We start from the raw sequence: 54,234 nt of genomic DNA on the forward strand, positions 1-54,234 counted from the left end.
CGCGCTCATCCCCTCGGGCCAGTAATTGGCGCCCGAAAAGCCGTCCTCGGCGTCATGGTCGTAGGCGTATCCCTTGCCGTAGCCGACCTGCTTCATCAGCTTGGTCGGGGCGTTGACGATGTTCATCGGCGGCATCAGCGATCCCGTTTCCTTCGCGCTCCGCCAGGCCGCCTTTTGCGCCGTGTAGGCGGCGTTGGATTTGGGGGCGGTGGCGCAGTAGAGGCAGGCCTGGACGATCGCCAGTTCGCCCTCGGGGCTGCCGAGGAAGTCGTAGGCATCCTTCGCGGCGAGGCATTGCACGAGCGCCTGCGGGTCGGCGAGGCCGATGTCTTCCGACGCAAACCGCACCAACCGGCGGAGGACGTAGAGTGGCTCCTCGCCCGCGGTCAGCATCCGCGCCATGTAATAAAGCGCCGCCTGCGGGTCGGATCCGCGCAGGCTTTTATGAAGCGCGGAGATGAGGTTGTAATGGCCCTCGCGATCCTTGTCGTAAACCGCCACGCGGCGCTGGAGGAATACAGCCAGTTCGGCCGGGCCGAGCGGATCGTCGATCCCCACATCGAACAAGGTCTCGACCTGGTTGAGCAGGAAGCGGCCGTCGCCGTCGGCGCTGGCGATCAGCGCTTCGCGGGCGTCGGGCGTGACGGGGAGGGCGCGGTCGACCTCGGCCTCGGCGCGGGTAACGAGCTTGTCGAGCGCGAGGCTGTCGAGGCGGTGGAGGATCAGCACCTGGCAGCGCGACAGTAAGGCGGCGTTGAGTTCGAAGCTCGGGTTTTCGGTAGTCGCGCCGACTAAGGTCACGGTGCCGTCCTCGACGAACGGCAGAAAACCGTCCTGCTGGGTACGATTGAAGCGGTGAATCTCGTCGACGAACAACAAGGTGCGTTGGCCCGCCCGCGCGGCAATCTTGGCCTCGGCGAAGATTTTCTTGAGGTCGGCGACGCCCGAGAACACCGCCGAAATGGCGACGAACCTCAGCCCCACCGCGTCGGCGAGCAGGCGCGCAATGCTGGTCTTGCCGGTGCCTGGCGGGCCCCACAGCACCAGCGACGACAATTTCCCCGCTGCGACCATCCGCCCGAGCGCGCCCTCGGGGCCGGTGAGATGTTCCTGCCCGACCACCGCATCGAGGCCTCGTGGGCGCAACCGCTCGGCAAGCGGCGCGCCGGGGGCAAGCGCGGACTCCTGCGGATCGTGCAGCGCGTCGGGGAACAGGTCGGTCATTCCCCCTGCAATAAGCGCCCCGCGAAAAAGTTTCACCTGCCCACTTGCAAAATATTATCTGAGATATATCTTAGACGCATCTTGAAAGGATACACACATATGCACGCTCACTGTAATACTGGCCGCGAAGGCCGCCACGGCGGTCGCGGCCGCCGCTTTGGAAAAATCATGTTCGCAATGGGCGGACCCGGCGGCTGGGGCGACTTCGGTCGTGATTTCGGACGCGGTTTCGGGTCGGACTTCGGATCGGACGGCCCGCGCGGTGGCCCCGGCGGGCCCTACGGACGAGGGGGCGGTCGACGCCGGATGTTCGGCGGCGGCGAGCTTCGCCTGCTGCTGCTTAAGCTGATCGCCGACGAACCTCGCCACGGCTATCAATTGATCAAGGCGATCGAGGATCTGACCGGCGGCGATTATGCGCCGTCACCGGGTATCGTCTATCCGACCTTGTCGATGCTCGAGGACCAGGGGTTCGTCAGCGAAACCCACTCACCCGATTCCAAGCGCACGTTCGACGCGACCGACGACGGCCGCGCCTATCTGGCCGAGAATCAGGAGGAGGCCGACCGGTTGATCGAGCGGCTGACTGCGATGAATCAGGCCAAGACCGAGCAACGCCCCGAAATCGGGCGCGCGATCGGCAACATGATGCACGCGCTCAAGAATCGCGTGTCGCGTGACGGCTGGAACGAGGATCTGTTGAAGGACGTGGTCGATATCCTCGACGAGGCCGCCAAGAAGATCGAGCGGCTGGACTAACTCAGCTCGGCAGCCAACGCTTGCCATAAAGTGCGTCCATCCGGGCGCGGCGCTCGATCACGCGGGTGTAGAGTTTCATTACGTCCGCGTTGATCGTGTCCCAGTCGCGGGTCTTGGCAAAGTCGAGGCCCGCGGCGCCATGCCTGGCCCGCAGCGCCGGGTCGCCGGCGTACCGCGCTAATGCCTCGCCATATTGGTCGGGCTCGAGCGGATCGACGAGGATGCCGGTCACCCCGTCGCGCACCAGGCTGGTCGCGCCGGTGGCGGAGGCGGCGACGACCGGCAGGCCGCACGCCATCGCTTCCTGCGTAACATTGCCGAACGCCTCGGTAATCGAGGGATTGAGGAACACGTCGGCGCTGGCCAGAGCGACCGCGAGATCGCCGCCGGTCTGCTGGCCGACGAACACCGCGTCAGCGGGCAAATTCTGTTCGAACCAGCCGCGCGCTGGCCCCTCGCCGATCACCAGCACGCGGTGGGCAACCCCGCGCTTGACCGCTGCGTCGATCGCCTCGACGAACACGTCGAGCCCCTTTTCCATCACGATCCGGCCGAGGAAGGCGACCAGCATTTCATCGTCGCCGATGCCCTGACTGCGGCGCCATTCCAGGCTTCGGCGATCGGGGTTGAACTGGGCGCGGTCGACCCCGCGGCTCCAGATGGTGATGTCGCGGCTCATGCGCTGGGCATAGAGCACCGCTGCAGTCGATTCGGCGGGCGCGACAATCGCATCGCAGCGGCGGTAAAAGCGCCGCAGGATCGCGCGGAAGGTCGGTTCGAGCCAGCTCAGCCCATAATATTGCAGATATGTCTCGAACCTTGTGTGGACCGACGCCACCACCGGAATGCCCTTGGCCCGCGCCCAGGTCACCGCCCGGTGGGAGACCACGTCGGGGCTCGAGACATGGACGATGTTGGGCGCGAACGCCTCGAGATCGGCGCGCACTTCTTTGCTCAAAGACGAAGGAATGCGATATTCAGGCCGCCTCGGGATCGCCACCGACGGCACGTTGACCAGGTCGCCGGTCGGCGGGAAAGCCGGCTTGTCGCGCACCGGAGAATAGACCCGAACGTGCGCGCCTTGCTTAAGCAAATAACCGACCAGCCGGTTAAGCGCCTGATTGGCCCCGTCGCGGACATAATTGTAATTGCCCGAGAACAGGGCGATGCGCAGGTCGCTCGGCTCCATCGGCGGGGTCTTAGCGGGCTGGCCGGCAAAGGCAAAGGAGGCAGATGGCGGATCTCAAGCAATCGATGGCCCCGGTCGGTGCGGTCGATGCGCAATTGCTGATCCTCGGCAGCTTGCCGGGCGACGCGTCGCTGGCCGCGCAACGTTATTATGCCCACCCGACCAACCAGTTCTGGCGCTTGCTCGGCGCTGCGATTGGCGAGGGGCTGGCGGGGCTAGACCCAGAAGCGCGGCTCATGCGGCTGGCAGAGCGGCGGATCGCCTTGTGGGATGTGCTCGCCGATGCGACCCGCGCCGGGAGCCTCGACAGCGCAATCCGCGATCCCCGCGCTAACCCGCTGGTAGCTTTCGTCGCTACCCACCCGAAGCTCAAGGCGGTCGCGTTCAACGGCAAGACTGCTACCAAACTCGGTCGCCGCTTGCTCGGCGATGCCTCCGATGTGGCGCTGATCGACCTTCCGTCGTCGAGCGCCGCCTTTACTCGCCCTTTTGACGAAAAATTGCGCGACTGGGCGGCGCTTGGCGACTTTGCAGGGTGAACGATTTCGGCCACAGTGGGTCGATGACCGAACCGCAGACTGACGTTGATGACGCCAAAGCGACACCCAAATTGTCGATGGTCGACGAGGCGTTGGTCGCGGGCAATATCGCCAATACCAACGGCCTGCTGGTGATCCTCGCCAAGCTCGTCGCTCGGGGGATTTTCGACGCTGACGACCTCAAGGCCTTTTCGGACAGTTACTCCAAGCCGCTCGACCATGAAGGCATGCGCGAAAATGAACTGGTCACCCAGATGCAGGACCAGATGGAATCGACATTGGCCGAGCTGATGCGCTTCCTTGCCGAGCATAATTGAGCCGATGCCCGCGTTGACCGATCTCGACCGGCTTGAGGCCGAGAGCATTCACATCCTGCGCGAAGTTGCGGCCGAGGCCGCGCGCCCGGTGATGCTCTATTCGATCGGCAAGGACAGTGCAGTGATGCTGCATCTGGCGAAGAAGGCGTTCTTCCCGTCGCCCCCGCCATTCCCTTTGCTCCACGTCGACACGACGTGGAAATTTCGCGCGATGTACGATCTTCGCGACCGCGTCGCGGCGGAGGCCGGGATGGAGCTGATCGTGCACACCAATGCCGACGCCAAGGCACGCGGGATCAACCCGTTTGATCATCCCGGCTTGCATACCGATTTGTGGAAGACCGTCGGGCTGAAGCAGGCGCTCGATGCGGGGGGCTATGACGCGGCGTTCGGCGGAGCGAGGCGTGACGAGGAGAAAAGCCGCGCCAAGGAACGCATTTTCTCGTTCCGCTCGGGCGCGCACGGCTGGGACCCCAAGACCCAGCGGCCCGAATTGTGGAATCTCTACAACGCCCGCATTGCCCCGGGGGAGAGCATCCGCGTCTTCCCGCTCTCCAACTGGACCGAGCTCGACGTGTGGCGCTACATCGAACGCGAGGTTATTCCGGTCGTCCCATTATACTTTGCCGCGCCGCGCCCAACCGTGATCCGCGGGGGCATGATCCTGATGGTCGACGACGACCGCTTCCCGCTGGAGGGCGAAACCCCGGTCGAACGAACGGTCCGTTTCCGCACCCTCGGTTGCTATCCGCTGACCGGCGCGGTCGAGAGCGAGGCGACCACTCTGGCCGACATCATCGCCGAAATGCGCGCTTCGACCAGTAGCGAACGGCAGGGCCGGGCAATCGACCATGACGGCGCGGGATCGATGGAGCGCAAGAAGAAGGAGGGGTATTTCTGATGCCCGACCTATTGCGGTTCATCACTTGCGGCAGCGTCGACGACGGCAAGTCGACGTTGATCGGGCGCTTATTATACGACAGCAAGGCGGTTCTCGACGACCAGTTGAGCACGCTCGAAACCGATTCAAAATCAGTCGGTACCCGCGGCGAGCAAATCGACTTCGCCTTGCTGGTCGACGGCCTTACCGCCGAGCGCGAGCAGGGCATAACGATCGACGTCGCTTACCGATACTTCGCGACCGACAAACGCAGTTTCATCGTCGCCGATTGCCCGGGGCATGAGCAATATACCCGCAACATGGTGACCGGCGCCTCGACCGCCGACCTCGCGATCATCCTGCTCGACGCGCGCGCCGGGGTGATGACCCAGACCCGCCGCCACTCGCATCTTTGCCATCTGATCGGGGTCAGGCATTTCGTCCTTGCGGTGACCAAGATGGACCTGGTCGATTACGACCAGGCGGTGTTCGAGCGGCATGCCGCCGACTATCGCGCCTTCGCTGCGTCGATCGGGATCGAACAGGTCACTGCTATTCCCACGTCGGGCGTCAACGGTGACAATGTGGTGGCCAACACCGACGCCATGCCGTGGTACGATGGCCCGGCGTTGCTCGATCATCTCGAGACGGTGCGGCTCGACAGCGACACCTCCGCGCGTCCGTTCCGCTTGCCGGTCCAGCTGGTCGCCCGCCCCGACGCCAGCTTCCGCGGGTTTGCCGGACTGGTCGCATCGGGCAGCATTGCCACCGGCGACGCGGTGCGGATCCTCCCCTCGGGCAAGACCAGCACAGTTGCGCGGCTGCTGGTCGGCGACCGCGACGTCGATCGCGCTCAGGCCGGCCAGTCAGTCACGCTCACGTTGACAAGTGAGGTCGATTGCTCGCGCGGCGACGTCATTGCCGCCGCGGCCGATCCACCCGAGGTCGCCGACCAGTTCGAAGCGTCGATCGTGTGGATGGCCGACGAACCTTTGCTCCCCGGCCGCGCTTACTGGCTCAAGCTTGCCACCCAGACGGTGTCAGCGACCATCGCCGCGCCCAAATATGCGCTGGCGATCGACAGCAACGAACATCTCGCCGCCAAGACGCTCGAATTGAACGACATCGGCGTCGCCGAAGTCACCACCGATCGCGCCTTGGTGTTCGAACCTTATGCCGACAATCGGACGCTGGGCGGGTTCATCCTGGTCGATAAATTGACCAATGCCACCGTCGCCGCAGGGATGCTCCACTTCGCGCTCCGCCGGGCGCACAACATCCACTGGCAGGCGCTCGATGTGACCCGCGAGGCGCACGCAAGGCTGAAGCAACAGAAGCCTGCGGTGCTATGGTTCACCGGGCTCAGCGGCGCGGGTAAGTCGACCATCGCCAACCTCGTCGAGAAAAAGCTTCATGCGCTGGGGCGGCACACCTTTTTGCTCGACGGCGATAATGTCCGCCACCGGCTCAACAAGGATCTCGGTTTTACCGACGCCGACCGCATCGAGAATGTCCGCCGCGTCGGTGAAGTCGCGCGGCTGATGGCCGATGCCGGGCTGATCGTGATCACCGCCTTCATCTCCCCGTTCCGCGCCGAACGCGCGATGGTGCGGGCGATGTTCCCCGGCGGCGAATATGTCGAAATTTTCGTCGACACCCCGCTGGCCGAAGCCGAGAAGCGCGACGTCAAAGGGCTTTATGCCAAGGCGCGGGCCGGCGAGCTGGCCAATTTCACCGGCATCGACAGTCCCTACGAGACGCCCGAGGCGCCCGACATCAGGATCGATTCAACGATGCTCTCACCCGAGCAAGCCGCCGACCACATTGTCGACTTCTTGTCGCGCCGGGGCTGATCAGGGCTGGTTTCAGCCTTGGCTCGCCGGGTGGCGCGCGGCGTACAGGCCGAACCCGACAATCACCGCATAGCAGAGCGCCGGCAGCGCGAGCGCAATCGCCAGGCTGCCCGAGGCATCGGCGATCACCCCGGTCGCCAATGGCACCACCGCGCCGCCAAAAATGGCGATGTTGATGATCCCCGATCCGTCGGCCGCGCGGTCGCCCAATTGCTCGCACGCCAGGCTAAAGATCGTCGGGAACATGATCGAGTTCATCAGCCCGATTGCGAGCAGGCTGTAGGCCGACATCGTGCCGGTGGTGTTGGCCGAGATCAGGATCAGGGCGATGGCGCCAATCGCGACCCCGGCGAGGATCTTGCCCGGGCTCATGATGCGCAAAATGTACGAACCGATGAACCGGCCGACCATCGCGCCGCCCCAATAATACATGATATATTTGCCGGCTTCGGAATCGCTCACGCCGAGCACGTGCGATTGCATCAGATAATTGACGACCAGTGAGCCGATCGCCACTTCGGCGCCGACGTACAGAAAGATGCACAATGCCCCGAGCCCGAAACGTGGGCGCTTGAGCAAGGTGAAACCGGCGAGCGGCGAGCTTTGCTCATGATGCTCGCCCTTCAGCCGGTTGCGGAACAGAAATACCGCCAGCGCGATCACTGCCAGAGCGATTGCCAGCGCAGTGTAGGTGCGGACGATCATCGTCGTTTCGGCAGTTCGATAGGCGTCGAGCGCGGGCCCCGACAATTCGCTCGCGGTGACGGTCGCCAGTCCGCCAAGGATCAAGGCCGATCCTACCCGCGGGAAGATCGTCGTGCCCAGGCTGTTGAACGCCTGCGCGAAGGTCAGGCGGCTATGCACCGTCTTGGCCGGCCCGAGCAGGCTGATCAGTGGATTGGCGACGACCTGGACGATCACCACCCCGCTTGCCAGCACGAACAAGGCAAACAGGAACAGGCCGTAGGTCGCGTTCTGCGAGGCGGGGATGAACAATAGGCAGCCGACCATCATCGTCAGCAATCCGGCCACCGCGCCGCGCATGTAGCCAATTTTCTTGACCAGTTGCGCGCCGGGAATGCCGATCACCAGATACGCCGTGAAGAAACAGAATTGGACCAGCATCGCCTGCGTGTAATTGAGCGTGAACAGCTCCTTCAGCTTGGGGATGATGACATCGTTGAGGCTGGTGATCCCGCCGAAGATGAAGAACAGGGCCATGACGAACAGGCGCAATTCGGGTGCGTCGCTACCCTGGTCGGAGGCGGCGCGATCGGGTGCCTGGGTGGAGGTTACGGCCATGAGACTGATTTCCTTCTAAAACGGACCCTGGCAGCTCGACGGGCCGGGTTCGGGAACGATCCTAAGAGATTTGAGGCGAAGCGCCACCGGCGAGTCGGCATGCAGGCTGAGCTTGGCAATCGGGGCATCGGCGAGGCAGGCGAGCGGGATGCGCGCGGTGCGATAGCCCTTATCGGCGGCGAGCTTGAGCGTCGATTCGAGCGCGACCGTGCGGGTTGCGCCGAGCGTCACCGGGCCCGTCGGCGGGGTCACCAAAGCGAACACCAGTTCAACGCTGCCGACGCGCCCCACCGGTGTCGCGAGCGCGATGTCGAGGTCGCCTTTGGCGGTGAAGTCGATCGCGCGTCCGTCTTCCTGCGCCGTGAGGTCGAACGCGCCTAGCTTGACCGCGCCCGATGGCGAACTTCCGATCCAGCGCTGGATTGTGCGTTCGCCCGATGCGTCGCGCGCAACCAACGTCACGCCGCGGCCCGGGGTACGCGCGAACAAGGTCGTCACGCTCGGCGCACCGGCGATGGCGCGACAGCTGGCGGCGAGCATCGGCGTTGACGCGGGAGCGGCGTAGCTCGGGCCGAAGCCTGCCGCGAACAATGCCGCGCTGCCCGGGGCGCAATCGGCGGGCCAGTCGAACGACAGGCGTCCGCTGAAATCCTGGCGCGGCTGGCCGTCGGCGGTGCCGATCAGCACGTCGGCGACGCCTTGCCCTTCGCTCCCCGGAAGCCAGGCGGCGACGAACGCGTCCGCTGCGCTGATCTCTCGGTTGACCCACATCGGGCGGCCCGAGAGCAGCACCGCGACGGTGCGGATCCCGGCTGCCTTGAAGCGCTTGAGCAGCGCCAGTCCTTCCTCATCATCGAACCGATGATCGAGCCGGTCGCCCATGAATTCGGCATAAGGCGGCTCGCCGAATATGACGATCGCGACATCGGGGCGGGTGTTGAACTTGCCGTCGGCGGAGAGCGCGGCGCGCCCACCAGCTGCGCCAACCGCTTGCGCAATACCCGCGCTGATCGACGTCGCGCCGGGGAAGTTGGCATTGGTCAGATCGCCGCCGCCCTGCCAGCTGATCGACCAGCCGCCCGATTGCGCCGCGATGCTGTCGGCGGCCTTGCCCGCGATCAGCACGCTGGCGCTGGCCCGGATTGGCAACACGCCATCATTCTTGAGCAATACGAGCGACTTGCGCACTGCCTCACGGGCGATGGCGCGATGCTCGGGCGATCCGATCGCGCCCCATTTGCCGCCGAGCGAGCGCGCCGATGGGCGTGGCCGCTCGAACGCCCCGGCGCGCAGCTTGAGCGCGATGATCCGCCCCGCCGCTTCGTCGATCCGCGCCATCGGGATGGTCCCGTCGCGCGCTTGCGCAATCAGGGTGGTGTAGAGCGCCTTCCACTCCTCGGGCACCATGTAAATGTCGAGCCCGGCCAGTAGTGATTGCGGGCAATTGGTGTTGGTGCAGCCGGGGATCTGGCCGTGGCCATTCCAGTCGCCGACCACCACGCCATTGAACCCCATGGTCTCGCGCAGCAGGTCGGTCAGCATGGCGTGATTGCCGTGCATCTTGACGCCGTTGATCGAGTTGAACGACGCCATCACGCTTTGCGCACCGGCAGCGATGGCGGGCGGGTAGGGCGCAGCGTGGACCGCCTCGATCTCGGCCAGCGATCCGGCGGTATCGCCCTGGTCTTTGCCGCCGGTGCCGCCGTCGCCGAAGAAATGCTTGATCGTCGCGATCACGTGGCGGTCGTCGAGGAAGTCCGGCGTGCCTCGGGTGCCTTGCAATCCCTCGACCATTGCCGTGCCGAGCGCCGCGACCAGCCGCGGGTCCTGACTGTAACTTTCGTAGGTCCGCCCCCATCGTGTATCGCGCGCCACTGCCAACGTCGGTGCGAACGCCCAGTCAATCCCGGTCGCCGCGACTTCGGCCGCCGTGGCCTCGCCGATGCGCCGCACCAGTGCCGCATCGCCCGCCGCGCCAAGCGCAATATTGTGTGGGAAAATTGTCGCGCCCGGGACATTGTTGTGGCCGTGCACCGCGTCGGTCGCCCACAGCATCGGTATTACCGGCTCGCCGCCCGGCAGCGGCTGCTGCGCCGCGTCCCACATCGCATCGGCCAGCGCCAGCCACGCCGGTGCAAGCGCCTTGTCGTCGCCGCCCGGGCCGCTGTTGCCACCGTTGAGGATCGACCCGAAGCGATAGGTGGCGACATCGGCCGGGGTGATGGTCGAAATGTCTGGCTGGATCAGCTGCGCGACCTTATGTTCGATCGACATCTGCCCGACGATGTTGGCGGCGCGTTGCTCGATCGTCGGGGCGGGCACAGCCGTGACCGGCGCCACGGGTTGGGCGACACAGGCCGGAAGGATGACCAGCGCGGCGACGCAAGCAAGCAGTCGTCCGATCATTTGGCTGCTGCGCCTTTTTGATAAACACGCACGTAATCGACCTCCATTCGCGCCGGGAAGGCGTTGGCGTCGATCCCTTTCTGGCCGCCCCAGCTGCCGCCGACGGCGATATTGAGCAGCAAGTGCATCGGCCGGTCGAACGGCCAGCGGTCGCGCCCCTTGGCGACGTTCTTGAGCATGAACTTGGGTTCGTCATCGATCCCGGTGACGATGAACTTGTCGGTCCACAACAATTGGTAACGGTGGAAAGCGGTGCACGCATCGGGAACGGTGAACGCCTTGGTCTGCTCACTGCCGCTATTGAAATTGAAGGCACTGGTGATCAGGGTCTGGTGGATCACCGTGGGTTCGAACCCGACATGTTCCATGATGTCGATCTCGCCGCCGTCGGGCCACTTCACATTCGGGTCCTCGGGCAGCATCCAGATCGCCGGCCAGGTCCCGCGACCGCACGGAATCTTGGCGCGGATCTCGTAGAAACCGTAGGTCCAGCTGGCGCGGCCGTTGGTGAACAATCGGGTCGATGTGTAACGCTGCCCGCCAAAGTCGGGAAAGCGCGCCTTGTCGAGCGCTTCGGCCCGCGCCTCGATTACCAGCCGGCCATTTTCCAGCCGCGCATTTTCCGGGCGGCCGGCGGCATAATATTGCTTTTCCTGATTGTACCAGCCGGCCGCATTGCGGTGCGTGTCATAGGCCCATTTCGACAGGTCGATCGCGGTGCCATCGAATTCGTCGGCGAACACCTTGGTGTAGCCGGCGGGGGCATGATCGGGCTCGACCGGTGCAACCGGCTGGGCGCTCGAGCCTGCCGCGATCCCCAGCAATGACAGGCAGCACAAACGGAATGACGGCATTTCGCTACTCCTCCCCTGGTCCGGCGCCCCGGGAAAGGAAGCGGCGGACCGAGGCGTACAGGCTTACAGCTTCAGGCGGACGCGCGCGCCATAAGTGCGCGGCCGGGTGAAGAAGCGGGTATTGTCGAACTGGGTGATGATGATCGCGGACTCGTGAATGGCGTTGGTCAGATTGTTGATATAGCCCTCGACTCGCACCTTGCCGTCGCGGCCATGCGAGTAACCTGCGCCCAGATCGAACGTCCAGTAACCATTGACCTTGTCATCGAGCCGGCGCCGCGGATTGTCCGGATTCTGGAAATCCTCACCGTTGAAGATCGTCATGAACTGCGACGAGCGATAGCCCGCCGACAGGACATAATCGGCCTTGCCGCTGCCAACGTTGAAGCTCTGACCGAGCGACGCATTCATCTGGAACCGCGGGGTGCGCGGCAGGCGCTTGTTGGCAATCGACTGGAACACCGCTTCGTCGGGCGCAACGTCGGCCTGGAAGCGGAAATCCTGGATCTCGCGCGACTTCTTGATCTTGGCCTCGAGCCACAAGGCGTTGACGTCGAGGTTGATGTTGTACGGCAACTGGATTCCAGCTTCGATATTGGCCCCGTAAATTGCCGAGCTGGCGGCATTGTAACTGTACGAAATGACCAACGCGCCGCTGCTGTTGGGCGGCAGCGATGCCCCCGGGATATTGCTCAGGTCAAGCGCCTGCGCCACCGACAGCAACGACGTCAGCACCTGGTCCTTATACTGGTTGTAGAACAGCGAGCCGTTGACCTTGGTCCGCATGCCCCCGAGGTAGAAGATGTTCTTCGACCCCAGCTCGTACAATGTGACCTTTTCCGGCTTGTAGGTCGGGGCGACACCAAGGTCGCCGAGGTTATCGTTGAACCCGCCCGATTTGTGGCCGGTGGTGACGAGGGCATAGACCAAAGACTTGTCGCCAAGGTCATATTCGCCGCGCAGCCGCCAATCGACGAACTTCTGGTGCATCTTGCCCGTCTGCCGGAAAATCTGGTTGGCGAACGGCAGGGCGTAAGTATATTGGCCGCTCGGCTCGAAGCCGTTGCAGACCAGGCCGTCGCCGGTGATTGTATCGAAGCACAACGGCACGCCGGGGACGGTCCCGAAATGGCCGGGCACGATGCCGTTGGCGAAGATGTCGTCGATATTGTCGCGCACGCCGAACTGCTGAACGCCGTTGAGATAGAAGGCCAAGGCCTCGTCATCCGACACGGTGCCATTGCCATTGGTATCGGGGTTGAAGATGGTCCGGTTGCGACCGGCGAACTGGAACCCTTCGGTGCCGACGCGGACCCCCAGGCAGCAGTTGAAATTGCCGTCGCCAATGGCGAAGCCATAGCGCGCCGCCACGCCTTCGCGCGACTTGCGATCGTCGGTAAAGCGGATGCCCGCGGTCAGCCGCGCTTTGGGCGTTACCGAATAGGTTGCGTCGGCGAACAGGCCATAGCTCTTGGCGTTGACGTCGGGCATGTTGAACTCGACGCCCTGGAAGAACGGCCCGCGATCGCCGGTCGAGGCGAGGAAGGCATATTGGTCTTCCTTGAAGAAATTCGCACCCACGCTCCAGATCAATGGACCCGAGTCATTGTGCAGCCGAAGTTCGTGATAGTGCGACTTAGAATCGGTCAGCGATTCAAAGCGCGAGAAATTGTCGAGCTCTTCCTCGAGCGTCCCGGGGAGCACCGCCAAATTGTCGAGCACGCCGGGATAATTGGGCGAGATTGGGGTGGTTGCCTTATAATCCGAATTCACATGGCGGTAGCTGCCAACATAATCGAGCTTGGCAAAACCCATGTCGTAGGTCGCCTCGAACCGCACGCCCCAATGCTTGATGTTGAGGTCGGGCGTGATCCCGCGGGCGATGACCTCACGCGGGTTTTTGATGTCGTCGGGGTCGATGCCATTGCCAAGCGGATTGGCGTAATTGGTGCCGGTCCAGCCGGTGCCGGTTTCGTGCATATAATCGGCGGCCAGCAGGAAGCGCAATTTGTCGCTCGGCTTCCACAGGATTTGTGCACGCGCGGCGCTATTATCCTCGGCTTCGGCAACCCCGATGTCGCGCACCGGGCCGACATTCTTGTAATAACTGTCATGCGCCAGCGCGAGGCCCGACAGGCGGATCGCGGCGGTGTCGCCAAGCGGGATGTTGAGCATCCCGCGCACGACCTTCTGGTCGTAATTGCCATATTCGCCCTCGATCTCGGCGTCCCATACGCCCAGTCCCGGTTTCCAGGTGATGACGTTGACCGATCCGGCGGTGGCGTTGCGGCCACGCAAGGTGCCCTGTGGCCCGACGTTCACTTCGACCCGCTGGATATCGAAAAAGGCCGATCCGATGCCGGCCGGACGCGGCAGATAGACGCCATCCCAATGAGTCGCTGCGGCGGGGTCGCCAAGCTCGGTATTGTTGCTCGACCCGATGCCGCGAATCCACACTTCGCGGTTGACGCCATTGTTAGCCACGGTCAGCCCGGGCAGGACATCGTTGAGATCGGAAATATTCTGGATGCCGCGCTTTTTCAGGTCATCGCCCGAAAAGGTCGCTGCCGTGCCAGCATAGCTTTGCAGCGTCTGCTCGCGGCGTTCCGCAGTGACGACGATCGCATCTTCTTCATCGTCCTGGGCGGCAGCGGGGTCGACCGGTTTGCTGGCCGAGTCCGCGACCGGTTCGGCGGGCGCCGGCGCGGCGTCTTGCGCCTGAGCAGTGGACGCCGCCAGAAGTGCGCCGAACGATACGCCCAGCACAAGCGTGTTACGAAGCTTTCGCATGATGCCCCATCTCCCCAAAAATTGATGGTCGGTATTCCGACTCGATTTTGTAACATATCAAAATTGTGAACGCTCACAATAGCTAAATGTGAGCGCTCACAAACTATCTTCATTGAGTGTTGCATCTAGGTTATGGCAGCGAGTGGATCGAGGGGGATTAGTGAAGCCGGTGGCACTGACAATCGAACATGTTGCAGAAGCGGCTGGCGTCTCGCGCCAGACGGTGTCGCGAGTCATCAACAATCGCCCCAACGTCAAGGATGCCGTGCGCCATCGGGTCCGCGCGGCGATCGATCGGCTGGGCTATGTCCCCAATCTCAGTGCGCGGCGGATGGCGGGTGCGCGCTCATACCTCATCCTCGCCGTCAACGATCGCCAGCGGACGCTCGAAAATTGGCAGGCCGGACGCGGCAACGATTGGGTCGACCAGATGCTGTACGGCGGGATGACCGAATGCGAGCGCCATCATTATCACCTGGTGTTCGAACTGATCGACACCGCCGGCGACAAGGCGGTCGCCGACCTTGCTGCAATCACCAGCGCGCTGCGCCCCGACGGGGTAATCCTGACCCCGCCGCATTGCGATGATTCTGCGCTTACCGCCTTGCTTGCCGAACGCGCAATTCCGTGCGCCCGCGTCGGCCATCGCACCGGCGATGGCTGCGTCGATGTGCATATGGATGAGGAAGGCGCGGCGGCGGCGGCGGCGGGGCATTTGCTTGATCTCGGCCATCGCCATCTGGCTTATGTTGCGGGCGCGCCCAATTATGGCAATTCGGCGCGGCGCGTCGCGGGTTTTCGTGCCGCTTTGTCCGCCGCAGGCGCGCCCGAGGGATTGATCGGCAATGGCGACTTCAAGTTCGATACCGCCGCGCGGGTGATCGACGAAATGCTCGGCCGCGCGACCCCGCCGACCGCGATCATCGCCGACAATGACGAAATGGCGTTCGCCGCGCTCCACGTCGCCGATCGCCGCGGGCTCAAGGTGCCGCGCGACCTGTCGGTGGTCAGTTTCGAAGATACGCCGGGCGTGCGTTTCAGCGTGCCGCCATTGACTGCGATCCGCCAGCCGACCGCTGGGATGATCGCCACCGCGTGCAAGCAATTGATCGCGATCAGTCATGGCGACGCCAGCAACGGCATTTTCGAGCTGCCGTTCGAACTGATCCAGCGCGCAAGCACCGGGCCGATCGCGGCGTGACCGGTGCCGCGCCGGGGGCGGCGGCGCGGGCTGAACGATCCTATGTGCTGGCCGTCCTCGGCGCGCACCTCGCCTTCATGCCCTTGTTCGCCTTGCTGCTGCCCCGCCGGGTCAACGACATTGCGCCGGGATCGGCGGTTGCCACGCTCAGCTGGCTGTTGCTGGTTGGCGGAATCGTCGCCAGCGTCGCGCACATCGCGGCGGGCAAATTGAGCGATCATTGGTGCGCGCGCTTCGGCCAGCGGCGCGGGCTGGTGGCGATTGGCACGGCGGCGGTGGTCGGGGCCTACGCGCTGTTTGCGTGGGCGACCGACGTGCGCTCCTTGTTCGCGGCGATCATCGTTTTTCAGCTGGCGCTCAACCTGATGTTCGCGCCGTTGGGGGCGATGCTGACCGATCATGTCGCCGACGAGCGCAAGGGCCGGGTCGCGGCGATGATGAATTCGGCACTTCCCTTGTCCGCCATTGGCACCAGCCTTGCCGCGGCGCTGTTTCCGATCGACGGGGCGGGCGGGTTCCTGTTCGTCGGTGCGCTCAGCGCCGGTACCGCACTGCCGCTGATCCTCACTGCGCATCTCCCGCGTGTCGCGGCAACGCCGCGCGCCGCGGCCGGGCCGATGCTGGCGATCGCGTGGCCCGATTTCGCGCGGGTCTGGGTCGCGCGCCTGCTGATCCAAAGCGGCGCGGCGTTCCTGCTCAACTTCTTCTATCTGTTCGTCGCCAGCCGCCCGGCGATGACCGGATCGGCGGCGTCGCGGGCGTTTGGAATGATGGCCGCGTTGTCGGTGGTCGCGTCGGTCAGCGCGGCGCTGGTGGCGGGGGCCTGGTCCGACCAGCGACGGACCCGCCGCCGGCCGATGATCGGCGGTGCACTGGCCTGCGCGCTGTCGCTCGCGATCCTTGCCGGTGCGGATGGCTGGCCGATGATGATCATCGGCTATGTCCTGTTCAACGCCGGGCTGACGATATTCCTGTCGGCCGATTCGGCGCTGGTCGCGCAATTGCTAGGTGGGCATCCCCGACGCGGCGAATATCTCGGCTATATGAATCTCACCAACACCTTGCCGGCAATCGTCGTCCCGGCGCTCGCGCTCGGCATGCTCGCGCAAACCCCGCAAATCGATTGGTCGCTGGGATTTTCGGGGGCAGGGCTGCTCGCACTGGCGGCCGGGCTGCTGGTGACGCGGATCCGGACGATCGACTGATCCCGGCAATCGCGTTGCAGGCTGGTGACCCCTACGGGAATCGAACCCGTGTTACCGCCGTGAGAGGGCGACGTCCTAACCGCTAGACGAAGGGGCCGTCTGGCCGAGGGGGCGCATATGGTCGAGCCGTGCCGCTCCGTCAACCGACTCACCCGGCGGCGCGCAAGCCCCCGCGCTGCGCCGCGATCCACGCCAGCATCGTCTCCGCAATCCGCGGGCCCGCCTGGCCGTCGCCATAGGGCAGGCTCGGGCGGCTCATCGTCGCGCGCATTGCCGGGTCGGTCAGGCGCATCACCAGCGCGATGATCCGGTCGCGCGTCGTCCCGGCCAGGATCATGTTGCCGCTGGCGATCCCCTCGGGCCCTCGGTCTTGTCGCGCAGCACCAGCAACGGCACGCCCAGTGCCGGCGCTTCCTCCTGCACCCCGCCCGAATCGCTCAGTATAAGGTCGGACGATCGCATCGCCGCAATCATTTCCGCGTGGCTCAGCGGCGCGAGCAATTCGACCGCCTCGTTTGGCCGAACCGCTTTGGTCATGGCCTCGGCGACCGTCGGGTTGGTGTGCAGCACGACCCTGATGCTGACCGCCTCGCGCCGCGCCAGTTGGTTGAGCGCGGCGGCCACGGCGCGCATCGGCTTCCCCCAATTTTCGCGCCGGTGGCATGTCACCAGCAGCCGCAGCCGCCCGCCCGCGACGGACTCACCCGCCGGCTCCAGCCGGTCGAGCACCGCGAACAAGGCGTCGATCCCGGTATTGCCGGTGACGCTGACCACGCCCTGCACATGATCAGCGCGCAAATTGGCGGCGCTGGTCTGGGTCGGGGCGAACAGCAAGCTCGACAAGCGGTCGATGGTGACTCGATTCTGCTCCTCGGGCCACGGCATGGCTGGGTCGAAACTGCGCAGCCCCGCCTCGACATGCGCCACCGGCACGCCCGCCGCAAAGCCGGCCATCGCCCCGCCCAGCGCGCTCGACGTATCGCCTTGCACCACCAGAAGGGCCGGCGGGTCGGCGAGCATCGCGCCCACGGCGCGCGCGACCATGTCCGAATGCGCCATCGGGTTGCGCTGCCCGGGACAATCAAGCGCGACCCGCTCGAACCGGCCGAGCCCATGATCGGCGGGGTCGATCGGATGTTGCCCGGTCAGCAACCGGCGCGGGGCGCAGCCTCTTGCCGCAAGGGCAAAGACGACGGGTGCCAATTTGATCGCTTCCGGGCGGGTTCCGACCACAAGGTCGATACGCGGGTAACTCACATTCCCCCTAGCTCGGCCCCGCGATCATGGCGGCGCCCGCGCCGATGCGCAAGCTGGCGTTAGCAATTGACCCGCTATAGAAAGGTCGTGAAGGCGCGCTTCGAACGATGCGCCGTCCGGGGGGATAGAGTGATACGGTCTTCAACGTCGGCAGGCGCTCAATGCTGATTGCGCAAATCACCGATTTGCACATCGGCTTCGACCGCGACAATCCGCACGAGCTCAATATTCGCCGGCTCAACCTGGTGATCGACCAGCTCAACGCGATGACTCCCAAGCCCGATTTGCTGATCGTCAGTGGCGATCTGGTCGAAAATGGCGATGACCAGCGCGCCTATCGCCACATGGAATCCCTGGTCAAGCGCTGGCAGGGGCCCTTGCTGTGGGCGGTCGGCAATCACGACAGCCGCGATGGCCTGCGCGCCGTGCTGCCCGAAGTCCCGCTCGATGAGAATGGCTTCATCCAATATGAGGCCGAGTATGGCGGCCTGCGCTTTGTCGTCGTCGACACGCTCGATGTAGGCCGTCACGGCGGCATGGTGTGCGAGGCGCGGGCGAAATGGCTCAAGGCCCGCCTGCGCGAGAAACCCGACGTCCCGACGGTCATCGTCATGCACCATCCGCCGGTCGATACCGGGATCGAATGGATGAGCGCCTTGTCGTGCGAAGAATGGGTGATGCGGGTGGAGAAAGTGATCCGCCCCGCCAAACAGGTCGTTGCCATCATCGCCGGCCACGTCCATCGCCCGATCGCCACCGGCTTTGCGGGCAAAAGGCTGGTGGTCTGCGCCTCGACCGCTCCATTGGTCGCGCTCGATCTGGAGGCGGTCGACCCGCTCCACCCTGACGGCCGCGCCCTGATCATCGGCGACGCGCCGGCTTACGCCATCCATTACTGGGACGGCACCACCTTCCTCAGCCATTTCGAAATCGCCGGCCCGCGCAACGTGATCGCGACCTACAGCAGCAACCTCCAGCCGATGATGAAGGCGTTCCTGGAGGAAAGAGGGACGGGGTGAGGGATGGGGGCGCTCGCGACCCGTTGCAGACATTAGGCCCAAGTGGCACGAGGCGCACCATGCACAATGGCAATGACGACCTCTTGGATGCGAAAACAATCCAGAAGAAGGTAAAATCCCTCGCTCACCAATTAGGCCGAGAGGACTTCACTATCGCAAGCCGACCAAGGGGTGACGGCTCGCCCTACATTGAAGTGGGAGATGCCTACTACTTCATCGTCGAGGAACGTGGCGTTGAGCTTGAGAGGCGAAAGACCGGCGATTTGGATGAGCTTCTCTACTGGGCTATGCGAGCCTTAACCTTCTCCTTGTCGTGGGAGTACGAGTTGCGCAATCGGAGTGAAGGAGCGGACAGTCGGAGACAAGCCTTCGCCAAGGAACTCGAACTGCCGGAGTTACTGTCGCCCGCGTGGGCCAAGCGACGCGGGGCCGAATATGAGGAGATCTTGAGGACCAATCCTTTCCACGACAGCTAAAGTTCGCTCCCCACTCATTCCCGCCCCTACCGAAAATTGTCGGCGTAGGCCTGTAGCTTGAGCACCACCGGCGGGGCGGGGATGATGTGGACGTCATAGCCCTTGGTCTTGGCATAGGCCAACGCCTCGTCCTTGCTGTCGAAGCTCAGGCGCAGCTGGGTTTCGGTGTCGCCGCTTCCGGCCCATCCGGTCAGCGGATCGGGCTTGAGCGCCTCTTTGCGCTCGATCTCGAGCGTCCAGCGGCCGGCCTTGGCCTTGCCCGACTGGGTGGTCTTGCGTTGCTCTTCGATGATCCGTGCGGTCGTCATGGCGGATCGATTGGCGCAAGGGCGGCGCGGAATCAAGTCGCGAGTGTCAGCTTCTTGGGCGCTTGGTCCGCAGCGTCGGCGGCGCGCTCGCCGGATCGTCGGGCCACGGGTGCCGCGGGTAGCGACCGCGCATTTCCTTCGCCACCTCGCGCCATGATCCGGCCCAGAAAGCGGGCAGATCGCGAGTCGTCTGGATCGGCCGGTGCGCCGGGCTGGTGATCGCCAGCGTCAGCGGCACCCGCCCGCCGCCGACCATCGGATGCGCTTTCAGCCCGTAGAGCGCCTGCGCGCGAACCTCGACCGTCGGGCCGCCCGGCGCAGCATAGTCGATCGGATGGCCCGCGCCCGCTGGCGAGGTGAAATGCGTTGGCGCGAGCTTGTCGATCGCCTGCGTCGCCGGATAGCCGAGCAGCCCGTCGAGCGCATGGCGAAGCGCGCCTGGGTCGAGCGTATCGAGCCGCCGCTTGCCGCTCAGCAACGGCGCGAGCCATTCGTCGAGCCGCTTCAGCAACGCCGCATCGCCCAGATCGGGGACCGCCGCATCATGCCCCCGCGCGAACCCCGCCCGCTGGCGAAGCGCGACCGCGCTGTCGCTCCACGGCAATATCGCCAGCCCATGCCGCTTTACCGCCGCAAACAACCCCGCCTCGATCGCCGCCTGGTCGGGCTTGGGGTCAGGCGCCGACGATAATCGGATTGAACCCAGCCGCCGGCCTTTAGTGGCGCTGATCGCCGACGTCGCGGGGTCGAACCGAACCTCGGTAAACGCCTCGATCGCATCGCCGAACAAATCCTCGACATCGCTCAACTCAATCGCCGCTGCACTAAGAATCCGCGCGCCAGAAGCCGCCCCCGCCACCTCGGCCACCGCCAGCCACTCGCTCCGCGCCAATGGCGACGCCGGATCCAGCCGAAACCCGCGCCCGCCGACCGACTGCCACTGCTCGCCGGAAGAATCACGGCGCCGCGACAGGCGCTCGGGGAAGGCTAGGGCGATGGCGAGGGCGAGGCTATATTCTCCCCTCCCTCTTTCAGGGAGGGGTTGGGGGTGGGTGCGCCGCAGGCGCCTCGCTTCGCTCGTACCCACCCCTAGCCCCTCCCTTGAAGTAGGGAGGGGAACTGATCGCGCCCACCGCCCCGCCATCCTTCTCGCCGCCTCGGCCCGCACCCCGCGATCCCCCCGCCAGCGCCGGTGCCGCACCTCGAGATCCGCGTCATTCCCGCCCAGTCCGCGCTCGGTCAGCAGCACAGCGACCTCCGCCGCCGCTTCCCCGAACCCGCGCGCCCGCGCTTCAATCAGCATATGCGCCAGCCGCGGGTCGAGCGGGATCGCCGCCACGGCTTTGCCATGCGCCGTCAGCCGCCCGTCGCCGTCCACCGCCCCGATCCGCACCAGCCGTGCCCGCGCTTCGTCGAGCGCCGCAGCGGGCGGCGCGTCGAGGAACGGCAGCCGCGCTGGGTCGCGCTCGCCCCACTGCAGGCACGTTAGCAATAAGCTCGACAGATCGGCTTCTAGAATCTCCGGCGGATCGTGCGCGGGGAGCGCAGCAGTCGCCGCTTCCTCCCACAATCGGATCGCCACCCCCGGCGCCTGCCGCGCCGCGCGCCCGGCGCGCTGGGTAATCGCCGCCTGGCTTGCCCGCTCGGTCACCAGCCGGGTCAGCCCCGCACCACGATCGTAACGCGGCCGCCGCGCCAGTCCGCTGTCAATCACGATCCGCACGTCGTCCAAGGTCAGGCTGGTCTCGGCGATGCTGCTCGCCAGCACCAGCTTGCGCGTCCCCGGTGCGGGCGGGGCAAGCGCGGCGCGCTGGGCGGCTGGATCAATCTGCCCGTGCAGCCGGTGGAGCACGACATTCGACGGGAGATTGCCAAGCGCCTCCGCCGTTCGCTCAATCTCCGCCACCCCCGGCAAAAACGCCAGCAATGACCCGTCATGCTCGCTTAGCGCGCGGCGGATCGCGCCCGCCATCTGCGGCTCGATCCGCGCCCTAGGGTCGCGCCCGTCGTACAGGATGCTGAGCGGATAGCTCTTGCCCTCGCTCTCGATCTTGGGCGGCTCGCCGAGCAAGCCCGCAAACCGCGCGCTATCCAACGTCGCCGACATCGCCACGATCCTGAGATCAGGCCGCAATTCAGCCGCCGCATCCAGCGTCAGCGCCAGCGCCAGATCGCTGTCGAGGCTGCGCTCATGCACTTCGTCGAACAGCAATGCCGAAACCCCTGCCAGCTCCGGATCGCCTTGTAATCGGCTAAGAAAAACTCCGTGGGTCATCGCGATCACCCGGCTCGCCTTGCCCACCTTGCTGTCGAGCCGCGTGATATAGCCAACCGCCGCTCCGACCGCCTCGCCGCGCTCTTTCGCCATGAACTCGGCGGCCGATCGCGCCGCCAGCCGCCGCGGGACGAGCAGCAGCACCTGTCCATCGCACCATGCCTCGCCGAGCAACGCCGGTGCCACCCGCGTCGTCTTGCCCGCCCCCGGCGGCGCGACCAGCAACGCCCGCGACCCATCGCGCAGCGCAGTCAGCAACTCGGGCAGGACATCGTCGATCGCGAGGCGGGTCAACCGACTATTGCGGTATCTCGACATGCCCGCCGAAGCCGAACCGCATCGCGCTCAGCAATTGGTCGGCATAGCTATATTCGACCCGGCTTCGGTAGCGCGCGAACAGGCTCGCGGCGAGCACGTCGATCGGCACAGATTCCTCCATCGCCGCATCGATGGTCCAGCGTCCTTCGCCCGAATCCGCGACCCGGCCGGAAAATTGCTTGAGGCTGGGGTCCTTGGCCAAGGCGATCGCGATCAGGTCGAGTAGCCACGATGAAATCACGCTCCCGCGCCGCCACACTTCGGCGATGTCGCTCAGGTTTAGATCGAACTTCTCGCCATCGGGAAGCCCGTCATTGTTGCGGTGCTTCAGGATGTCGAAGCCCTCGGCATAGGCCTGCATGATGCCATATTCGATGCCGTTGTGGACCATCTTGACGAAGTGCCCGGCGCCCGATGGTCCGGCGTGGATATAGCCTTTTTCGGCGAGCCATTCGGTCGGTGCGGTATCGGCGCGTGCAGTCCGCGGGATCGTCCCCTCACCCGGTGCCAGCGTGGTCAGGATTGGCCCAAGTGCATCGACCGCCTCCTTCGGCCCGCCGACCATCATGCAATAACCGCGATCGAGCCCCCACACCCCGCCCGACACGCCGACATCGACGTAATGAATCTGTTGTCCGGCGAGCGATTTGCCGCGCCGCACATCGTCTTTCCAGAAGCTGTTGCCGCCATCGATGACGATGTCGCCCGGCTTGGCCAGCGCCGCAATCTGGCCGACCACGCCCTCGGTAATCTCGCCTGCGGGAAGCATCACCCAAAAGATTGCCGGACTGCTGAGCTTGCCTGCCAGTTCGTCAAGGCTCGCCGCGCCGGTCGCGCCCTCGTTGACGAGACCGGCCACTGCCGCTGGGTCGCGGTCATAGGCGACGACGTCATGCCCGCCGCGCATCAGCCGCCGCGCCATGTTGCCGCCCATCCGCCCAAGCCCGATCATGCCGAGTTTCATGCCCGCTTCCTTCTCTCGCTTAAAGCGCCATAGCAGCCGTGATGCCGACGGTCATGCCGACGGTTCGTTCCAGCCGAATACATCCTCCAGCCCGACCCCGAACAGGCGTGCAATGCGGAAACTGGTTTCAAGGCTCGGGGAGTAGCGACCCTGCTCGATGGCGATAATCGTCTGGCGGGTGACTCCGACAGCGCCTCCCAGCGCGGCCTGACTCATCTGGCTGTGCTGTTCACGCAGTTCGCGGACTCGGTTGGTGATCGGTGGCCGCTTGGACATGGCTCAAACTGATCGCCGAAAGAACAGGATTTGCGCGCCATATTCCGCGATCTGGCTAAGGATAAGACAGGTCAGGACGATATGGAACATCTTGCTTCCATCTTGCGTGACAATGAATTGGCCCAGTCCAACGACCACGCCGCTAGCAAGCACATATGACGCGAAATGCCCCGCCTTGTCGGTAATCTGTCGTTCGCGTTCGTCAGCGGGGGTCAGTGCCTCTCCCGGTGATGCAATTGCCAAAATCACCTGCGTCGCGATCGACCCGACGATTGCAATCAGCACAAACACAATCGCGGCGGTGGCAGGTGGGGCACCGGCAGACGCAATCAGGGTAATGTAAACCGCCCCTGCCACTAACAGCAGGGCACCCATTGCCCACGCAGATTTTTCGCGAAACGACATCTGGAAACTCCTTCATGTAAAAATTCTTTTACACAAATGGAGAAGATTAACACTCTTGTCAAATATTTTTTACATCAATCAATACGCTCGCGCCACCGCAAATTCTGCCGCTTCGACCATCGCCGCCTTCGCGCGTCCGTTGGGGAAAGGGGCAAGTGCGTCGATTGCGCGGCGGGCGTACAGCCGCGCGCGTTCCATCGTGTCGGCCAGCGCGCCGCTCGACCCGACCAGTCTGATCGCTTCGGCCAAATCCTCGTCCGAGGCACGGGTGCCGGCCATCGCCGCCGCCCAGAAGGCGCGCTCGGGCTCGCTGCCCCGGGCATAGGCCAGGATCACCGGCAGGGTCATCTTGCCGTCGCGAAAGTCGTCGCCCTGGCCCTTGCCCATCGTCGCCGCGTCGGACGAATAATCGATCGCATCGTCGACCAACTGGAAGGCAACGCCAAGGTTGCGGCCGAAGCTGTCGAGCGCCGCCTCGGCCTCGTCGCCCGCCTCGGCCACGACCGGCGCGATCCGGCACGCGGCGGCGAACAAGGCGGCGGTCTTGGCGGCGATGATGCTTAGATAATGATCCTCGTCGGTGTCGATTCGCCGCTGGGCGGTCAACTGGTCGACCTCGCCCTCGGCGATCACCGCGCTGGCGTGGCTCAAAATCTTGAGCACCTTCAAACTGCCGTCCTCGACCATCAGTTCGAACGCGCGGGAAAACAGGAAGTCGCCGACCAATACGCTCGCCGGGTTGCCCCAGATCAGGTTGGCGGCGGTCTTGCCGCGCCGCATCCCCGATCCGTCGACGACATCGTCGTGGAGCAGGGTCGCGGTATGGATGAATTCGACGGCGGCGGAGAGCTTGTGGTGTCGGGTTCCGGGATAATCGCACAACGCCGCGCTCGCCAGCGTCAGCATCGGCCGCATCCGTTTGCCGCCACCCGCGATCAAATGGCCGGCCAGCTCGGGGATCAGCGCGACTTTGGACTGCATCCGGTCGAGGATTACGGCATTGACGGCATTCATGTCGGCAGCGACGAGCTGGACCAAAGGCTCGAGGCTCGGCTCGCCGCGATCGTTGAGGCTGTGGACGGTCGCGGACACGGTCGCTGCCCTAGCGGCCCGAACGCGGCTTGGCCAGCACCGGATCGCTGGCGGCAACCGGCGCTTCGGGCAGGCTGAGCGTCACCAGCAGCCCGCCCAGGTCCTCGCTTTCGCTCAAGGCCACCGACCCGCCGTAAATCTCGACCACGTCGCGGACGATGGCGAGGCCAAGGCCGGTGCCGGGCTTGCCGGTGGTGTCGAGCCGCGCGCCGCGGTCGAAGATCGCTTGGCGCTCGGCGGCGGGGATGCCCGAGCCGTCATCCTCGACCTCGATCGCCACCAGCCCGGCGGCGGCGCGTGACACGGTGACGAACACCCGCCCGCCACCATATTTGGCGGCATTTTCGATCAGATTGCCGAACATTTCGTCGAGATCCTGCCGCTCGACCCTGACGGCGGCGGTGCGGTCGCCATCGATATCGACGGTTACCGCCGGGTACAGCCGCGACACCGCCCGTTCGACCGCTTCCAGGCTGTCCCACACCGTCGCGCGGGCCTGCGCCGATGATCGGCGGCCGATCGCGCGGGCGCGGGCCAGATGGTGATCGACCTGCCGCCGCATCGTCGTCGCCTCGCGGCAGACGGTGTCGGCCAGATCGGGCGCCTGCGCGGTGGCAGCGTTGGTGATCACGGTCAGCGGGGTCTTGAGCGCATGCGCCAAATTGCCCGCGTGACGCCACGCTTCCTCGGCTTGCTCCTCGCCATGCGCCAGCAGCGCATTGATCTCCTGAACCAACGGATCGACCTCGCGCGGGAAATTTTCGGCGATTCTTTGCTGGCGGCCGGTGCGGATCGCGATCACCTCGGTCCTCACCCGGCGCAATGGCCACAGCCCGTAACTCGCCTGCAACGCCACCAGAACCAGCAGGCCAAGCCCGAGCGCGGCCAGGCTGCGGATCAACGTCTTGCGGAACTCGCCGATCTGCCGGTCGAGGATTTCGCGCGATTGCGCCACCTGGAAGCGCCACCGCACCGACGATCCGGGCAGGATCACGTCGCGTTCGACCACCCGCAACGGCTCGCCCGCAAATTCGGGGCTGTCGTAATGATGAAGCTCGATGTCTTTGTGCCCCGATTCGACCTTCAGCCGCCGGTCCCACAGCGAGCGCGACGGAAACGCATCGGTGCCAGCACCCGAAATCTGGAAATAAATCCCCGAATAAGGCTCGAGAAAGCGTTGGTCGGCGGGCGCGCGGCTGAATTTCACTTCGCCGTCGGGGCCGATCTCGGAGCTCGCGATCAGCGCCTTGTTGAGAATATATTCGAGCTGCTTGTCGAACGTCTCGACCAAGGATCCAGTGAGCACCCGATCAAGCGCGAACCCGCCACCGAGCAGCAACACCCCGATCCACAGCGCCGCCACCCCGATCAGCCGCCGGGTAAGCGATGTCATGCCGCGCCGTTCCCTCACGACCGGCTCGGCCGGGAGGGCATTGTTCAAGCGGCGGGGTCCTCGAGGCTATAGCCGAGGCCGCGGATGGTGGTGATCGTGTCGGCACCCAGTTTCTTGCGGATTCGCGTCACGAACACTTCGATGGTGTTCGAATCGCGATCGAAATCCTGGTCGTAAATATGCTCGATCAGTTCGGTCCGGCTGACCACCTTGCCCTTGTGGTGCATCAAATAGGACAGCAATTTATATTCCTGCGCGGTCAGCTTGATCGGCTCCCCGGCGCGGCTGACCTTGCCCGATCGCGTGTCGAGGCGGATGTCGCCCGCCACCAGCTCCGAACTCGCATTGCCCGACGCACGGCGGATCAGCGCCCGCAGGCGCGCGATCAATTCCTCAGTCTGGAACGGTTTCGCCAGATAATCGTCGGCGCCGGCATCGAGGCCCGCGACCTTGTCCGACCAGCTGTCGCGCGCGGTCAGCACCAGCACGGGCATCTTGCGGCCTTCCTTTCGCCAGCGATCGAGCACGGTCAGCCCGTCGACTTCGGGCAGGCCGAGATCGAGCACCACCGCGTCATATTGTTCGGTCTGGCCGAGATAATGGCCGTCTTCGCCGTCGGTGGCGAGGTCGACGGCATAGCCCGCGCCTTCCAGCGTGGAGCGCAACTGGCGACCGAGATTGGGTTCGTCCTCGACGATCAGGACCCGCATTGAGATATTCCCCTGCAAAATTCGTTTCGCGTGCTTAACACATGCCAAGCTGAACGGTTGCTTGGTTCAGCGCAAGCAAGACAAGATTGGGAACGACAGGGCGAAAGAATCAGGCGTTTAGCGCGAGCGCCCGACGATTCGGCCGGTCGCGGCATCGACGTCGACCCAGATCACGCGGCCATTGCGCATGAACTTCAGCCGATACGTCTCGCCGCGAAATTCGGGGCCGAGATATTCGGCGTCGCCAAACTCGCGCGCGACCCGGTCGCGGATCTGCGGCAAGGGAATGGCGCGACCTTCGGTGGTGGCGCGGAACGCCTGGTCCTGGTCGCGCGGACGGTCGGCCAGCGCCGGGCCGGTCAGGAAGCCTGCTGCAAGCGCAGCGGCAAGGAGGGGACGCAACATGGTCATAAACAAATCTTTCTGTGCCGCCTTCCTACGGGCCAAGCTTTGAATGACTTATGAATGGGCTGATTGCTATCATTCATGGGGCCACGTGACGACTGCTTAATGCTGGGCTAGGCGCTGGCGCATGGCACCCCCCATCTTATCCTATGAAAAACTCGGCCTCCACCAGGGCGAAGGTTGGCTGTTTCGCGATCTCGACCTCTATGTCGGCCCGCGTGACCGGCTGGCGCTAATCGGCCGCAATGGCGCGGGCAAGACCACCCTGCTCAAATGCCTCGCGGGGACGATCGAGACCGATCTCGGGCAGCGGACCATCGTTCCGGGCACGCGAGTCGTCCTGCTCGAGCAGGATCCCGACATGACCGCATATCCGACGCTCGAAGATTGGGTGCTGGGCGGGGAGGGGCCGCCGCAACCGCACGAGGCCGCTTCTATCGCCGACCAGATCGGAATCGACCTCGCCCGCCCGACCGCCACGGCCAGCGGCGGCGAGCGCCGCCGCGCAGCGATCGTCCGTGCCTTGGCGCAGGACCCCGACGTTCTCCTGCTCGACGAGCCGACCAACCATCTCGATCTTGGCGCGATCGACTGGCTCGAACAATATTTGATGCGTTTCAAGGGCGCGTTCATCGTCATCAGCCACGATCGCACGTTCTTGGCGCGGCTAACCAAAAGCTGCATCTGGCTTGACCGCGGCAGCCTTCGCCGGGCGGAAATCGGGTTCGGCGGGTTCGATGCCTGGACCGAGGCGGTCTATGCCGAGGAAGAACGCGCCGCCGACAAGCTCGACGCCAGGTTGAAGCTCGAGCTCCACTGGCTCCAGCGCGGAGTCACCGCGCGGCGCAAGCGCAACCAGGGCCGCCTCGCCAAGCTCCACGAAATGCGCGCCCAGCGCGCTGCAATGCTCGGGCCGGCCGGTGCCGCCAAGCTCGGCCTCGCGCGCGATGACGTGAAGACCAAGGTCGTGATCGACGCGGAAGCTGTCACCAAATCGTTCGATGACCGCACCATCATCCGCGACTTCTCGCTCCGCATCACACGCGGTGACCGCATCGGGTTGGTCGGCGCCAATGGCACTGGCAAGACTACCTTGCTCAAATTGCTCAACGGTGAGCTCGCCCCCGACAGTGGCAAGGTGACCAAGGCCAAGTCGCTCTCGGGCATCGTCATCGACCAGCAGCGCAAACTGATGTCGCCCGAGCGCCGCGTCCGCGATGTGCTGGCGGAGGGCGGCGACTGGATCGAGGTGCGCGGGGTCAAGAAGCACATCAAGGGCTATTTGAAGGAATATCTGTTCGACCCGTCGCTGACCGAGGCGCCGATCGGTACCTTGTCCGGCGGCGAGCGGTCGCGCCTGTTGCTCGCCCGCGAATTCGCGAGAGCATCCAACCTGCTGGTACTCGACGAGCCGACCAACGATCTCGACCTCGAAACCCTCGACCTGCTGCAGGAAGTGATCGCCGACTATGACGGCACCGTCCTCATCGTCAGCCACGACCGCGACTTCCTCGACAAGACGGTTACCGTCACGCTCGGCCTCGATGGATCGGGCAAGGTCGACATCGTCGCCGGCGGTTATGAGGATTGGGTGAAACGAAAAACCGCGCCCGTCCCCCGCGCTCCGGCGAAAGCCGGAGCCTTGGCGGGCACGAATACAAAGTCTTCCCCGGTCAGCAAGAAGCTAAGCTTCAAAGACCAGCGCGATCTCGATCGGCTCCCGGCCGAAGTCGAGCGCCTCGAACGCGAAATCGCCGCCGCCGAAACCGCGCTCCACGATCCCGATCTGTTCATGAAGCATCCCGACAAATTCGCCGCCTTGACCAAAAGCATCGATTCCAAGCGCGCCGAAAAAGACGCCGCCGAAGCGCGCTGGCTCGAAGTCGCGGAAATGGCCGAAGCGTTGGCCGCCTAGGGCCGCGTTTCGGGCATCCACCACAGCACCGGCAGCACCGCCACCGCCACCACCGCGATCATGATCCCGGGCATCACCGCCAGGCCGGTCGCGCCGATCAGCGCCTGCGCGCCCCACGGCGTCAGCCCACCGAAAATCGCGGTCGCGCTGGTCGCGCCCAGGGCCAGCCCGGTCAGTCGCCCTTCGCCGCCGACCAGTTCCGCCGTCGTCACCGCGCCGACCGCGCTGACCCCGCCGGCAACGCACGCCAGCACGATCGCACCGACCAGTGCGGTGGCGGCCGATCCGCTGGCCATCATCGAGAACATCGTGATCGGCAGCAAGGCGCTTAGCACCGCAAGCCCGATCAGCACCGGCCGGCGTCCCCAGCGGTCGGACGCCAGGCCGGTCAGCGGAGTCACCAAAATCACCGCCACCGCGGCAATCGTCGCCAGCCACAATGCGACCGTCTCGCTCTGTGCCCCCGCCGACGCAAGGAAAGCGGGGACGTAACCGATCCCGACATAATAAGTGATCGACCCCAGCGCCGAAATCGCGAAGCCCCGCGCAATCCCGGGGCGATGGTGGGTCAGCGCGTGGCGCAGCGGATGCGTCGGCACACTATCGGCGGCGCGTTGGCGCTCGAATTCGGGCGATTCTTCCATTGCCGAGCGTGCGATCCACACGCTCAGCGCCAGCGCCGCCCCAACGAAGAACGGAATCCGCCAGCCCCACGAGTCGAGGTCGGCGCCGCTGAAACTGCTCACCGTCAGCGCCGACACCCCGACCGCGAGCAGCCCGCCGACCTCGCTCGCCGCCGCCGCCAGCGAGGTGATCAGCCCGCGCCGCCCGGCCCGCGCCCCTTCGAGCAGATACGCGACCACGCCGGTATACTCGCCGCCGACCGCAAACCCCATCACGCAGCGCAGCAACAGGAGGAGCACCCCCGCCAGCGGCCCAATCTGCGCTCGCGTCGGCAGCAGCGCGATCGCCAGCATCGCCGCCGACATCAATGCCACCGACAGCAGCATCGCGCGCCTTCGCCCGTAGCGGTCGCCGATATGCCCGAAGAACAATGCCCCTAGCGGCCGCAGCAGATACGCCACTGCAAAGCCGGCCAGCGTTACCGCCAGCGACCCCGCGCCACCGCCAAAGAACACCCGCGACAAGATCGTCGCGAAATAGAGGTAGAGCGTGAAATCATACCATTCGACGATCGTCGAGAAGGCCGCGATGACCGTCGACCCGCGCGACACGGGCCGATGCGTCAGCTCAGCCGCGGCGGCGGGCATAGATCAGCAAACCAACCCCGATCACCGCGAGGATCGCCCCGCGCAACGCCCACGGCCGCTGGTCGAGCATGAAGCTCGAGGCCGGCCATTGGACATAACCCAGCCCTTGCCCGATCCACAGCAACCCCATCAGCAATGCGGCCACCCCCGCAATCGCCAGTCCGGTTTTCATCGTATCACCCCTTCATCATCTGCGCCGCCGTGCGCTCCCTGATCCGCGCCTGCAACAAGGTCAGCGGCATTGCGCCATCCTTGAGCACCTCGTGGAATTGCTTGAGATCGAACTTGGCACCGAGCGACGTCTCCGCTTCGGCCCGCGCGCGGGTCCAGGCCATGTGGCCGACCTTGTAGCTGCAGGCCTGGCCCATCTGGGTGCAATAACGCTCGACTTCGCGCAGCACGCGGGGGCGGGCAAAGCCGGTTGCGCCGACCATGTAATCGACCGCTTTCTCGCGGCTCCAGCCTTTTGAATGTAGCCCCGTGTCGACCACCAACCGGCTGGCGCGGAACAGGAACGACTGCAGGAAGCCGGCTTTTTCAATGCCGCTGTAGGCGCCCAGTTCGTCGGCCACCTGCTCGGCATAAAGCGCCCAGCCTTCCGAATAAGCCGAGAAACCGCCGAGCTTGCGCAACGTCGGGATATCCTTGGATTGCTGCGCCAGGCTGATCTGCAAATGATGCCCCGGCGAGCCCTCGTGATAGGTCAGCGCGGGGAGCGAATATTTGGGCCAGTCGCCGACGTCCTTCAAATTGATGTAATAGATCGCCGGACGCGCGCCATCGAGCGACGCGTTGCGATAATAACCGTTCGACGCGCCGTCCTGGATTTCGACCGGCACCGCGCGGATCTCGAGCGGCTGGGTCGGCAAGGTCGCGAAGGCGCGCGGCAGGCGGCCCTTCATGTCCTCGACCCCGGCATTCAGGCTGGCGATCAGCGCCGCGCGGCCCTCGGGCGTGTTGGTGTAGAGCTGGTCAGCACGGCGATTGAGCTGGTCGAGCCGCTCGCCGACGCTGCCTTGGAACAATCCCGCGCCCTTCAGGATGACGTCGAGCTGTCCGCTGATCTCGGCCACCTGGGCGAGGCCGAGGCGATGGACTTCGTCGGGCGTGTAATTGGTTGTCGTCGCCTGCTTCAGCGCGGCGGCATAAATCGCCTCGCCATTGGGCAGACGCCGGGCACCATCGCCGGGCCGCGACGTCGAGCGCAGGCTTTCCATCAACGCGATCTGCCGGTCGAGCGCGGGATAGATGTCCTTGTCGACGATAACGGCCGCTCGCGCCGCCCAGTCGCCGGGGATATTCTTGGCCGCGGCGCGCTTGGCGATCGACTGGACCAACCCGCTGTCCGCCGCCGGTGCAGAACGCAATTTCTTCATCTGGCCGAGCGTAAGGTCGATCGACCAGGCCGGGGCGAGGAAGCCGCGCGCCGCCTGCGCCTTCTGCTCGGCGCTGTCATTGTCGATCAACGTATCGACCAAAGCGAGACGCGACAGATAGGCCTCAGCGTCAGCGGCGGTGTCGATCGTATGGCTCGAATTGAGGAAGTCGGGGGTCGAGAAATAGACTCCGCCTTGCTGGAAAATGGGGTAGGGGCGCTGGACGCTGCCGATGCCGAATTTCTCGGTGGCGATCATGCCGCTTTCGGCCTGGTAGATGATGACGTCGCGGTTGAGCTTGCCCGACGATGACAAGGTCGCCGGGTTGATCGCTTTGACCGCCGCCAAGTCGCGCTTGTTGCGGACCAGATCCTCGGCCCGCGCGCGGGCGTCGGGCCTTGTGTCGAACTGGCCTTTCAACGCCGCGAGCGGCCCCTTGTCGAGACCCAGGCCAGTGGCAAAGCTCGGGTTGCGTTTGACCCGGTCCATGAAGATTTTTTCGAGCAAGGCGTTGAGCTTGGCATCGCCCGGCGTCGCCCGATTGCGTTTGGCGGGCAGGGCAATTGAAGTGCCGCCGATCGACAGGCCGACAGCGGCGACGCTGGTCGTGGTAAGGAACTGGCGGCGGTCCATCTTATTCTCCCGAATGTCGTGTCGGGAAAGACTAGCCTCGCGCCGCGCCGCCGCAAGCCCGTTGGTCGAATAAGGCGCTACGCTTGCAGTTGATATTGCTTGATCAGGTCATACAAAGTCGGGCGGCTGATGCCGAGCAGCTTGGCGGCGCCCGAAATATTATTGTCGGTCCGCGCCATCGCCTGGCGGATCGCGCGGCGGTCGGCGACTTCGCGCGCGGCGCGCAAGTTGATTGCTGGCGATTGCTGCTCTGGCTGACGCTGGCCAAGGTCCAGATCGGCCGCGCCGATGGTCCGCGCATCGGCCATGATCACCGCACGCTTGATGCGATTCTCCAGCTCGCGGACATTGCCCGGCCAAGTGTGCGCGTCGATCGCCTCGGCCGCATCGGGACCGAGCCCCTGCACCTTGGGGTTCATCGACCGCGCGAACCGGGTGACGAAATGCCGCGCCAATAGCACCGCATCGCCGGGCCGCTCGGCCAGGCTCGGGATCATCACCACAATCTCCGCCAGCCGGTAATAAAGGTCGTCGCGGAAACGCCCCGCCGCGATCATCGATTCCAGATCCTGGTGGGTCGCACAGACGATCCTGGTGTCGACCGCGATCATGCTCCGCCCGCCGATCCGTTCGATCACCCGCTCCTGCAGGAAGCGCAGCAATTTGACTTGCAGCGGCAGCGGAATGTCGCCGACCTCGTCGAGGAACAAGGTCCCGCCCTGCGCTTGCTCGATCTTGCCGGGGGTGGTCTTGATCGCCCCGGTGAACGCCCCGCGCTCATAGCCGAACAATTCGGCCTCGAGCAGATTTTCGGGGATTGCGGCGCAGTTGATCGCGACGAATTCGCCGCGCTTGCGCGGGCTTAGTTCATGCACCGCCTTGGCCAGCAATTCCTTGCCGGTCCCGCTCGCGCCGAGCAGCATCACCGATACATCGGCCAGCGCCACCCGCTCGATCGTCCGCGCCACCTTGAGCATTTCGGGGGACGCGGTGATGATCGACCCGAGCACCGTCGTCGGATCGCCGCCGCCCGCCTCGAGCCGGCGGTTCTCGGCCTCGATCTCGTGCAGGTGAAACGCCCGCGCGACGATCAGCCCGAGGTCGTCGATATCGACCGGCTTGCGATAGAAATCATACGCCCCGAGCGCGATCGCGCGAAGCGCACTTTCGCGCGCGCCGTGGCCCGAGGCGACAATCACCTTGGTATCTGGCTTGATCGCGAGAATTTCGCTCAGCGTCGCAAAGCCCTCGCTCGTCCCGTCGGGGTCGGGCGGCAGGCCAAGGTCGAGTGTCACCACGGCGGGTTCGTGCAGCCGCAACAGGTCGATCGCCTGGCGCCGAGTCGTCGCCTGGACGACGCGATAGCCCTCATAAGCCCATTTCAGCTGGCGCTGCAGGCCTTCGTCATCCTCGACGATCATCAGGACGGGGAGGTGTTTGTCGTCGGTCATGCGCTCTTCCGTGTTAATTCGGTGATCGGTCGGCATTCCGGCAAATGGATGGTGAAGCGGCTGCCCTTGCCCGGCCGGCTATCGATTGACAGTCGCCCGCCCATCGCCGCGATCAGGCTTCGTGCTTCAAATGCGCCGACCCCGAAGCCGCCCTTCTTGGTCGATGCGAATGGCTGGAACAGGCGGGTGCGGATGAAGTCCGAATCCATCCCCGGCCCCAAGTCGATGATCGCCACCGTCACCTCGTCGCCGTCGCCGCCCATCCGCACCGTCACCGGCTGCAACGGCGCGCTGGCGTCGACCGCATTCTGCAGCAGATGGCCGATCGCTTGTTCGAGCAGCAAGGGATCGGCCAGCACCAAATGATTGCCATCGCCGGCCAGCGCGATGTCGTGGCTCGCCCGCCGGCTCGCGACCAACGCCGCGACCAGTGGCCGCAGCGGGGTCGGCTCGAGCTTGGCCGGGCGCTGGTCGGAGCCGGGCGACAAGCGGGCGAGCAGATCGGTCATCTTGCCGACCGACGATCGCAACGTCGCGATCATGTCGGTGCGGAACTCGGGATTGTCGGCATGGCGCTCGGCATTGCGTGCGACCAAAGACAATTGGCTGACCAGATTCTTGATGTCGTGCAGGATGAACGCGAAGCGGCGGTTGAACTCGTCGAACCGTTGCGCCTGCGCCAGTGCCTGCTGGCCATGGGCTTCGGCCAGGCTGCTTGCCGCCTGCCGCCCGGCGGTCTTGAGCAGGTCGAAATCCTCCCAGTCGAGCACGCGGCGGAATTCGGGCGCGGCGAGCAACACCAGCCCGATCAGCCGCCCGCCATGCGCCAGCGGGATTCCGCACCACGCCTTTTTGTCCCCGGCCAGCCACGCCGGCACCGGCAACGATGATCCGCCGCTTGCATCGCCGCGCCGAAGTGCATCGATCTCGAGGATCCGGGGATCATGCTCAAGCTCGGCCCAGCGCGCCTGGTCGAGCCCGTCGCTGCTAAACCCTGCGCCATCCCATTTCCACGCCGCCGCCTGGGTCACTTCGCCGCGCTCGTCGGCCACCAGCAGCATCCCGCCGGGGCAATCGAGGATGTCGGCAAACGCCTCGATCACCCGTTCGCCAAGCGGCGCGACATCGGCCCCGGATCGCCCCAGCGTGTCGGCAAAGCGCAGCCATTCGGTGCGATAATCATAGCGATGCTCGAACAGATGCTTAGACAATTTGACCTTGGCCCAGGCCCGCGCGCGCGGACTCGGCAGCAGTACCATCGCCGCCACCGTCATCGCGCTCAGCATCGCCACCAGGATCGGCCGCGACCAGTCCAGCCCGGTCCCGCGAAGCGCGGTGGCAAGGATCGTCATGGTCGCGAAATAGGCACAGATGGCGAGCAGGCTGAGCGACTGGAACGTCGCCGCGCGCGACAGGCGGATTTTCCACCCGTCGGCGCGCCCGGCACCGATCGCGAACAGTGGCGCGGTCAGCGCGACCATCACCCCGCGCCATTCGGCTAGCCCAATGCTCGCTTTGGGCTCGAGATACGCCAGCGTGTACAAGTTGAGGTCATAGCCCCAGGTCGCCACCAGCGCGAGCAGGGTCGCGCCGATCGCGTGGCGGCTGGCACTGTCGGCCTGGCCGTAAAGATTGTGGATCAGCACCAGCAGCCCCGCGGCGGCGGTGATCCGCAACAAGGTCGCGGTCGCCGCCAGTGGCGCGTCATGGACCGCAATCAGCGGCAGGATATCCGCCACCAGCTGGATGCCCAGCAATGCGCCGACCGCACCATAGACCAGCCGCACCCCGCGCTGCCGCTCGACCGCTTCGCCCCCGCTGGTCAAACTGTGGAGCAGTGCCAGCCAGGTGAAATTGCGAAATGTCTCGGCCAGATTGGCAAGCGGAGTCCCCGGCGCGATCGCGCCCAGCCACGCCCAGCAGGCGGTCAGCGCGAATCCGGCGAGCATCAGCCGCTGCGCCGGAAGCCGCACGCCGGCCTTCAACCGCCACCCGATCAGCGCGAGGAACAGCAACGCGGCAATCGCCTGCGCTGGAAAGGCTACCCAGCCCTCCATCACCCGGATACTGTCAATTTCACCGACATGGGCGCCACTGTCGGATAAATTTACAAACAAACTCTGAACGTCGCGCTATGTTGAGTGGATGAGCAACCTCACTATGCGACAAATCGGGACTAGTGGACTGATCGTGGCGCCGCTCGCGCTGGGCGGCAATGTGTTCGGCTGGACCGCCGACGAGGCCGCGAGTTTCGCGATCCTCGATGCGTTCGTCGACGCCGGCGGGACGATGATCGACACCGCCGACGTCTATTCGGCCTGGGCGCCGGGCCATGTCGGCGGCGAGAGCGAACGCGTGATCGGCACTTGGCTCAGGCGCGATCCGTCAAAGCGCGACAAGGTGGTGATCGCCACCAAGGTCGGCTTCCTCGACGGCCATGTCGATCAGGCCAAATCCTATGACGGCAAGGCCGACAGCGGCGAATATGTCGCCTCGCTCGACCCCCGCGTGATCGCGAACGGGGCCGAAGCATCGCTGAAGCGGATGGGGATCGACACCATCGACCTTTATTACCAACACCGTGACAATCCCGCTGTCCCGCTCTCCGACAGCCTTGGCGCGTTCGAGACGTTGCGCGCCGCCGGCAAGATCCGCGCGACGGGCCTGAGCAATTTCACTGCCGCGCGGGTCGAGGAAGCGCTCGACGTCGCCATCAAGGTTGGGATCGAGCCCGCCGTCGCGGTCCAGGGCTGGTACAATATGGTCGAGCGCGGCAAGTTTGAGGGCGAATTGCAGGACGTCGTGACCGGCCGCGGCCTGTCATTCTTCCCGTATTACAGCCTCGCCAACGGCTTCCTCACCGGCAAATATCGGACGCTGGACGACCTCGGCAAATCGGTCCGCGGCGGGCGCAACATCGACTATATCGACAGCCCCAAAGGCAAAAAGGTGCTGGCGGCATTGGACGAAGTCGCCTCCGAAACCGGCGAGAGCCTCGCGGCAGTCGCCTTGGCCTGGACCAAGACCCAACCCGGAATAACCGCCCCCATCGCCAGCGCTACTAGCATGCGCCAAGCGGAAGAGTTGATCGCGGCGTTGCGGTTGGAGCTGAGTCCTGGGCAAATCGAGTTGCTCAATGTGGCTAGTGAGTAAGGTAAGACGTTATGATCGGTACAATTCTGGCTGCATTGTTTGGGCTAATCGGGATCGCACTGGGCGGTGGACTCAGAGCGTTAGAGGCAAATTTCGCGAGGAATCGTGAGGCTAGCGCAGTGCTTTCGGCCCTTTGCGCCGAGGTAGAGGCGATCAACCGATTGGCAAATCACAGGCAGTTCCTCGCAGGATTCCATCAATATCGAGAGCTAAACGCAAAACTCGTCGCCGAAGGAAAAGGCGATGGCCCTGGTCATTGGCTCGTCATTGAATTGAAAGAGAATTATTTTTCGACGTTTGAGGCTCTCAACTCGAAACTAGGACTGCTCGATCCATACTTCGCTGACAGAATTGCTCGGTTCTACACTTACGCAAAAGCGGTCATTGAAAACTATCGGGCTGGGTCACCGTTTCAAGAAGGCGTGACTGCCGAGGCGGCCGTCGAAGCCTTCGACAACGATATTCTGCTGCTTCAAACGGTCCATGTGCTTGGCATTCACATTGCAACTTTCCGCGAGGTAAAACCGCCGCCCGGCATCATCGACCCATTCCCCGCGATCGCGGCCGCAGAACAACGTGCGAGGGAACAGGAATTCGCCGCCGCCGAAGAGCCTCGACCGCCGCAACTTGAAGGTTAACCTGCTGCTCTGAAGGTTGCCAACCTCACCCCTTCTTCAGCACATCCATCGCCAGCAACGTCATCGCCTCGGTCGCGGTCGAGATGACCGCGTCGGCATTGGGGGCCCAATAGGGGCTGTGGAGCGAGGGGAGTTTGGTCTGGTCGCCGGCCACCGCATCCCATTTGTCCTGCGGGGTGCCGCCGACCCAGAAGATCAGGCTCTGAAGATTGGGGTCGGCGAGCAGGAAGCGGCTGAAATCCTCGCCGCCCATCACCGCCGGGGTCTTGATCGCCCGCGCCGCGCCGAACCGTGTCGTGAACAAGGCCAAAGCGCGGTCGGACAAGGCTTCGGTGTTGAACGTTGCGGGCGTATATTCGGCTTCGCGGATCGTCACCACCGGCATCCGGTCGTCGGGCATCCCTGCCGCAATCGCCTCGCCGCGCGCGATCCGCTTGATCCCGTCGAGCAATTTGCGCCGCACCTCGGGGGTGTAGCTGCGCACCGTCAGCTGCAATTTGGCGCTGTCGGAAATGATGTTGTGCTTGGCCCCCGCCTGGAAGCTGCCGACCGTCACCACCGCCGGATCGGCCGGATTATTCTCGCGGCTGACCAATGTCTGCAACGTCGTCACGATCCGTGCCGCAAGCACGATCGGGTCTCTGGTGGTTTGCGGATACGCGCCATGCCCGCCGACGCCTTTGACGTCGATGTCAACGCTATCGACATTGGCCAAGGCATAGCCCGGCGTCACCCCGATAACGCCGGCGGGCATCGCCGCCGCGTCGTGGAACCCGATCACCGTCGACGGCTTGGGGAAGCGCGTGAACAGGCCATCGTCGAGCATCGCCTTGGCGCCTTCGCCGGTTTCCTCGCCCGGCTGCGCGATCATCACCAAAGTCCCAGACCAGTCGGCCTTGCGCGCGACCAATTGCCGCGCGGTGCCAATCCAGCTGGTGACGTGCGTGTCATGGCCGCAGCCGTGCATCACCCCGGTCTCGACTCCCGATCGGGCGACGGCGCGGACCTTCGATGCGAACGGCAATCCGGTCTGCTCGACGATCGGCAGGCCGTCCATGTCGGCGCGGATCAGCAAGGTCGGCCCCGGCCCATTCTTCATCACCGCGACGACCCCGGTCTTGCCGACCTTCTCGGTGACGGTGAACCCCAGCCGCCGCGCTTCCGCCGCCAGCTTCGCCGGGGTGCGCACTTCGGCCATGCTCAGTTCGGGGTTGGTGTGGAAATCGCGATAGAGCGTCATCAGCGATGGCATGTCCGCCTTGACCGCTTCCTCAACTGAAACCGCGCCAGCTGGCGAACCCAATAGAGCGACAGCCGCCGCAGCGATCAACAGGCGATGGTTCATGGCGATATTCCTCAGCTTGCAGGGATGAGCTCGATCACGTCAAGCGTGGATTCGAACGCCGGTCGCGGAAACACCATCCGCCAGCGGTTTGGACCGATCTTCTCGACAAAGGCCGACAGGTCGCGATCGGGGTCGCGGCCATATTGCATCGCGCGTTTCTCATCGCCCAGCACCAGTGTCCCGAGGAACACCTGGCGCATCGAATCGCCGGGGAAGATCATCCCCACCGGGCGCTGCGATCCGCTCAACTTGGCAAATCCTTGCAACCCCTTGTCGGGCTGGATGCGGCACGTGAAAGCCGGGTAAGCGACATAATCGAGCAGCCCGCTCTGCTTGGCCCCCAGCTTGATCACGCGGCAGCGATAATCGCCATTGGGGATCGGCACCCCGACAATCCCGGCGTCGGGATCGAGTAACGCGCCCTCGGCGGCAATCTCCCGCCCATGTCCGCCCGCGCGGGCCTTGGCCAAGGCTTCGATGAAGGCGGTTCGCCAGTCGCGCAACCGGGTGCGGTCCCCCCCGGTCGCGGCGACTCGCCATTGCTGGGTTTCGCTGCCGATGATCTCGCGCGGACCGGTCAGCGCATTGCACGCGGTCAGGGTCAGCAAGGCGGCGGCGGGGGCGAGCAAACGGTTCATTGCGATGCAGCCTATTGCGCGGTCCAGCCGCCGTCCATCGACAAGTTGGCCCCGGTGATCGATCCGGCATTCTCGCCGCACAGATAGAGCGCGAGTCCGGCGACTTCCTCGGGGGTGACGAAGCGTTTGGTCGGTTGCGCCGCGAGCAGCACATCGTTGATCACCTGGTCGCGGGTCAGGTCGCGCGCCTTCATCGTGTCGGGGATCTGGTTCTCGACCAATTTGGTCCACACATAGCCGGGCGAGATGCAATTGACGGTGATCCCGTCCTTGGCCGTCTCCAGCGCGACCGCCTTGGTGAATCCAGCCACCCCATGCTTGGCCGCGACATAGGCGCTCTTGTTTGGGCTCGCGACCAAACTGTGCGCCGACGCGGTATTGATGATTCGCCCGAACCCGCGCCGCCGCATTTCGGGCAAGGCGAGCCGCGTGGTGTGGAACACCGCGGTCAAATTGATCTTGATGATGTCGTCCCACTTCTCGGGCGGGAAATCCTCGACCGGGGACACGAACTGGATCCCGGCATTGTTGACGAGGATCTCGGGCGATCCGATTTCGGAGGTGCAGCGCGCGATCATCTTGTCGATCTGCGCCGGGCTGCCGAGATCCGCGCCATCGTGCAGCGCAACCCCGCCTGACGCCTTGGCCAGTTCGGCGCAGATCGCCTTGACCTCGTCCTTGTCGCCAAAGCCGTTGATCATGACATTGGCCCCCTCGGCGGCCAGTGCTCTAGCCATCGCCAGCCCGATCCCTGAGGTGGATCCGGTGACGAGCGCACGCTTACCTTCGAGCAACATTGGATAATCCTTCCTATGGTCGCCGCGCTGTCGCCCCGTCGCGCCGGATTTGCAACCGTTACGCCGGTGGCGCATTGAGCGGTGACAGACAGGGAGAGCGTTGATGCGGCTAGGTGATGCACCCGAAAGCGGGAATTTCGAGGATCGGACCGGCCAGCGCGGCGGGGGCGGCGGGATTGGCGGCGGGCTGATCGGAATGCTTCTCCCGTTCGTCATGTCGCGCTTCGGCATCGTTGGGGTGCTGGTGCTCGGTTTGGGCTATTGCGCGCTGACCTCGCTTGGCGGACTGGGGGGAGGGTCGACCACCACCGGCGAGTCCAAGCTGACCGCCGACCAGGGGCAGGTGCTGAAGCGCGTGCTTGGATCGACCGAGCAGGTCTGGGGCCAGATATTCCAGCAGTCCGGCGCACAGTATAAGCCGACCCGGCTGGTTGCTTACAGCAATCAGAATAATTCGGGATGCGGCGCGGCGCAGTCGGCGATGGGGCCATTTTACTGCCCGTCCGATCAGAGCATCTATATCGACCCGACCTTCTTCGATGAACTGAGCCGCCGCTTCCAGGCTCCCGGCGACGCGGCGCAGGCCTATGTCATCGCGCATGAAGTCGGTCATCACATCCAATATCTGCAGGGCACGCTCGATCGCGCCCAGTCGGCGCAGGCGCGGTCCAGCACCGCGGCTGGAAATGCCGTCCAGGTCGGGGTCGAGCTCCAGGCCGACTGCTATGCCGGCGTATGGGCCAAACGCTCGGGACTGCTCGAACAGGGCGATATCGGCGAAGGCATGAGGGCGGCCGAAGCGATCGGCGACGACATGCTGACCAAGGGCCGCGTGTCGCCCGACAATTTCACCCACGGCACCTCGGCCCAACGCCAGGAAGCGCTCAACCGCGGCCTGACGACGGGCGACCCGGCGCAGTGCAAATATACCGGCTAGAATAGGTCGCCGGGCGGGCCGCTGCGCGCCGCAAATTGGACGTCACATCGGTCAAGGTGTAGGGTTGCGGCGTCGCGCGGACACCGGCCCGCGCCTGTCGGCGTTGGCGAAAGGTGACGACGATGCGGATCGACCAGCATGGGCTAGCGGAAAAATTCATCGATGGCGTGATTGCCCCGGTGCGGGCGGTCGAGGCTGAACGCCGACAGGATCATCGAGCCCGCGCCGCCCTCGCCGCCAAGCAACGGGATTTGGTCAAGCGCGAGTTGGCGGGCAGTGGCTTCGATTCCGCGCGGCTCGACAAATTCGCCGCCACGCAGGCGGCGGAACGTGGGAAACTGGCCGATGAAGACCGCCGACGGTCAACCGAATTGTCGGCCGCCGCAGGCCGTCGGCTCGCTGATCTCGGCCAGTTCGTTTTTCCGGCCGATCCGATGGAAACCGTGATCGACGAAGTGACCTTTATCCGCAGCTTCGCCGACCAGGGTTCGGTCACCGACTCGAATATCGCGCCGGGCGACAATTGGGCGCGCTACCGCGTGCGCGGTGACGGCGATGACTATTGGGACGGGATCGGCCGCCTCAGTTTCTTCACCCTGTGGCAAAACCCGCTCGATGCCGATGTGTTCGTCACGCCGCGGGCCAGCCTGTCGGTCAATGCGCGTCTGTCCTGCGACGCAGACTGGAGCGGGGTCGCCGACTGGTTCGGGCTCGGGTCGGAAGCCCGCGCCACGGTGAATGCGCGGACCACAGTGTGGGGAATGAATTCGAGCCAGCGGTCGGTCGTCGACGATCGCCAACTCGGTAGCGCCAACGTATCGGGCGGATTTTTCGGCGATGATAGCAGCCAGTCGATCGAATATGCCGATGTTCTCCAGGGCTCGGGCGTGGTTGTTCTGCCGCGCGCGTTCATGCTGTTCGAAATTGAGCTGGTGACCGATTGGCATGCCAATGGCGGCGCGTCGGTGACGCTCGACGCCGACAGCGGGTCGCACCGGGTCAGCCTGTCGCAGCTGGTGCTCGGCGGGGTGTCGCCGCAGCAACCGCCCACGCCTACTCCGATTACCTTGTCGGCCACCATCAACCCGTTCGCTGGCGGCGCCATCGTGACCCTCAGCTGGTCGGGCGCGTCGGGCTCACGGGTCGACATTTTCCGCGACGGGGTGAAGGTTGCCGACACCGGGAACACCGGCAGTTTCAGCCAGACACTCGGCACCGGCAGCTACCAGTTTAGGGTGTGCGAAACCGCGTCCACCCGCTGTTCCAACGATCTTACCGTAACGGTGCCGTAAAGCCCTACAGCTTGACCAGCATCTTGCCGGTGTTGGCGCCGGTGAATAGTCCAAGGAACGCATCGAGGGTCTGGTTGAGGCCCTCGACCACTGTCTCGCGCGACTTCAACTGTCCCGCCGCCATCATCGCGCCCATGTCCTGGTAAAACGGGCCCAGCTGGCCGAGGTAATCGGTGTAGATGAACCCCTGCAGCCGCATCCGCATGCCGATGATCCGCATGATGTAACGCAGCGAGGTGGCGACGCCCGAATTGTAATTCTCGATCGCGCCGCACATCGCGAACCGCGCATCCTTGCGCCCGACCGCAAGTGCGGCATCGAGGTGCTCGCCGCCGACATTGTCGAAGTAAACGTCGATCCCGTCGGGTGCGGCCGCGATCAGCGACTTGATCACCGGCCCGGCCTTGTAATCGATCACCTGGTCGGCACCGAGCGACTTGACGAATGCGACCTTGTCGGGCCCGCCGGCCGATCCGATCACCGTCATGCCCTTGGCCTTGGCGATTTGCACCACCGCCGATCCGACCGCGCCTGCCGCGGCCGAAACGAACACAATGTCGCCCGCCTTGGCTGACGCCGCGTGGAGCAGGCCGAAATAAGCGGTGCCCCCGGTCAACCCGAGATTGCCGAGGAATTCCTTCGGTTCGACGCCCGGCATATTGGGCAATTTGTTGAGCGCGGAACCCGGCACCACCGCCTCGTCGCGCCAGCCGGCCATATGCAGCACATTGTCGCCGGCAGCGAAATTCGGGTCGCGACTTTCGACCACCACGCCGACCGCGCCGCCGTCCATCGGCTGGCCAATCTGGAATGGTGGAACATAGCTTTTCACATCGTTCATCCGGCCGCGCATGTACGGATCGACCGACAGCCAGTTGTTGCGGACATGAACCATGCCATCGCCGAGCGCGGGTAAGGCAACCTCAACCAGCTCGGCATTGTCGGTCGTCGGCATGCCGTTGGGGCGGCTAGTCAATTGCCATGCGCGGGCCATAAATTCTCTCCTGATCGGGTTTCAATTCCGCACTAAGCCGCTTCGCTTCAAACCGGAAGCCCGCGCGCGCGTCGCTGTAATTCTCGTGCGGCCAAGCGTTGCCCAACGGCGTTGCACGCTGGGGAAAGCGCCGCTATTGGGCCACTTCCGACGGGTGCGGGGCTGTAGCTCAGATGGGAGAGCGCTGCAATCGCACTGCAGAGGTCAGGAGTTCGATCCTCCTCAGCTCCACCACGCCCGTCGTTGCTAAAGACTGCTCCCCGTTCGCTGAAAAACCAACCGACGTCGCTGCTGCAGTCCGTCATCGAATCCTGCGCGGCCTGGGCGGCTTAGACAGGCCACCGCGGATGAAGGTCGTCATACTTCGACGCCAACAAAACCGGGTCTGCATGAGAGCGTCGTCGCCTCAGCATCAAATAGGCTGCCGGGATAATGAGCATCGACAGCAGCGGCGCAGTGATCATTCCACCAATCATCGGTGCGGCAATCCGGCTCATGACTTCGGAGCCCGTCCCGGTGCCGATGAGGATTGGAAATAAGCCGGCAAGGATCACTGCGACGGTCATTGCCTTGGGCCGGACTCGCAGCAGCGCTCCTTCACGAACAGCCTCCACAACAGCTGCGGCATCCGGCGCTGGTCCGCGCTCCGCAAGCGCATGTTTGAGGTAAATCAACATCACCACCCCGAACTCGGCCGAGACGCCGGCCAGCGCAATGAATCCCACGCCAGTTGCTACCGACTGATTATAGCCAAGCGAATACAGCAACCAAAGCCCGCCAGTCAGCGCGAAGGGCAGGGTGGCCATGATGAGTGCCGCTTCGTCGAACCTTCGGAACGTCGCATAAAGCAGCAGGAAGATGATCAGCAGCGTCGCCGGGACGACAATCTTCAACCGCTCGATCGCCCGCTGGAGAAACTCGAACTGGCCAGTGTACGTGACGCTGATCCCAGGGGGCAGATTGACCTTCGCTGAGACCTCTCGTTGCAGATCGCCGACGATGGTGGTGAGCGGTCGTCCGCGACCGTCGATGTAAATCCACGTCACCGGGCGGCCATTCTCGCTGCGCAGCATCGGCGGACCATCGCTGACGCGGATGCTGGCGAGGGTGCCGAGCGTCACCTGCTGGAGCGACGGGGTGACAATCGGCAGATTACGCAGGCCGTCGATGCTGTCGCGCAGCTCGCGCGGGTAGCGCACGCTGATTGGGTAGCGTGCCAGCCCTTCGACCGTCTGGCCGATCGTTTCGCCGCCGATCGCGCCGGAGACGACCGACTGGACGTCGGCGACGTTCATGCCATAGCGCGCCGCCGCGGCGCGATCGATCTTGACGTCGATGTAGCGTCCGCCGGTCAGGCGTTCGGCGAGTGCAGAGCCGACACCCGGCACGGTCTTGGCGACGACCTCAATTTGCCGTGCCACCTTGTCGATTTCCGCCAGGTTCGAACCCGCCACCTTAATCCCGATCGGACTTTTGATGCCAGTCGACAGCATGTCGATGCGATTGCGGATCGGCGGAATCCAGAAGTTGGCCAGTCCAGGCACCCTTACGGCGCGATCGAGTTCCTCAATCAACCGTTCTTGGGTCATGCCGGGCCGCCATTGGTTCTTGGGTTTGAAGCGGATCGTGGTTTCAAACATTTCGAGCGGGGCCGGGTCGGTCGCGGTGTCGGCGCGACCAGCCTTGCCGAATACGCTATCGACCTCGGGCACGGTCTTGATCAGGCGGTCGGTCAGTTGCAGCAGGCTTGCCGCCTTGGCAGTTGAAATGCCGGGCAGCGCCGAGGGCATATAGAGCAGGTCGCCTTCGTTTATCTGCGGGATAAACTCGCCCCCAAGCTGGCTGATCGGCCAGATGCTCGTCGCGAAGATCAGCGCTGCAATCACTAGCGCCTTTTTCGGTCGTTCCAGAACCCAATCAAGCGCCGGGCGATAGATATGGGTCAGCCAGCGATTGATCGGGTTGGAGTCTTCCGACGGAATCCGTCCGCGGATCAGGAACCCCATCAAAACCGGAATAAGCGTGATCGACAGGATTGCGGCGGCGCCCATCGCATAGGTTTTGGTGAAGGCGAGTGGCGCAAATAGTCGCCCCTCTTGGCCTTGAAGCGAGAAGATCGGGATGAACGAGAAAGTGATAATCAAGAGGCTGAGGAACAGCGCCGGGCCAACCTCGGCGGCAGCTTCGGTAATGAGCTTCCACCGTTCGGGGGTTTCCAAGGTTCGGTCCGGATTGTCGCGCGCCCAATGTTCGAGGTGTTTGTGCGTATTCTCGATCATGACGACAGCCGCATCGACCATCGCACCGACGGCGATGGCGATTCCACCAAGTGAAAGGATGTTGGCGTTCAATCCCTGGAGGCGCATGACAATGAACGCCATCAGGATGCCGAGCGGCAGGGTAAGGATCGCAACCAGCGCCGAACGGACGTGCCACAGGAACAGGCCGCAGACGAGCGCGACGACGATGAACTCCTCGATCAGCTTGGATGTGAGGTTTTCGACTGCGCGATCGATCAGGCCCGAGCGGTCATAAGTGGTAACGATCTCGACGCCCGGCGGCAGGCTTTTCTTGAGCTCGTCGAGCTTGGTCCGAACGCCGTCGATGACCTCGCGGGCATTCTTGCCCTGGCGCATAACGATGACCCCACCTGCGACTTCGCCTTCCCCGTTCAATTCGGCCACGCCGCGACGCATGTCGGGACCGATCTGGATGGTCGCGACATCGGCGAGCCGGATCGGAACTCCGCCGGTTGTCGTCTTGAGCGGCACGGCGCGAAAGTCGTCGAGCGACGTCAGATAGCCGGAAGCGCGGACGATATATTCGGCCTCGGCCAGCTCGATGACCGAGCCGCCGGTTTCCTGATTGGCGCGCTTGAGTGCCTCGGTCACCTGTGCCTGCGTGACGCCATAGGAGACCAGTTTCTGCGGATCGAGCACGACCTGATATTGTTTGACCATGCCGCCGATGCTCGCGACCTCGGCGATTCCGGGGACGGTCTTCAACTCATATCGCAGGAACCAGTCCTGGATGCTGCGCAGCTGCGACAAATCGTGACGGCCAGACTTGTCGACCAGCGCATATTCGTAAATCCAGCCGACGCCGGTCGCATCCGGGCCGAGCGAAGCCTTGGCGCCCTCTGGCAGGCGGCCCTGCACTTGGCTCAAATATTCAAGCACGCGGCTGCGCGCCCAATAGAGGTCGGTGCCATCCTCGAACAACACATAGACAAAGCTGTCGCCGACAAACGAATAGCCCCGAACGACCCGCGCGCCAGGCACCGACAGCATGGTCGTGGCCAGCGGATAGGTGACCTGATTCTCGACGATCTGCGGTGCCTGACCCGGAAAGGTCGTTCGGACGATGACCTGGACATCGGACAAATCGGGCAGTGCATCGACCGGGGTCGTCCTGACCGCACCAATGCCAACCACGACCAGCACTAGGGCGGCGAGAAGGACGAGATAGCGTGCCCTGACCGATGCGCGGATGATCGCAGCGATCAACGCCTTTCACCCTTCAGGGTCATCGGTTGCCCGCCGAGGGGGCTTGCCTCGATGCCACTCAAGCTTGCTTCGGAATCGAGCAGGAACTGGCCCGAGGCGACGACCTTCTGACCCTCAGCAAGCCCAGCCAGAATCTGGGTCTTGCCGCCGCCCTCGCGGCCGACCTTGACCTCGACCGGCCGGTAGCGGCCGCCGGCGACAGCGATCATCACCAGGTCGCGTTTGCCTGTGCGAATGACTGCTTCACTCGGCACCAGCAAGCCTCCACCGGGATCACCTGCCAGATGGACCGTGGCGAACATGCCTGGCCGCAACCGCCCACCCCGGTTGGGTAACTCAATCCGCACCGTCAGCGTCCGGCTTTCGGCCTGTGCGGTCGGCAGGATGGCGATGACGCGGCCAAAGACGTTCTCGCCGGGAAAGGCGGTCAGCTCGACCCGGACGGGGCGGCCCACCCGGATCCCGGCGGATTGCGCTTCGGGCACGGCGGCGTTGAGCCATACCGTGCCAAGGCCCGACACCTGTGCCAGCGACTGTCCCGCTGACAGCGTCATGCCGCGTCGGACATCGAGGGTCTGGATGACGCCGGCAATCGGGCTTCGGATGGTCGTCGTGCCATTGCCACCGGTGCCGGGAGCTCCAAGCAGGCGAAGCCGCTGACGGGACGCAGCGATCAACGCTTTGTCGCCGGTTCGCTGCACCGCTCGATATTCGGCTTGCGCGCCGCCCCATTCGGGGACGAGGAAGTCGGCCAGCGGCGCGCCGGCGCCGATGACGTCGCCCGGCGCGCGATTATAGACGCGCTGGACAAAGCCGTTGGCGCGCGCCTGGATAACGGCGACATTGCGTTGGTTAAAGTCGATCGCCCCAGTGACTGTCAGGTCGGATGCGATCGAGCCGCTTTCGACCGTGGCTAGACGGATACCAAGATTCTGCCTAGCCGCCGGATCGACCGTGACTCCCGGCGGCCCTCCCGATGCACCGTTCTCGTCAGCATATTTGGGCTGGGTCTTCATCCCCATTGACGACAGGGATTCCGGGTTGTCGTAGCGCTCCTGGGGAACCATCGGATCATACCAGTAAAGGACCTTGCGCCCGTCGGCCGCTGAGCCAGCGACCTCGGACGTCGAAGGCGCGGTAAATCTCGCCACACCATATCCGATGCCGCCGCTGGCGAGGACGGCGAGGATGATCGCTCGACCGACTGGTGTGCGGGGAATGAGGTCTCTCGGGTTCATCGTGTCGCACTCCGATAAGTAAGAGTGAGCCGTGCTCCATCGATTTCGACAAGCGCCTCGCGGTCCAGGGTGGTCAGCGTCGCCGCGACGAGCGCAATGTGCGCATCGACGACATCGATCAGGGTTGCTCGCCCTGCGCCGTAACTGGCCGTCTCAAGATCGACTCGTTCGCGAGCCAGCGGCTCGATTGTCCTGCGTGACCGCATCCATTGCTCATGATGCATGGTGTGGTCGGCGAGACCCGCTTCAAGGTTCGCGGCGAGTTCGCGGCGAGCTGCTTCGCGCTCCGCGTCGACCTTGTTCGCTTCCGCCTGTCGGACAGCGATCGCGGCGCCTTGGCGACGCCGGGTGAAGAAGGGCAGGCTGACCGTGACCCCGGCAGACACATAGTCGCCGAAGCGCGGATCGCGGTGTTGATAGGCGGCTTCGACGCCGAAGTCGGATTGTCGGTCAGCCTCTGCCAGTCGAACGTCGGCAGCTGCTTGTGCGATTCGGGCTTGTGGCGGTCCGAGCAACGGATTGGTATCGATCGATGCACGAAGCGTTGCTTCGTTAACCGCGAAGTCGGGCACCGGCCCGGCAATTTGGGGTGCAGGATCGCCAGTCCAGCGCGTCAACTCGGCGCGCGCGCGTCCGACGTCGGCATTTAGTTCGTCAAGCCGGTCGTCGAGCTCGGCTATCGACTGCCGTCCGGCTAGGGTCTGCCCTGGGCGAGCATTGCCAGCAGCAACTGCGCTCGGCGTCGTCCGCACAAGCCGGTCGAGCTTGGGCCGCACAGCTTCGACTACAGCAAGGCGCTTTTGCGCATAAGCCAGCGTGATCCAGGCGATTGCCGTATCAACCTCGACAGTGCGCGCTTCCAGCACCGTGCCCGCCTCGGCCACCGCGATGTCGGCGTCCGCGCGTGTCCGCTGGGCTCTCCGCTTGGCGGGATTCGGAATGTCCTGCGAAATGCCGATCCGAACCCAGGTGAAGTTGTCTCGAGAAGGCTGGAAAGCGAGCGGACCGGATATCGGAAAACTGTCGACGCCGAGCGACAGCTTAGGATCAGGAAGCGCTCCGGCGGCGGCTCGAGCAGCTCGGCTCGCGTCGGCGCCCAACGCTCGTGCACGGAGAGATGGTGCATTCTCCTGCGCGCGAGAAATCGCTTCCTCGAACGTTAGCGGATCAGCTCGCGCTGGTAACGCAATGCCGATGCTGGCGAGCAGTATTGCGCCTGAAAGGGCAGCGCCGATCATTTTGTTTGGCGTAGACGGCACCGCAACAGCGGTTGGAAAATGCGTCATTTTGGAGATCCTCGATCTGAGCAGGTCCGTCGATGCCGCCACCTTTTGCGGCAGCGATCAGACGGAGTCCGGGTGTCAGATCATGAAACTGGGCGGATCCGGCTCCGGGCCGTAGGTCCGGCCCCAGAGGCGCGCTGCCAGCGGTAGCGCAGCCTTTGTTCGGTCAACGACGAGCAACGGAATGCTCCGCGCTGCAGGTTCGACCATGGCTGCAGGCGCACCGCCCATCGCCGCCATGCATTGTAGTGTCATTTTCTTGCACGGGGATTCCCCAGGTGCAGGTCGGTCCACCATGTCCATGCAGTCCATGCTCGCCATCGACGCTTGCAGCAATCCAGTGCCTATCGGCGCTACGACCATGGCCGTCGCAGTTGATTGGCCCAGCAAGCCACCCAACGCCGCCAGCAACAGGCAAATATGAATCATTCGTGTCACAACAAGCAACCTATACCGACGGCAAGTTAAGTCAAATTGAAGGCGACTGCGGCCCTCGCACATTCCCGTGTCGTTTCGAGTTAGCCGGCCGGTTGGTTACAGGCGTTGCGGTTCGATCGAAGCCCACCACAGGGTTTTTCACAGGACTGTGGTATGACAGCTTATCGCAAATATCTCGATTTGCATTACCGAGCGACCATTTCGCCGCCGTGAATGCACGAAAATGCGGCGATTTCTACAATTTCAGCTTTCTGACCTGCTACGATTCCTTCGCACAGACGTGCGATTTCGGGATCGATGATCGTCATGTCGGGACTCGTTGTCGAGCCCGTATCGGGCATTGCCTGTTGCCTATTACCCTCCTCAGAACATCATGTGGTCCATGCCATGCGTAAGCGCGGCGCCCATGAACCCTTGTGCCGCAATCGCGATCGTCATCATTGATAACGCCGCGATCATCCCGGTGCCGCGATCTTCCCAAGGCCTTTTCCAAGCCCAGATGCCGAGACCGGCACCAGCCAGTCCAATCGCCACGCCCAGCCATCGGTGGTAGGCAAGAACTGGGTCGGGATCAGCGCCAATCCCGGCCAGCCATCCGGCAGCGGCGGCTAGCGGGGCAAAGATACCGCCGGCCACTACCAAAAATTGAACGGGAGCGGCGAACGCTGGCTTTCGCCGGCCCGCAATTGCAGTGAGCAGCGCCGCTGGGAAAAACGCAATCGGGAAATGAACGATCAGCGGATGAAGCCGCCCAAGCCAGCCGAACAGGCGTTCGAAGAAGGACATTTTGGAACGGTCCATCCCCATGTCCATCCCGTCCATCATCTCGTTTCCTTGCGCGTGGGGAGCGGCCGACGCGCTGTTGATTGCCATTGGCGCGCTTGGCTGAGCCGCTTGCTGGATCATCTTTGCGGCTTCGGCCTGCTTCTTCTTGTGATCCTTGTGCGCGAGCGCCGGCGAGGCGACGAAAAGCAATGCCAAGGTCAACGCTAGCGCTACCCAAATTACCTTAATGCGGCTCCAGAGGTAGCGCTGTTCAAGTGCGATTTGCATCTCAGCTTCCCTTCGGTTTGCGTGAAGATCCGTGGGTGGACAGGATTTTCCAATCGCTGCCGACCTTCTTCAGGACGCTGGTGGCGACACCGCGCCGTTCGACAATTTCGCCCTTCGCGGTTTCGATACGGTAATTGTACGTTTCGGTGGTCAGCGCGACGGGGCCCTCGAAGCGGACCTCGACCTTGTAGTCGGAGAATTTGAACGACTTGAAATGGCCGAGCTCGGGGCCGAGGTGCTTAGCCAAATAATTGGTGTAGCTGCCCTCGACGCCGCCATTTTCGAACACTTGCGAGTCGCTGGTGAACAGTCGTTCGGTCCCTTTGGTGTCGAGCCGTTCGACGGCTGACTTATATTGTGACAGCGCTGTCCGAACCGCCGCCGTGTCCGCCGCTCGCGCCGAGCCGGACTGAGCCGCCAATGGCTGAGCGCAAAGCACTGCCGCAGCGACAATCAACATTTTTCTCATTTTCATTCTCCCTTGTTCAAGGCTCAGAACCAGACGCGGACGCCGGTCAGCAGGCTCCATCCGCCCGCCTTCTCGCCCTCGTCGCGGAGATATTGCCGCGTCTGGCCAAATGCCCGGCGATATTGGACGCCGACATACGGCGCGAATTCGCGGCGGATGTCGTAGCGCAAGCGCAAACCAACCTCGGCATCGCTCAGGCCAGAGCCGACACCGAGTTCGCGCGTGCTTTGCGCCGCAAAATTAAGTTCCGCGCGCGGTTGGAGGATCAGCCGCTGGGTGATGCGCTGGTCGTAATAGCCTTCGACGCGCGCGAGCAATTCGCCCTTGTTCGACAGGAATAACGAACCCTCGACGTCGAATAGACCCGGTGCCAGCCCCTCCAATGCAGCCGTCGCATAGACCCGCGATGGATTGGGCTTGAAGTCGTAGCGCAGCCCGCCCTGGAGGTTGAAGTAAGGGCCGACCGCGCGGCTGTAGAGTGCCTGCACCTCGGCCTTTTCGATCGACCGACCAAAAGCGCCATCGCCCTCGCTCTTGATCCACAGCCGGTTGATGTCGCCGCCATACCAGCCCTCGCCATCCCACTCGAAGCCGTCGCGGCCGTTGCGAAACTGCGCCTCGGCGATGTTGAACATCACCAGCGACTGCTTCTGCCCGCCGTGAAATTCGTTCAGATGGTGGCGACCCATGCCCATCGCGCTCGCTCCATAGACGGCGTCCCCGGCATGGTCGGTCGGGACATCGGGCGCGGGCGCGTTCCCGGCGGGAAGATCGGTTCCCGACGGTGCCGCATCGGTCGTCCCGGGCATGGCGCTCATGTCATGACCCGCCATCGGATCGACGGGCTTGGTCGACGGCATTTCCATCCCTGGCATCGAACTCATGTCATGGCCCGCCATCGGATCGACCGTAGGACTGGCGGGCTGAGCCGGCATTTGCGACCTGTCGTGGCCGGCATGGGGATCGGGAGCCGGAGCCGCCTTTTTCGGCACGACCTTCTTGGCAACGGGCTTCTTCGCGACCGGCTTCGTCGCAGCTGACTTCTTCGCCACAGGTTTTTTCGCCGCCGGCTTCTTCGCTGCGGGTTTTTTCGCGGGCATCGGCATTTTCATGCCGGGCATGTTGGAGTGATCCATCTGCGCGGCGGCCGGAACGGCAGATACCATGGCGAATGCCGCAGCGGCCACGAGAAGGGCGGACTTGAGACGGATCATGCGGCTTCTCCGGCGGTCGAACGGACGGTGACGACACGCATCATCCCGGCAGTCATGTGGTAAAGATTGTGGCAGTGGAACGCCCAGTCGCCAGCCGCATCGGCGGTGACGTCGAACGTCATTTTGCCGCCAGGCGGGACGTTGACCGTATGCTTGCGCGGGGCATTTGCACCGTGGCCCGTGACCAGTTCGAAAAAATGGCCATGCAAGTGGATCGGGTGAGGCATCATCGTGTCGTTGATCAGCGTGACCCGGACTCGTTCATTCAACCGGAATGGGATCGGCTCGGCGGGTTCGCTTAGTTTAACCCCGTCGAACGACCACATGTAGCGCTCCATGTTGCCGGTCAGGTGGATGTCCATCGATCGCGTTGGCGCTCGAACATCCGGGTTGCGCTCGACCGCCATCAAATCGCGGTAAGTAAGCACCCGGTGGCCGAGCCCTTCCAAGCCGACCGGCGGCTCAGCGGTCCGATCGGTCGGCATTGGCGATATCGTCTGCACGCCCGGCCCATCCTTGACCTGCGGCGCAAGTTTCATGTCGCGCATGTTCATTGAGCCGTGGTCCATGGCCGGCACGGTGGCACCGGACGTAGCGCCATGATCCATCCCTGCCATTGACCCGGCAGCACCAGGCGGCGCGGTCGCAGCAGCCCCGTGACCCATCGCCGCATGGTCCATTCCCGCCATCGGGGCGGCGACCGATCCAACTGCCGAGATGCCCACGGCAGCGGTCGTCGCCGGGCCGGTCCAGCCGGTCAGCTTCCACAGCTTGCCGGATGCATTCTGCTGCGCCGAGGGATCGACTCCGCGGACTGCGGCGGGATTAGGGGCATTGGACATGTCCATCCCCGCCATCCCCGAATGATCCCTCCCGCCCATCCCCATGTCGGTCATCGTCAGCAGGGGACGTGGGCGAAGCGGCGGCAGCGGTGCCGACATGCCCTCGCGCGGTGCCAGCGTAGCGCGGCCGAGGCCCGAGCGGTCGATCGATTCGCTGACGAACGAATATGCCCGATCGCCCGGCGTGACGATCACGTCGTAGGTTTCCGCGACCCCGACTTGGAACTCGTCGACGGTCACGGGCCGCACATTCTGCCCGTCGGCCTGAACGACAGTCATCGGCAAGTCGGGGATGCGGACGTTAAAGCCGGTCTGCGCCGAGGCGTTGATGATG

The 54,234-nt window shown here is 64.3% G+C and carries 49 protein-coding genes and 2 tRNA genes; 16 read left to right on the forward strand and 35 right to left on the reverse strand.

Features of this window, described 5'->3' with window-relative positions; genetic code table 11:
• The coding region (locus tag RMN73_RS00250; protein WP_309601312.1) for a replication-associated recombination protein A at nucleotides 1–1,224 on the reverse strand (1,224 nt) is incomplete at its 3' end.
• Nucleotides 1,225–1,323: 99 nt separating this feature from the next.
• Here RMN73_RS00250 and RMN73_RS00255 point away from each other — a divergent pair.
• A complete protein-coding gene (locus RMN73_RS00255) occupies nucleotides 1,324–1,983 on the forward strand; it encodes a PadR family transcriptional regulator (protein WP_309601313.1) in 660 nt (219 codons plus the stop codon).
• Between the two features lies 1 nt (nucleotide 1,984).
• Here RMN73_RS00255 and RMN73_RS00260 read toward each other — a convergent pair whose 3' ends face one another.
• A complete protein-coding gene (locus tag RMN73_RS00260; protein ID WP_309601314.1) occupies nucleotides 1,985–3,172 on the reverse strand; it encodes a glycosyltransferase family 1 protein in 1,188 nt (395 codons plus the stop codon).
• Nucleotides 3,173–3,216: 44 nt separating this feature from the next.
• Here RMN73_RS00260 and RMN73_RS00265 point away from each other — a divergent pair, with 44 nt between their 5' ends.
• Genes RMN73_RS00265 through cysN form a run of 4 tightly spaced genes read left to right on the forward strand, consistent with a single transcriptional unit; the run spans nucleotide 3,217 to nucleotide 6,761 of the window.
• Entirely contained in the window at nucleotides 3,217–3,711 is a 495-nt protein-coding gene (locus RMN73_RS00265) for a DNA-deoxyinosine glycosylase (RefSeq protein WP_309601315.1), read from the forward strand.
• Nucleotides 3,708–4,028: a hypothetical protein gene (locus RMN73_RS00270; protein ID WP_309601316.1), complete on the forward strand. Its 321-nt coding sequence runs from the start codon at nucleotides 3,708–3,710 to the stop codon at nucleotides 4,026–4,028. Before RMN73_RS00265 ends, RMN73_RS00270 begins: the two co-directional genes overlap by 4 nt.
• Nucleotides 4,029–4,032: 4 nt before the next feature.
• Nucleotides 4,033–4,929 carry a sulfate adenylyltransferase subunit CysD gene (gene cysD / locus RMN73_RS00275; protein ID WP_309601317.1) on the forward strand — a complete coding sequence of 299 codons (897 nt, stop codon included), beginning with the start codon at nucleotides 4,033–4,035 and terminating at the stop codon, nucleotides 4,927–4,929.
• Nucleotides 4,929–6,761 carry a sulfate adenylyltransferase subunit CysN gene (cysN, locus tag RMN73_RS00280; protein ID WP_309601318.1) on the forward strand — a complete coding sequence of 611 codons (1,833 nt, stop codon included), beginning with the start codon at nucleotides 4,929–4,931 and terminating at the stop codon, nucleotides 6,759–6,761. Before cysD ends, cysN begins: the two co-directional genes overlap by 1 nt.
• A gap of 12 nt (nucleotides 6,762–6,773) precedes the next feature.
• Here cysN and RMN73_RS00285 read toward each other — a convergent pair whose 3' ends face one another.
• The 4 genes from RMN73_RS00285 to RMN73_RS00300 form a co-directional block, all read right to left on the reverse strand.
• The gene (locus tag RMN73_RS00285; protein ID WP_309601319.1) at nucleotides 6,774–8,063 is read right to left on the reverse strand and encodes a sugar MFS transporter; all 1,290 of its coding nucleotides are present in this window, start codon (nucleotides 8,061–8,063) and stop codon (nucleotides 6,774–6,776) included.
• A gap of 15 nt (nucleotides 8,064–8,078) precedes the next feature.
• Nucleotides 8,079–10,469: a glycoside hydrolase family 3 N-terminal domain-containing protein gene (locus RMN73_RS00290; RefSeq protein WP_309601320.1), complete on the reverse strand. Its 2,391-nt coding sequence runs from the start codon at nucleotides 10,467–10,469 to the stop codon at nucleotides 8,079–8,081.
• Nucleotides 10,466–11,323, reverse strand: a complete 858-nt coding sequence (locus tag RMN73_RS00295; protein ID WP_309601321.1) for a glycoside hydrolase family 16 protein — start codon at nucleotides 11,321–11,323, stop codon at nucleotides 10,466–10,468. Before RMN73_RS00295 ends, RMN73_RS00290 begins: the two co-directional genes overlap by 4 nt.
• 63 nt (nucleotides 11,324–11,386) lie before the next feature.
• Nucleotides 11,387–14,113: a TonB-dependent receptor domain-containing protein gene (locus tag RMN73_RS00300; RefSeq protein ID WP_309601322.1), complete on the reverse strand. Its 2,727-nt coding sequence runs from the start codon at nucleotides 14,111–14,113 to the stop codon at nucleotides 11,387–11,389.
• Nucleotides 14,114–14,282: 169 nt separating this feature from the next.
• Between RMN73_RS00300 and RMN73_RS00305 the strand changes: the two genes are divergently transcribed.
• Entirely contained in the window at nucleotides 14,283–15,314 is a 1,032-nt protein-coding gene (locus tag RMN73_RS00305) for a LacI family DNA-binding transcriptional regulator (RefSeq protein ID WP_309601323.1), read from the forward strand.
• A complete protein-coding gene (locus RMN73_RS00310; RefSeq protein WP_309601324.1) occupies nucleotides 15,311–16,519 on the forward strand; it encodes an MFS transporter in 1,209 nt (402 codons plus the stop codon). Before RMN73_RS00305 ends, RMN73_RS00310 begins: the two co-directional genes overlap by 4 nt.
• A 22-nt stretch (nucleotides 16,520–16,541) precedes the next feature.
• On the opposite strand, the gene RMN73_RS00315 is transcribed toward RMN73_RS00310, so the two are convergent.
• The 3 genes from RMN73_RS00315 to wecB form a co-directional block, all read right to left on the reverse strand.
• Nucleotides 16,542–16,616, reverse strand: a tRNA-Glu gene (locus RMN73_RS00315).
• Nucleotides 16,617–16,667: 51 nt separating this feature from the next.
• Nucleotides 16,668–16,856 (reverse strand): hypothetical protein, encoded by a 189-nt coding sequence (locus RMN73_RS00320; RefSeq protein ID WP_309601325.1) that lies wholly within the window; start codon nucleotides 16,854–16,856, stop codon nucleotides 16,668–16,670.
• On the reverse strand, nucleotides 16,853–17,776 hold the full coding sequence (gene wecB, locus RMN73_RS00325) for a non-hydrolyzing UDP-N-acetylglucosamine 2-epimerase (RefSeq protein ID WP_309601326.1): 924 nt from the start codon (nucleotides 17,774–17,776) through the stop codon (nucleotides 16,853–16,855). The genes RMN73_RS00320 and wecB overlap by 4 nt, the downstream gene beginning before the upstream one ends.
• 161 nt (nucleotides 17,777–17,937) lie before the next feature.
• Here wecB and RMN73_RS00330 point away from each other — a divergent pair, with 161 nt between their 5' ends.
• Both RMN73_RS00330 and RMN73_RS00335 read left to right on the forward strand, forming a co-directional pair.
• Nucleotides 17,938–18,795, forward strand: a complete 858-nt coding sequence (locus tag RMN73_RS00330) for a phosphodiesterase (protein ID WP_309601327.1) — start codon at nucleotides 17,938–17,940, stop codon at nucleotides 18,793–18,795.
• A gap of 59 nt (nucleotides 18,796–18,854) precedes the next feature.
• The gene (locus tag RMN73_RS00335) at nucleotides 18,855–19,271 is read left to right on the forward strand and encodes an Imm63 family immunity protein (RefSeq protein WP_309601328.1); all 417 of its coding nucleotides are present in this window, start codon (nucleotides 18,855–18,857) and stop codon (nucleotides 19,269–19,271) included.
• Nucleotides 19,272–19,297: 26 nt separating this feature from the next.
• Here the strand turns inward: RMN73_RS00335 and RMN73_RS00340 are convergent, their stop codons facing one another.
• The 9 genes from RMN73_RS00340 to RMN73_RS00380 all read right to left on the reverse strand — a co-directional run bounded on the left by RMN73_RS00340 (nucleotide 19,298) and on the right by RMN73_RS00380 (nucleotide 27,417).
• Nucleotides 19,298–19,579, reverse strand: coding sequence for an NADH dehydrogenase ubiquinone Fe-S protein 4 (locus RMN73_RS00340; RefSeq protein ID WP_309601329.1), 282 nt, complete (start codon nucleotides 19,577–19,579; stop codon nucleotides 19,298–19,300).
• Between the two features lie 46 nt (nucleotides 19,580–19,625).
• Entirely contained in the window at nucleotides 19,626–22,172 is a 2,547-nt protein-coding gene (gene hrpB / locus RMN73_RS00345) for an ATP-dependent helicase HrpB (RefSeq protein WP_309601330.1), read from the reverse strand.
• Nucleotides 22,153–23,136, reverse strand: coding sequence for a phosphogluconate dehydrogenase (NAD(+)-dependent, decarboxylating) (gnd, locus tag RMN73_RS00350; RefSeq protein ID WP_309601331.1), 984 nt, complete (start codon nucleotides 23,134–23,136; stop codon nucleotides 22,153–22,155). The genes hrpB and gnd overlap by 20 nt, the downstream gene beginning before the upstream one ends.
• 51 nt (nucleotides 23,137–23,187) lie before the next feature.
• Entirely contained in the window at nucleotides 23,188–23,412 is a 225-nt protein-coding gene (locus RMN73_RS00355; RefSeq protein WP_309601332.1) for a helix-turn-helix transcriptional regulator, read from the reverse strand.
• 3 nt (nucleotides 23,413–23,415) lie between these two features.
• Nucleotides 23,416–23,817: a hypothetical protein gene (locus RMN73_RS00360; protein WP_309601333.1), complete on the reverse strand. Its 402-nt coding sequence runs from the start codon at nucleotides 23,815–23,817 to the stop codon at nucleotides 23,416–23,418.
• A 78-nt stretch (nucleotides 23,818–23,895) separates the two neighbouring features.
• Nucleotides 23,896–24,909, reverse strand: coding sequence for a polyprenyl synthetase family protein (locus RMN73_RS00365; RefSeq protein WP_309601334.1), 1,014 nt, complete (start codon nucleotides 24,907–24,909; stop codon nucleotides 23,896–23,898).
• A gap of 10 nt (nucleotides 24,910–24,919) precedes the next feature.
• Nucleotides 24,920–26,281 carry an ATP-binding protein gene (locus RMN73_RS00370; RefSeq protein WP_309601360.1) on the reverse strand — a complete coding sequence of 454 codons (1,362 nt, stop codon included), beginning with the start codon at nucleotides 26,279–26,281 and terminating at the stop codon, nucleotides 24,920–24,922.
• A gap of 65 nt (nucleotides 26,282–26,346) precedes the next feature.
• Nucleotides 26,347–27,012, reverse strand: coding sequence for a response regulator transcription factor (locus tag RMN73_RS00375; RefSeq protein WP_309601335.1), 666 nt, complete (start codon nucleotides 27,010–27,012; stop codon nucleotides 26,347–26,349).
• A gap of 117 nt (nucleotides 27,013–27,129) precedes the next feature.
• A complete protein-coding gene (locus RMN73_RS00380; RefSeq protein ID WP_309601336.1) occupies nucleotides 27,130–27,417 on the reverse strand; it encodes a PepSY domain-containing protein in 288 nt (95 codons plus the stop codon).
• 127 nt (nucleotides 27,418–27,544) lie between these two features.
• On the opposite strand from RMN73_RS00380, the gene RMN73_RS00385 reads away from it, so the two are divergent.
• Nucleotides 27,545–29,332: an ATP-binding cassette domain-containing protein gene (locus RMN73_RS00385; protein WP_309601337.1), complete on the forward strand. Its 1,788-nt coding sequence runs from the start codon at nucleotides 27,545–27,547 to the stop codon at nucleotides 29,330–29,332.
• Here RMN73_RS00385 and RMN73_RS00390 read toward each other — a convergent pair.
• The 5 genes from RMN73_RS00390 to prsK form a co-directional block, all read right to left on the reverse strand.
• Nucleotides 29,329–30,603 (reverse strand): MFS transporter, encoded by a 1,275-nt coding sequence (locus RMN73_RS00390; RefSeq protein ID WP_309601338.1) that lies wholly within the window; start codon nucleotides 30,601–30,603, stop codon nucleotides 29,329–29,331. The genes RMN73_RS00385 and RMN73_RS00390 overlap by 4 nt on opposite strands.
• On the reverse strand, nucleotides 30,584–30,775 hold the full coding sequence (locus tag RMN73_RS00395; RefSeq protein ID WP_309601339.1) for a hypothetical protein: 192 nt from the start codon (nucleotides 30,773–30,775) through the stop codon (nucleotides 30,584–30,586). The genes RMN73_RS00390 and RMN73_RS00395 overlap by 20 nt, the downstream gene beginning before the upstream one ends.
• 4 nt (nucleotides 30,776–30,779) lie before the next feature.
• Complete coding sequence (locus RMN73_RS00400) at nucleotides 30,780–32,612, reverse strand: DUF885 family protein (RefSeq protein WP_309601340.1); 1,833 nt, start codon at nucleotides 32,610–32,612, stop codon at nucleotides 30,780–30,782.
• Between the two features lie 77 nt (nucleotides 32,613–32,689).
• On the reverse strand, nucleotides 32,690–34,063 hold the full coding sequence (prsR, locus tag RMN73_RS00405) for a PEP-CTERM-box response regulator transcription factor (protein WP_309601341.1): 1,374 nt from the start codon (nucleotides 34,061–34,063) through the stop codon (nucleotides 32,690–32,692).
• Complete coding sequence (prsK, locus tag RMN73_RS00410; RefSeq protein ID WP_309601342.1) at nucleotides 34,060–36,120, reverse strand: XrtA/PEP-CTERM system histidine kinase PrsK; 2,061 nt, start codon at nucleotides 36,118–36,120, stop codon at nucleotides 34,060–34,062. Before prsK ends, prsR begins: the two co-directional genes overlap by 4 nt.
• Before the next feature lie 88 nt (nucleotides 36,121–36,208).
• Between prsK and RMN73_RS00415 the strand changes: the two genes are divergently transcribed.
• On the forward strand, nucleotides 36,209–37,216 hold the full coding sequence (locus RMN73_RS00415) for an aldo/keto reductase (RefSeq protein ID WP_309601343.1): 1,008 nt from the start codon (nucleotides 36,209–36,211) through the stop codon (nucleotides 37,214–37,216).
• An 11-nt stretch (nucleotides 37,217–37,227) separates the two neighbouring features.
• On the forward strand, nucleotides 37,228–37,854 hold the full coding sequence (locus tag RMN73_RS00420) for a hypothetical protein (protein WP_309601344.1): 627 nt from the start codon (nucleotides 37,228–37,230) through the stop codon (nucleotides 37,852–37,854).
• Nucleotides 37,855–37,879: 25 nt separating this feature from the next.
• Here the strand turns inward: RMN73_RS00420 and RMN73_RS00425 are convergent, their stop codons facing one another.
• From RMN73_RS00425 to RMN73_RS00435, 3 genes are read right to left on the reverse strand one after another with little or no spacing between them, the layout of a single operon-like run.
• Entirely contained in the window at nucleotides 37,880–39,199 is a 1,320-nt protein-coding gene (locus RMN73_RS00425) for an amidohydrolase (RefSeq protein ID WP_309601345.1), read from the reverse strand.
• An 11-nt stretch (nucleotides 39,200–39,210) separates the two neighbouring features.
• A complete protein-coding gene (locus RMN73_RS00430; RefSeq protein ID WP_309601346.1) occupies nucleotides 39,211–39,837 on the reverse strand; it encodes a DUF4893 domain-containing protein in 627 nt (208 codons plus the stop codon).
• 11 nt (nucleotides 39,838–39,848) lie between these two features.
• Nucleotides 39,849–40,634: a 3-hydroxybutyrate dehydrogenase gene (locus tag RMN73_RS00435; protein WP_309601347.1), complete on the reverse strand. Its 786-nt coding sequence runs from the start codon at nucleotides 40,632–40,634 to the stop codon at nucleotides 39,849–39,851.
• 103 nt (nucleotides 40,635–40,737) lie between these two features.
• On the opposite strand from RMN73_RS00435, the gene RMN73_RS00440 reads away from it, so the two are divergent.
• A complete protein-coding gene (locus RMN73_RS00440; RefSeq protein WP_309601348.1) occupies nucleotides 40,738–41,571 on the forward strand; it encodes a neutral zinc metallopeptidase in 834 nt (277 codons plus the stop codon).
• A gap of 122 nt (nucleotides 41,572–41,693) precedes the next feature.
• The gene (locus RMN73_RS00445; protein ID WP_309601349.1) at nucleotides 41,694–42,863 is read left to right on the forward strand and encodes a hypothetical protein; all 1,170 of its coding nucleotides are present in this window, start codon (nucleotides 41,694–41,696) and stop codon (nucleotides 42,861–42,863) included.
• 4 nt (nucleotides 42,864–42,867) lie between these two features.
• On the opposite strand, the gene RMN73_RS00450 is transcribed toward RMN73_RS00445, so the two are convergent.
• Complete coding sequence (locus tag RMN73_RS00450) at nucleotides 42,868–43,857, reverse strand: NADP-dependent oxidoreductase (RefSeq protein ID WP_309601350.1); 990 nt, start codon at nucleotides 43,855–43,857, stop codon at nucleotides 42,868–42,870.
• A gap of 158 nt (nucleotides 43,858–44,015) precedes the next feature.
• Here RMN73_RS00450 and RMN73_RS00455 point away from each other — a divergent pair.
• Nucleotides 44,016–44,091 (forward strand) — tRNA-Ala (locus tag RMN73_RS00455).
• Nucleotides 44,092–44,186: 95 nt separating this feature from the next.
• Here RMN73_RS00455 and RMN73_RS00460 read toward each other — a convergent pair.
• The 7 genes from RMN73_RS00460 to RMN73_RS00490 all read right to left on the reverse strand — a co-directional run bounded on the left by RMN73_RS00460 (nucleotide 44,187) and on the right by RMN73_RS00490 (nucleotide 52,779).
• The gene (locus RMN73_RS00460) at nucleotides 44,187–47,363 is read right to left on the reverse strand and encodes an efflux RND transporter permease subunit (protein WP_309601351.1); all 3,177 of its coding nucleotides are present in this window, start codon (nucleotides 47,361–47,363) and stop codon (nucleotides 44,187–44,189) included.
• Nucleotides 47,360–48,601 (reverse strand): efflux RND transporter periplasmic adaptor subunit, encoded by a 1,242-nt coding sequence (locus tag RMN73_RS00465; RefSeq protein WP_309601352.1) that lies wholly within the window; start codon nucleotides 48,599–48,601, stop codon nucleotides 47,360–47,362. Before RMN73_RS00465 ends, RMN73_RS00460 begins: the two co-directional genes overlap by 4 nt.
• Nucleotides 48,598–49,839, reverse strand: a complete 1,242-nt coding sequence (locus tag RMN73_RS00470; RefSeq protein ID WP_309601353.1) for a TolC family protein — start codon at nucleotides 49,837–49,839, stop codon at nucleotides 48,598–48,600. Before RMN73_RS00470 ends, RMN73_RS00465 begins: the two co-directional genes overlap by 4 nt.
• A 668-nt stretch (nucleotides 49,840–50,507) precedes the next feature.
• Complete coding sequence (locus RMN73_RS00475; RefSeq protein ID WP_309601354.1) at nucleotides 50,508–50,630, reverse strand: hypothetical protein; 123 nt, start codon at nucleotides 50,628–50,630, stop codon at nucleotides 50,508–50,510.
• A gap of 55 nt (nucleotides 50,631–50,685) precedes the next feature.
• A complete protein-coding gene (locus RMN73_RS00480) occupies nucleotides 50,686–51,375 on the reverse strand; it encodes a DUF2231 domain-containing protein (RefSeq protein ID WP_309601355.1) in 690 nt (229 codons plus the stop codon).
• A 1-nt stretch (nucleotide 51,376) separates the two neighbouring features.
• Entirely contained in the window at nucleotides 51,377–51,844 is a 468-nt protein-coding gene (locus RMN73_RS00485; RefSeq protein ID WP_309601356.1) for a nuclear transport factor 2 family protein, read from the reverse strand.
• Between the two features lie 23 nt (nucleotides 51,845–51,867).
• A complete protein-coding gene (locus RMN73_RS00490) occupies nucleotides 51,868–52,779 on the reverse strand; it encodes a copper resistance protein B (protein ID WP_405051500.1) in 912 nt (303 codons plus the stop codon).
• 64 nt (nucleotides 52,780–52,843) lie between these two features.
• Between RMN73_RS00490 and RMN73_RS00495 the strand changes: the two genes are divergently transcribed.
• Nucleotides 52,844–52,975, forward strand: coding sequence for a hypothetical protein (locus RMN73_RS00495; protein WP_309601358.1), 132 nt, complete (start codon nucleotides 52,844–52,846; stop codon nucleotides 52,973–52,975).
• A gap of 79 nt (nucleotides 52,976–53,054) precedes the next feature.
• On the opposite strand, the gene RMN73_RS00500 is transcribed toward RMN73_RS00495, so the two are convergent.
• Nucleotides 53,055–54,234, reverse strand: a 1,180-nt coding sequence (locus tag RMN73_RS00500) for a multicopper oxidase domain-containing protein (protein WP_309601359.1), incomplete at its 5' end; no start/stop codon positions are given.

Source organism: Sphingomonas sp., assembly GCF_031372575.1.
Classification (GTDB): Bacteria; Pseudomonadota; Alphaproteobacteria; order Sphingomonadales; family Sphingomonadaceae; genus Sphingomicrobium.

Excerpts from the sequence above, each read along its gene's own strand:
- RMN73_RS00255 (WP_309601313.1), top strand. The coding sequence starts at position 1,324 with ATGCACGCTCACTGTAATACTGGCCGCGAAGGCCGCCACGGCGGTCGC.
- RMN73_RS00260 (WP_309601314.1), bottom strand. The coding sequence starts at position 3,172 with ATGGAGCCGAGCGACCTGCGCATCGCCCTGTTCTCGGGCAATTACAAT.
- RMN73_RS00265 (WP_309601315.1), top strand. The coding sequence starts at position 3,217 with ATGGCGGATCTCAAGCAATCGATGGCCCCGGTCGGTGCGGTCGATGCG.
- cysD (WP_309601317.1), top strand. The coding sequence starts at position 4,033 with ATGCCCGCGTTGACCGATCTCGACCGGCTTGAGGCCGAGAGCATTCAC.
- cysN (WP_309601318.1), top strand. The coding sequence starts at position 4,929 with ATGCCCGACCTATTGCGGTTCATCACTTGCGGCAGCGTCGACGACGGC.
- RMN73_RS00285 (WP_309601319.1), bottom strand. The coding sequence starts at position 8,063 with ATGGCCGTAACCTCCACCCAGGCACCCGATCGCGCCGCCTCCGACCAG.
- RMN73_RS00290 (WP_309601320.1), bottom strand. The coding sequence starts at position 10,469 with ATGATCGGACGACTGCTTGCTTGCGTCGCCGCGCTGGTCATCCTTCCG.
- RMN73_RS00295 (WP_309601321.1), bottom strand. The coding sequence starts at position 11,323 with ATGCCGTCATTCCGTTTGTGCTGCCTGTCATTGCTGGGGATCGCGGCA.
- RMN73_RS00300 (WP_309601322.1), bottom strand. The coding sequence starts at position 14,113 with ATGCGAAAGCTTCGTAACACGCTTGTGCTGGGCGTATCGTTCGGCGCA.
- RMN73_RS00320 (WP_309601325.1), bottom strand. The coding sequence starts at position 16,856 with ATGATCCTGGCCGGGACGACGCGCGACCGGATCATCGCGCTGGTGATG.
- RMN73_RS00330 (WP_309601327.1), top strand. The coding sequence starts at position 17,938 with ATGCTGATTGCGCAAATCACCGATTTGCACATCGGCTTCGACCGCGAC.
- RMN73_RS00335 (WP_309601328.1), top strand. The coding sequence starts at position 18,855 with ATGCACAATGGCAATGACGACCTCTTGGATGCGAAAACAATCCAGAAG.
- RMN73_RS00340 (WP_309601329.1), bottom strand. The coding sequence starts at position 19,579 with ATGACGACCGCACGGATCATCGAAGAGCAACGCAAGACCACCCAGTCG.
- hrpB (WP_309601330.1), bottom strand. The coding sequence starts at position 22,172 with ATGTCGAGATACCGCAATAGTCGGTTGACCCGCCTCGCGATCGACGAT.
- gnd (WP_309601331.1), bottom strand. The coding sequence starts at position 23,136 with ATGAAACTCGGCATGATCGGGCTTGGGCGGATGGGCGGCAACATGGCG.
- RMN73_RS00355 (WP_309601332.1), bottom strand. The coding sequence starts at position 23,412 with ATGTCCAAGCGGCCACCGATCACCAACCGAGTCCGCGAACTGCGTGAA.
- RMN73_RS00360 (WP_309601333.1), bottom strand. The coding sequence starts at position 23,817 with ATGTCGTTTCGCGAAAAATCTGCGTGGGCAATGGGTGCCCTGCTGTTA.
- RMN73_RS00375 (WP_309601335.1), bottom strand. The coding sequence starts at position 27,012 with ATGCGGGTCCTGATCGTCGAGGACGAACCCAATCTCGGTCGCCAGTTG.
- RMN73_RS00380 (WP_309601336.1), bottom strand. The coding sequence starts at position 27,417 with ATGTTGCGTCCCCTCCTTGCCGCTGCGCTTGCAGCAGGCTTCCTGACC.
- RMN73_RS00385 (WP_309601337.1), top strand. The coding sequence starts at position 27,545 with ATGGCACCCCCCATCTTATCCTATGAAAAACTCGGCCTCCACCAGGGC.
- RMN73_RS00390 (WP_309601338.1), bottom strand. The coding sequence starts at position 30,603 with ATGCCCGCCGCCGCGGCTGAGCTGACGCATCGGCCCGTGTCGCGCGGG.
- RMN73_RS00395 (WP_309601339.1), bottom strand. The coding sequence starts at position 30,775 with ATGAAAACCGGACTGGCGATTGCGGGGGTGGCCGCATTGCTGATGGGG.
- RMN73_RS00400 (WP_309601340.1), bottom strand. The coding sequence starts at position 32,612 with ATGGACCGCCGCCAGTTCCTTACCACGACCAGCGTCGCCGCTGTCGGC.
- prsR (WP_309601341.1), bottom strand. The coding sequence starts at position 34,063 with ATGACCGACGACAAACACCTCCCCGTCCTGATGATCGTCGAGGATGAC.
- prsK (WP_309601342.1), bottom strand. The coding sequence starts at position 36,120 with ATGGAGGGCTGGGTAGCCTTTCCAGCGCAGGCGATTGCCGCGTTGCTG.
- RMN73_RS00415 (WP_309601343.1), top strand. The coding sequence starts at position 36,209 with ATGAGCAACCTCACTATGCGACAAATCGGGACTAGTGGACTGATCGTG.
- RMN73_RS00420 (WP_309601344.1), top strand. The coding sequence starts at position 37,228 with ATGATCGGTACAATTCTGGCTGCATTGTTTGGGCTAATCGGGATCGCA.
- RMN73_RS00425 (WP_309601345.1), bottom strand. The coding sequence starts at position 39,199 with ATGAACCATCGCCTGTTGATCGCTGCGGCGGCTGTCGCTCTATTGGGT.
- RMN73_RS00430 (WP_309601346.1), bottom strand. The coding sequence starts at position 39,837 with ATGAACCGTTTGCTCGCCCCCGCCGCCGCCTTGCTGACCCTGACCGCG.
- RMN73_RS00435 (WP_309601347.1), bottom strand. The coding sequence starts at position 40,634 with ATGTTGCTCGAAGGTAAGCGTGCGCTCGTCACCGGATCCACCTCAGGG.
- RMN73_RS00440 (WP_309601348.1), top strand. The coding sequence starts at position 40,738 with ATGCGGCTAGGTGATGCACCCGAAAGCGGGAATTTCGAGGATCGGACC.
- RMN73_RS00445 (WP_309601349.1), top strand. The coding sequence starts at position 41,694 with ATGCGGATCGACCAGCATGGGCTAGCGGAAAAATTCATCGATGGCGTG.
- RMN73_RS00450 (WP_309601350.1), bottom strand. The coding sequence starts at position 43,857 with ATGGCCCGCGCATGGCAATTGACTAGCCGCCCCAACGGCATGCCGACG.
- RMN73_RS00465 (WP_309601352.1), bottom strand. The coding sequence starts at position 48,601 with ATGAACCCGAGAGACCTCATTCCCCGCACACCAGTCGGTCGAGCGATC.
- RMN73_RS00470 (WP_309601353.1), bottom strand. The coding sequence starts at position 49,839 with ATGATCGGCGCTGCCCTTTCAGGCGCAATACTGCTCGCCAGCATCGGC.
- RMN73_RS00475 (WP_309601354.1), bottom strand. The coding sequence starts at position 50,630 with ATGACGATCATCGATCCCGAAATCGCACGTCTGTGCGAAGGAATCGTA.
- RMN73_RS00480 (WP_309601355.1), bottom strand. The coding sequence starts at position 51,375 with ATGCAAATCGCACTTGAACAGCGCTACCTCTGGAGCCGCATTAAGGTA.
- RMN73_RS00485 (WP_309601356.1), bottom strand. The coding sequence starts at position 51,844 with ATGAGAAAAATGTTGATTGTCGCTGCGGCAGTGCTTTGCGCTCAGCCA.
- RMN73_RS00490 (WP_405051500.1), bottom strand. The coding sequence starts at position 52,779 with ATGCCGGCTCAGCCCGCCAGTCCTACGGTCGATCCGATGGCGGGCCAT.